Source organism: Rhodoferax sp. GW821-FHT07G04, from assembly GCF_059418585.1.
In genome coordinates, this window is record NZ_JBWKQD010000006.1 from 230178 (window position 1) to 285520 (window position 55343).

The following is a 55343-nucleotide window of genomic DNA, read 5'->3' on the forward strand; positions in this document are numbered from 1 at the left end:
AACGCGCGCAGATGGAGCATGCCATTGCCGTGCTGCTGGGGCAGGCGCCATCCGTTTTCTCCATCGCCCGTACCGCTGCATTGCCAGACACGCCTGCCGTGCCGGTGCTGCTGCCCAGCACTTTGCTGCAACGTCGGCCCGATATTGCTGCGGCGGAGCGGCGCGTGGCCGCCGCCTATGCGCAAATCGGTGCGGCGGATGCGGCTTTCTTTCCGTCGCTAACCTTGTCAGCCGGCGCGGGTTACCGCGGTTCCAGCCTTGCGGATCTGATCAGCGCGCCCAACTTGTTCTGGTCGATCGGCCCGTCACTGGCGCAAGGTATTCTGGATGGTGGTGCGCGCCGCGCCGCCAGCGCCCAAGCCCGCGCCAGTGCGGACCAGGCCACAGCCACCTACCGGCAAACGGTGTTGACCGCTTTGCAGGAAGTGGAAGACAATCTGGCCTTGGCAGACCAACTGCAGGGTGCCGCGCAATTGCAGCGCGAGGCCTTGGCCCTGGCGCAGACCAATCTGAGCATTACGACCGAGCAATACCGCGAAGGCACGGTCAGCTACCTGAACGTGGTGTCGGCGCAGACCGCGGCATTGAGCAGCGAGTTGAGCCTGCTGTCGGTGCGTAGCCGCGAGCTCAATGCCGTCAACCAACTGCTGAAGAATATTGCCGGGCGCTGGCAGCAGTAGGCCTTGACACCGGGCTTGCGTGGGCTGGGGCTATAAACTCGCGCCATTTCACTCAAAAAGCCCCAGGCCCATGACGCTGAGCGCAGACTCCTACGAAATCACGACAGACACCGCACGCATGGATGTGCCGGCCATCCATGCCTTCCTGTCGCAAACCTACTGGTCGCCGGGCATTCCGCTGGCGCTGGTGCAGCGCGCGGTGGACCATTCGCTGTGCTTTGGTGTGTTGCATGGCACCCAGCAGGTGGGCTTTGCGCGCGTCATCACCGACAGGGCCACGTTCGCCTACCTGGCCGATGTCTACGTGCTGGACGCGCACCGCGGCAAAGGCCTGTCACGGCGCATCATGGATGCTGTGGTCGCCCACCCGGAACTGCAAGGCCTGCGCCGCATGCTGCTGGCCACGCGCGATGCCCATGGCTTGTATGCCCAGTACGGCTTCAAGCCCCTTGCTGCACCGGACCGCATGATGGAAGTGCACAAGCCCAATGCCTATGCGCAGCCAGGTGCATAACCCAGAGGTATCAATGTCGTATGTTTCCTTGTGGGGCCACGGCCAGTTCCGCCGGATATTTGCGTCCACCACCAGTTTTACGTTGGGCACGCAGATCTACCAGTTGGGCATGCCGCTGATCCTGTATGAACTGACGCGCTCGGCCGCCGCCATGACCACGATGCGGGCCGTGGAGTTGCTGCCCAATCTCTTGCTGGCCATGTTCATCGGCGTGTGGGTGGACCGCATAGACCGCGGGCGCTGGGCGCGCCTGGCCATTGCCGGCATGGTGGTATTGATGGGAGCCCAGGCTCTGATGCTGCACCAGGGCGCTGCGGCCCTGCCATTCTTCTTTGTGACAGCCTTTGTGCTGATGACGCTGAACTACCTGTATGCCATCTGCCGCATGGGCATGTTGAAGGAAATCTTGCCAGCCGAACTGCTGCTGCCCGCCACTGCGCAACTGACCGTTGTTGGCCAGGTGTTTGCCGTGCTCGGTCCCGCAATGGCCGGTGGCTTGATGGCGTGGAAGCTGGAGCTGGGTCTGTGGCTGCCGATGCTGGCCATGCTGTTGTCGGCCTGGTTGCTGCGCGATCTGCGGCTGCAGCAGCGCGTGCAAAACCCCGGTAGTTTTTGGGCCGAATGGCGCGCCGGCTGGCGTGTGCTGGTGGACAACCGCCCGCTGTGGCACATGGCTTGGCTGGTGGTGCTGATCAATGGCAGCCAGGGCGTGGTCGACGTCATCTTTTTGTTCCGCGCGCGGGACCAACTGCAATTGGGTCTGGGCGAGCTGGGATTGCTCTATGGCCTGGCTGGCATCGGCGGTGTGGTGGGCGGTCTGGTCTGCAGCCGCTTGCGCAAACGCTTTGGCCTGGGCCGCCTGATGGCCATGGAGCTGCTGCTGGAGGCGGCCTGCATAGCTTCGCTGGCTTGGTGCGACAGCCTGCCCTTGCTGTTGCTGGCTCTGGTAGGTGCCAGCTTTGGCAGCGTGGTCGGGAGTGTGTGCATTTGGGGCTACCGCCAGGAGAGCACCGCCAGCCAGTACATAGGCCGCATATCGGGCCTGACCGGCTCCATCTTCAAGCTGCTGATGCCGGCCACGCTGGTGCTGTCGGGTGTGATGACGGCCAGCTTGCCACTGGCCTGGCTGCTGAGTGCCTGCGCTGGCGCCCATTTGTTGACGGTGCTGGGTACGCGGGTGTCGGCGGTGTACCGTATTCCCTGATTTCTCCATTCGGAAGGTGACCATGAAAACTCTGCAATCGATTGCGGTCTGCGCCCTGCTAGCAGCCTGCGCCAGCGCCCCGGTGCCACCACCAGAGTCCGGCAGCAAACCTGTGGAGGCCACGGTAGCGCGGCCAGCGCTTGACCTGGCTCAGACCTATGCCGAATTGCGCGCGGCCGGCGGTCGCGTGTTCACGCTGAACCCCAAGGCCTCCACACTGCGCATGTATGGCTTCCGCGCCGGCAAGGCGGCCAAGTTTGGCCACAACCATGTCTTGTCGGCGCCCGAGTTCCAGGGGTTTTTTAGCTTGGCGCCAGAGGGCCCTGGGGCCTCGCGCTTTGACCTGGCGTTCCGCCTGGACCAATTGGCGCTGGACGACCCCGAGCACCGTGCCGCGCTGGGGCCGGCCTTTGCCTCTGCCATCTCGGCCGAAGACCGGGCCAGCACCCGCAACAACATGCTGGGCGACAACAACTTCCAGGCGGCGCGCTTTCCAGAATTGCGCATCCGGTCGCTGCAGATCGTGGGTGAGGTACCCAAGTTCGCCGCCAAAATCGCCGTGGAACTGCACGGCCAGACGCGCGAGATGTGGGTGCCGCTGACCGTCACCGGCCTGCCTGAGCACCTGGGCGTGCAGGGCGCGCTGGTGCTGCGGCAATCCGACTTTGGCATCAAGTCCTTCTCGGTGTTTGGCGGCATACTCGCCGTCCACGACGAAATCGTTGTCGAATTCACGCTATCTGGAGACGCGCCATGAGCGCCCCAGCCCCAGAGTACCTGGACCTGGACACCTGGCACCGCCGGTCTGCCTTTGACTTTTTCCGCGGGTTTGACATCCCCAGCTTCAGCCTTTGTGCGCGGCTGGATGTGGCGCTACTGAAGCAGGCCGTCAAGGACCTGGGCGTGGGCAGCCTGTCGCTGGCCTACCACTTCATTGCCATACGGTTGGCCAATGAGGTTGCGCCGTTCCGCTACCGGCTGGAGGGCGATCGCGTGCGCGTGCACGCGGCTGTGGATGGCAGCACCACCGTGCTGCGCGACGACGATTCCTTCGGTTTTGCCACGCTGGAGCACAACCGCGACTACGCGGCCTTTTGCGCGCAAGGCGGGCATGCGCTGGCGAACGGCCGCCTGCACAACGCGCCCTTCGAGCCCAACAAGCACGAGACCGCAGCCGTGCACATGACAACCTTGCCCTGGGTGCACTTCAGCAGCTACTCGAACGCACGCCAATGGGGGCCGAATGACTCCATCCCCAAGATCGCCTTCGGCCGCATCGACGCCGACGGCCCCCGCCAATGGATGCCGCTGTCGGTGGAGGTGCACCACGCGCTGATGGACGGTCTGCACGTGGGCCGGTTCTTTGAGGGCTTTGAAGCCGCCTTGTTGGCGCCCGAGGTGTGGTTGCAGGGTGCCGGAGCAGGAAAAGTCCGCCAGGTGGAATAGGCTGTGCTATTGTTTTTATAGCTACTTACCTATATCCGACGAGGGCTAAGGCCCAATTTTATTCGTAGGCAGTTGCAAGTTACCTGAATTGGGTATTTTTTTGACTCTGCTGCAGCTCGGTCACCGTGTTGATGTTGCGAAACGCCGCTTCGTCGGCAAACTGCACCTCGGCCACGCGCAGGCTGGCGTACCAGGCTTCGAACCGGCGGCCACCGCCTTGCAAATACTGGTTCAGATGCGGTAACAGTGATGCCTGAACCAGGCAGAACACCGGGTGCGGCTGGCGTGCGGCGCCTGTGCCCGTCACCGCCACGGCGACTTCGGCCTCTTGCGCGTGCAAAGCCTGCGCCAGGCGCACTACCAAATCATGGGGCAAAAACGGGGAGTCGCAGGGCGCTGTCACCAGGTAGGGCGTCTCGCAGTGCAGCAGCCCGGTTTGCAGCCCGGCCAGCGGCCCGGCGAAGCCGGACATGGCGTCGGGCCAGACTGGCACGCCCAGCGCGGCATAGGCGTCCAGGTTCTGGTTGGCGTTGACCAGTACGCGGCCCACCTGGGCCTGCAAGCGCTGCAACACATGCTGCACCATGGGCTGGCCGTCCAACAGCGTCAGGCCCTTGTCCACGCCGCCCATGCGGCTGCCGCGCCCGCCTGCGAGTATCAGTCCGGTGATGCCGTCCATGCTGAAGGGTCCGTGGGCTTAAGCCTGGGCTGCCGCGTCAACGGCCTGCCGGGCCCAGGTCAGCATCTGCTGTGGGTCGTCAAACAACTCTTCGGGGGCCGAGAAGTATTTGCGTACCTGGACGAGCTTTGTCTTGGTGGAATAGGAAAACGCCTTGGCACCGCGTTTCTCAAAGTCGGGGCGTGTTGCATCGCTGACCCGAAAGTACAGCGTATTGCCCATGACCATGGCGAACTGCCGCCCCCGGTACTTGAGGGCGTGGCCCCCAAAGAATTTGCCGTCGCTCAAGGGGCCCAGGGGCGCCAGTAGTTCGCGGACGAAGTGGACGAATTCGGTGCTTGCGCTCATGGGGGAGTCTCTGGTTCAGAACATGCCGTTGGTGTGGGCCGATTCTGCTGGAACGACCTGCAGCACGTCCCAGTGTTCGACGATTTTGCCGTTGTCGTCAAAGCGGAAGATGTCTATGCCGGCCCAGTCCTTGTTGGCGTCAGTGGGCCACTCCTGGTAGCAGTGCAGCACCACCAGATCGCCCTGGGCCACGCAGCGCTTGAAGTGCACGCGCTTGCCAGGGTAATCCCTGGCCATGCGCTCGAAGTAGTCAATGAAAGCCTGCTTGCCGTCGGCCACATGGGGGTTGTGCTGGATGTAGTGGTCGCCGGCATAGAGGGCTATGGCTTTGGCGGGCTGGCAGTCGTTGAACATCAGCTCGTAAAACGCTTTGGCGTTGTGGGTGTTGCGGGCCAGCGCGTCGGTCATGGTGGGTGCTCCGGTGTGTGTGCAGCCGGCAAGTATGCAGCAGGTGTGGATTCCCTTCTAGTCGCCTTCGACCCAGACCAGGCCGCGACCGGGGCTGTAGACATAGCGCATGTCGGTGCCCGCGGCCTTGCCGTCGTCGACCACCCAATGAAACTGCAGCGAGTGCGGCGCGCCCCAGTAGGAGAAATCCAGCTTCTCGATCGTCAAGGTGATGGTGCGCCGCAAGGTGCCGCCGTTGCACTGGACGTCAAACACCCGCGTTTCACCGTCGCTCCACAAGCCCAATGGGAACTTCACCTCGTCGACACAGTCTCGGCCATAACGGGAGTCGAATACGCGCCCCAATCCGTCGCTGCGGGACGAGAGCGTAAACAATTGCTTCTTGCCTTGGTTGTTGCGCTCATAGACCTGCAGCGTTTCACCGGTGCTCGGCCGCGTCCAGGGCATAGGGCCGGCTATGGTCTTTCGTCCACCATTGCCGAACGCAAGCCGAGCCGGGTTCATTTTGAGCTCGTGGCTGCCATCCCATTCGGCGCCGGTCCACAGTTCCACAGGGATGAATCGTTGTGCGCCGGTGGTGGCTGATGATGTCGTGGCGGGGGCGGTTGTGCCGGCGGTATCGTCTTGTGCGCGGGCCGCTGCCACCAGGAAGAGGGCAATGAGCCATCCGCAGACACAGCGCTTGACGAACATGGGGCGCTCCTCCATGGGTGGGTCACCTTGGCTACTTGTCAGCCTGGCCCCAGCGGGCCCTGATCTTGGCCAGGCTGCCATTGCGCTCCAGCCTGGCAAAGGCCTCTTCCAGCCGCTTGGTGTTGGCGGCATCGAAGCGCCGACTCACGCCGAAGAAGACCGGGTCGCTGGCCAGCAAAAACGGGTGTATGGCCAAGTCCTTGAAATCCGGGTTGTTTTTCAATTGGTAGGCCACGTAGTTTTCGTCTTCAAAAAACCCTAGCGTGTGGCCGCCGGCCAGCATCTTGCCCATGACCGCACCCTTGACCACGTACTCGAAGGCCAGCGCGAACTGCGGGTCGGACTTGAGGCGGGCGTCAAACTCTTCGGAGTATTTGGCATCGCGCTGGATGCCGAATAACTGGCCGGTCTTGCGCGCGGCGCTGGCCAGATCGTCCAGCGACTCGATCTTCAGATCGAGATGTTGGCGGCGTACCACCAGCACGCGTTTGGACATGCGCTCGGGGCCGAAGAACTGCATGAAGACCTCGCGGTCCGGCGTGCGGGTCAGGTTCATCATCAAATGGAGTTCGCCGCCCTGCATGGAGGCCAGCGCGCGGGACCAGGGCAGGTCGCTGAACTCGGGCTCCAGTCCCGCCTCGCGGACCACGGCCTCGGCGAGTTCCACATCCAGGCCGCGCCAATGGCCGTCTTGCTGGAAGTAGTTGGGCGCAAACTCGGTGACCCGTATGCGAATCTTGTCGGCCGCCAGGCAATAGCCCGACGCGAGGGCGAGTGTTAGGGCGAGGCTCAGCAGTTTGGGCATTGCTTGGAGTCCTGAATCACGGGTTTGCCGTTCCAACCCCCGTGATTCTGCACGCTCTATCCGCGCGCGCGCCGCAATTATTTTTTACAGGCACCGGCTTGCACCGGTACCAATCTCAGGGAATGCCTAGTTCACCATCACCAGCTTGCCCATGACGCCGCGCGAGCCCATGTGGGCGTAGGCGGCCTTGAGCTCATTCATGGGCATGGTGCGGTCGATGACGGGCTTGATTTTGCCCTGGCCGTACCACTGGGCCAGCTCGCCCATCATCGCGGCGTTGGCCTTGGGTTCCTTCTTCGCAAAGTCGCCCCAGAACACGCCGACGATGGACGCGCCTTTGAGCAGCGCCAGGTTGAAGGGCAGCGCGGGAATGGGGCCGGAGGCGAACCCCACCACCAGGTAACGGCCGCGCCAGGCAATGGAGCGGAAGGCCGGTTCGGCAAAGTCGCCACCCACGGGGTCGTAAATCACGTCCGGGCCCTTGCCGTTGGTCAGCGCCTTCAGTGCATCGCGCAGGTTTTCGGTTGTGTAGTTGATGGTCGCGTCGGCACCGATCTTCTTGCACAGGTCGCATTTCTCTTGTGTGGAGGCGGCTGCAATGACCTTGGCGCCCATGGCCTTGGCGATCTGGATGGCCGACGTGCCCACGCCGCCAGCGGCGCCCAGCACCAGCACGGTTTCGCCGGCCTTCAATTGGGCGCGGTCCACCAGCGCGTGGTAGGAGGTGGCGTAGATCATGATGAAGGCTGCGGCATCCACCATCGGGAAGCCGGGGGGCAAGGGCATGCACAGTGCTGCGGGGGCGATGGTGTGGGTGCCAAAGCCGCCAGTGCCGCTGAGGCAGGCCACGGCTTGGCCGACCTTGAGGTGGGTCACGCCTTCACCCACGGCCTGCACGATGCCGGCGTATTCCGAACCCGGCACAAAGGGCAGGGCGGGCTTCATCTGGTACTTGTTTTGCACGATCAGGATATCGGGGAAGTTCAGGCTGGCGGCCTTGATCTCCAGCAGCACCTCACCCGCCTTGGGCGCGGGTGTGGGCAGTTCTTTCCAGTTCAGGGCGTCGATACCGGTGGGGTTTTCGCAAAGCCAGGCGTGCATAAATCGGTTCCTCATCTATTGGGGACGGGCTGTCCCACGGGTTGTCCATGTCTCGGCGGATGATAGGCCCCAGGCCTTGCAAAAAATGTCTCTGGGGCGACGCGGCCCGGTTACATGGGGTGTTCTTTGTGGCCCCCTACAATGGTCCTTCAACCCCCCAAGATGTATGAAAATTCTCATTTCCAATGACGATGGATACCTGGCCCCTGGCCTGATGGCGCTGTACGAGGCGTTGAAGGATGTGGGCGAGGTAGAGGTGGTCGCACCCGAGCAGAACAACAGCGCCAAATCCAATGCGCTGACCCTGCATTCGCCGCTCTACGTGCACAAGGCCAGCAACGGTTTTCGCTATGTGAATGGCACGCCTGCCGACTGCGTGCACATTGCCCTGACCGGCCTGCTGGACTACCGGCCCGACCTGGTCGTTTCAGGCATCAACAATGGCGCCAATATGGGGGACGACACCATTTACTCCGGCACCGTGGGCGCGGCCATGGAGGGGTTCTTGTTCGGCATCCCGGCCATTGCCTTCTCGCAGGTAGAAAAAGACTGGCACCATCTGGACAGTGCCGCGCGCAAGGTGCGTGAGCTGGTGCAGTCCATGCAGCACAACCAGTTGATCACCGATTCCCCGTTTTTGCTGAATGTGAACATCCCCAATCTGCCCTATGAGCAGATCCGCGGCACCAAGCTGTGCCGCCTGGGCAAGCGCCACGCTGCGGAAAAAGTCATCCAGCAAAAGAGCCCGCGCGGCGAGACCATGTACTGGATAGGCGCGGCCGGCCCTGTGAAGGACGATGCCGAGGGCACGGATTTCCACGCCACGGCCCAGGGCCATGTGTCTATCACGCCGCTGAAGATCGATCTGACCGACCACGACAACCTGGGTTATTGGGCCCAGACGGCGGCACGTCTGGGAAGTTTTGGGGGAGGTGTTGGCGCACCATGAAACAACGCCCCTCGTTCCCCGCCCGGCTGGACACCACGCTGGCCAAGAACCGGCCCAGTGCCCATGGTGTACCCACGCCACCGGTGGTGCCCGTGGCCACGCCAACCATGCCCAAGACGGCAACAAGCCTGCCGCCGGGCAAAAAGCCAGTGCCCAAGCCCGCCGTAGCCGCGCCGCAAGGCCATGGCATGGAATCCAGCGCCGTGCGCGCCCGCATGGTGCAAAAGCTGGCAGCCGGGGGCATCAGCGATGCCCATGTGCTGGCCGCGATGGGAACGATTGAGCGTCACCGCTTTGTGGACAGCGCGCTGATCAACCAGGCCTATGAAGACACCAGCTTGCCGATTGGCCTGGGCCAGACCATCTCCAAGCCCGGTGTGGTGTCGCGTATGCTGGAGCTGCTGCGCAACGGCAACAGCGGCAAGCTGGGCCGGGTGCTGGAGATCGGCACCGGCTGCGGTTACCAGGCGGCGGTCTTGAGCTGCCTGGCCACCGAGGTCTACAGCATCGAGCGCCTGCGCGGTCTGCATGACCGCGCGCGTGACAATTTGCGCCACTTGCGCCTGGCCAATCTGCACCTTTTGTTCGGTGATGGTATGGTGGGCTATCCCAAAGGGGCGCCCTACGCTGCCATCATCGCCGCGGCCGGGGGTGAGGCCGTGCCCCAGGCCTGGGTGGATCAGTTGGCGGTCGGAGGGCGTCTGGTGGCGCCTGTGGTCACGGTGGGCGCGCCGGGTTCGGCTGGCGGGGCACAGGCCTTGCTTGTGCTGGACAAAACGGCGCAGGGTGTGCGGCAGACCCTTTTGGAAGCTGTGCATTTTGTCCCCCTAAAATCAGGTGTTGCTTGAAGGAAGTGCTTATGTATGGGTTTTTGCGTTTAGGCTTGTTTGGGCTGTCAATGGTGTCGGTGGTGGTTTTGTCCGCCTGCGGCTCCAGGCCCATCAACCACGCGCCGGTAGAAGACAGGGTTTCGGTTTCCAACAAGGTGGAAGTTGCGCCGCAGCCAGCGGTGCCCGTCAAACAACCCCCCGGTTTTGAAAATGCAGGCAAGGCAGGTTATTACACCGTCAAGCCCAAGGACACGTTGATCGGCATCGGCCTGGAAACAGGCCAAAGCCACAAGGACATTGCCCGCTGGAACAACCTGGAGAACCCCAACCGTATCGAGATTGGTCAGGTCTTGCGCATCAGCCCGCCTGTAGCTTCGTCATCATCGTCTACGGCCTCTGCGACCCCTGCTACTTCGGACGGCGGCGTGGCCGTGGCCAAGCCGGTGAGCGGTAGTTCGGCCACCGCCACGCCGATTGCACCCGGTGCGGTAGCGACCAGCCCGGCATCGGCGCCTGCTTCTGTTGCAGCCAAGCCGGCTTCCGCGCCGGGAGCCACTCCGGTTGCGGCAGCGGCCAGCGCAACTGCGGCTGCCAGCGAAGACGACCTGGGTTGGATCTGGCCCGGTAGCGGCCCCGTTTTGGCAGGTTTTGACGATGCCAAGAACAAGGGCCTGGACATCGGCGGTGCCGCCGGCGACCCGGTGCTGGCCTCGTCCGATGGCAAGGTGGTCTATGCCGGCGCCGGCCTGCGCGGCTATGGCAACCTCATCATCCTGAAGCACAACAACACGTATTTGACGGCCTATGCCCATAACCAGACCCTGCTGGTCAAGGAAGACCAAGCGGTAAAGAAGGGCCAGAAGATTGCCGAAATGGGCAATAGCGATGCAGACCGCGTCAAGCTGCACTTCGAAGTGCGCCGCCAAGGCAAGCCGGTCGACCCCTCCAAATACTTGCCATCGCGCTAACGGGTGTGACATGAGAAAGCCCCGCAACCATGGATTCGGCAGCAGCCCTGCCGACCATGGGCTGGCGGGCATGATCAGAGAGTCGGATAGCATTCCAGCCCTTGAGGAATCTGCGTCATTAGCTACTGATTCAATAGCACTGCAGGCACTGGAGTTGATAAGCCCGGATGCCGGCAACGGTGATGCCGCCAGCGTCGATGAGTCGGGCGATGCGCTGTCGCTGTACCTGCGCGGTGTGCGCCGCACCGAGCTGTTTACCCCGGAAGAAGAATTTGCCACGGCCACCCGTGCCCGTGCCGGTGACTTCGCGGCCCGCCAGAGCATGATCGAGCACAACCTGCGGCTGGTGGTCAGCATCGCCAAGGGTTATATGGGCCGCGGCGTGCCCATGGCCGACTTGGTGGAGGAGGGCAACCTGGGCCTGATGCACGCCATCGACAAGTTCGAACCTGAGCGGGGCTTTCGCTTTTCGACATACGCCACCTGGTGGATACGCCAGTCGGTGGACCGCGCGCTGATGTACCAGGGCCGCGCAGTGCGCTTGCCAGTCAATGTGGTGCGCGAATTGCAGCACGTGCTGCGGGCCCGCCGCCTGCTGGAGAACGACGCCGAACTGGTGGCCAAGCGGCCCGAGGGCATACGCGTGGAAGACATCGCCGCACTCTTGGGCCAGGACACCCACCATGTGGCCGATCTGCTGTCCATGGCCGAGGCGCCGCGTTCGCTGGATGCCACGCTGGACCGCACCGGCGATGACCAGACCCTGGGCGACGGCCTGGTGGACGAGTTGACGCTGGCACCCGAAGATGTGACGCTGTCCCACGAAGTCGATCTGCTGCTGGAGGAGTGGATTGGCACCCTCAGTAACCGCGAACGCGCCGTGCTGGAGGGCCGCTTTGGCCTGCACGACCAGGACCCCGAGACGCTGGACACACTGAGCCTGCGCCTGGGTCTGACACGCGAGCGCGTGCGCCAGGTGCAGAACGAGGCTTTGCTCAAACTCAAGCGTTACCTGACCCGCCGGGGGATTACCCGCCAATCGTTAATGTGAGGTTTCGCGGGACAGACTTATAGCGCTCTCCCCAACTGATCAGCAGCCTTCCCTGACCTGAGACAATTCAGGTATGACAGACACGACCCCTATTTCTACCGAAAAGCCGCTGCCCGAGGGCTGGCTCCGCGTCAAAGCCCTGGACCTGGAAGCCCAGGGCGTGGCCCACAAGCCCGATGGCAAGGTGGTCTTCATCGATGGCGCCTTGCCCTTTGAGACCGTCAGCGCCAATATCCACCGCTCCAAGAACAGTTTCGAAAAAGGCACGCTGACCGAAATCCACCGCGAGTCGTCGCAGCGCGTGCGCCCGGATTGCCCGCACTTCGGCCTGCACGAGGGTGCTTGCGGCGGCTGCAAGATGCAGCACCTGCACGTGGCGGCCCAGGTGGCCGTCAAGCAGCGGGTACTGGAAGACAACCTCTGGCACATCGGCAAGGTCAAGCCTGACAACGTGATGCGCCCCATCGAAGGCCCGGCTTGGGGCTACCGCTACCGCGCCCGGTTGTCGGTCAAGCACGTGCGCAAGAAGGGCACGGTGCTGGTGGGCTTCCATGAACGCAAGAGCCGCTACGTAGCCGACATGAAGGAATGCCGCGTGCTGGCTCCGCATGTCAGCGCCATGCTGATGCCGCTGCGCGAACTGATTGCCTCCATGGAGGCTGTAGAGGCCTGCCCGCAAATTGAGCTGGCCGTGGGCGATGTGGTTGGCGGCGTGGGCAATGTGACGGCCATGGTGCTGCGCCACATGACGCCCTTGAGCGACGCCGATCTGAATCGCCTGCGCCAGTTTGCAGCCGCTCACCCGGGCCTGCAATGGTGGCTGCAACCCAAGGGTTTGGACTCGGTGCACCGCCTGGACGAGTTGCCTGGCCACGAGACCGGTCAGTTGGCCTATACCCTGCCAGATTTCGGCATCACCATGCCCTATAGGCCCATCGACTTCACCCAGGTCAACCCCCACATCAACCGCGTGCTGGTGACCCGTGCGCTGGGCCTTTTGGCTGTGGGCAAGCAGGAGCGGGTTATCGACTGGTTCTGCGGCCTGGGCAATTTCACGCTGCCGCTGGCCACGCAGGCCCGCGAGGTGCTGGGCGTCGAGGGGGCCGAGACCCTGGTGGCGCGCTCACGCGAGAACCTTAAGCTCAACCAGGCTGTAGCCCCCGGGAAACCTGAGTTGGCAGCTACCAAATTCGTAGCGCGCAATCTGTTCGACATGACGCCCGAGGTGCTGGCTGCGGATGGCGTGGCCGACAAGTGGCTGGTGGACCCACCGCGCGAAGGCGCCTTCGCGTTGGTGCAGGCACTGGCCGGCGTGCGCCAGCGCGTGGCCGAGGGCGTGGCCTCGGATGCCGAGAAGCGCTGGGCGCCGCCCAAGCGCATCGTCTATGTGAGCTGCAACCCGGCCACCTTGGCGCGCGATGCCGGCGTGCTGGTGCAAGAGGGCGGCTACAAGTGCTCGGCAGCCGGCGTGGTCAATATGTTCCCCCACACGGCCCATGTGGAGAGCATTGCGGTCTTTGACCTGGTGGCCTAAAGCGCGATCAGACCAGGGTGGGGCTTAGTGCCCGCCCTTGGCCTTGTTGGGTTTGGCGGGCTTGCTGTCCTTGGCGTCGCTGGCCTTTTCTTCGATGATTTCTTCCGTGGATGCTGAGGGCTTGATGCCCTTGGACGGAACGCCCTCAATCTTGTTGTCGCGCATGTACTGGTCCATCTCCTTCCAGCCATCGAAGACGGCGGCCTTGGAGGCCTTCTCGTTGAGCGCGTAGCAGTCTTCGATGCTGCGCATGCCGTAGCGGCAGGCACTGCCTATGGCCTTGGAGTCCGCAATGCGCTGGGCGACTCGGGGATCGGCCAGCATGGCTTCCAGCTTGTCGCAGCCAGCCAGCGGCAACAAAGCCAGAGAGAGGAAGAGCAGGCGTGCAACGGTCATCGTGGAGTGGGGTGTCGGTCTGGGTTCTTATCGGCCAAAGTGACCATAGCCTGAATGATCGCTCGGTTTGAAAGAAGAAAAGGCCCGAAAAGGGCCTTTTTTATGGGGTTGAACCTGGAAACCAGGCCTGCTATCAGTCGTTGGACGAAGCCAGCGACATCAGGATGCGCAACACGTACCAGAGCATCAGCGCGATGGACGCAAACAGGTGCAAGGCAGCGCCGGCGGGGCGGTCCACGGGGTAGTCGTGGATGATGTTGGAGGTGTCATACAGTACACAGCCACCAGCAAACAAGACCATCAGAGCCGAGAACCAGATGCCCAGCGAGAAGCCGAAGATCACGCTGGCCACAATGGCGCCCAGGGCCACCATGCCCGCTACGCGCAGGAAGCCGCCCATGAAGGAGAAGTTGGTCTTGGTCGTGAAGGCGGTCCAGGTCAGGCCACCCACCAGCAGCAGCGTCACAAAGCCTGCGGCTGGGATGGAGCCGGGCGCCACCTTGGTAGCCAAGGCAAACAGCGGCGAGAAGATGAAGGCCTCGGCCACCACGTAAATGCCCAGACCAACCAATTGCTTCTGGTTGCTCTCGGCGTTGTCAGCCATGTGGGTGGCCAACCAGCCCACGAGCATGAAGGCGCCCAGGAAACCCAGCCACATGAAACGGCCAGTGCTCAGCACGCGCAACATCACATTACCGACACCCGACAGGTGCAACACACCGGCAATGACCACAAAGGCCAGCATGGCGCCAGACAAATAGGTATAGGTTGCACGAATAAACCCGGCGCGGCTGGTTCCGACCGATCCCTCACCGGGACCCCCTGCGTATTGTTCTTGCAATTTATGCTCCAGAAAAATGCTCAAAATGTGTCCGGTGCGTGGCACCGGACTGCGGTTGTACTGGCGATTCAACAAGCGAAAGCCAATCACTGGCGGAGTGTAAACGTTGTGTACGGCTTGTAAAGTGGCTTTGGGCGCCAAGCACTTATCTATGTTGTCCAGTGGCTATGTGCCCACAAGGGTCACCCGCGACGCCCCATTGCTTTTTGCGCAGGGCAGTTGTGCGCGGCGGGTTGCAATGGGGCGCCTTCGCCGCGTTATGCTTGCAGGCTTTCCCAACAAGAATACGGAGCCCCATTCCATGAAAACCAAATCTGCACTCGAACTGTCGGATATCAAAACCATTGCCGCTGCTGCAGAAGCCGAGGCCCTGAAGAACAACTGGGCGGTCAGCATCGCCATCGTCGATGATGGCGGCCATCTGCTGTGGTTCCAGCGCCTGGATGGTGCCGCCCCCATCTCATCCCATATTGCGCCCGGCAAGGCCCGCACCGCCGCCGTGGGGCGCCGCGAGACCAAGATCTATGAGGACATGATCAACGGCGGCCGCGTCTCGTTCCTGAGCGCGCCAGACCTGGACGCCATGCTCGAAGGCGGTGTACCGATCCTCAAGGACGGCCAATGCCTGGGTGCTGTGGGTGTGAGCGGCGTCAAATCGAGCGAAGACGCGCAGATTGCCAAAGCCGGCATTGCGGCACTCGGGCTGTAACCATTCCAGCCCAAGCGCCACTCCGCTCGGTTAGTGCTCTTTTAGTGTTTCGGCTCGGTGATGAAGCCGATCTTGCGCAGGCCGGCCTGCTTGGCTGAGGCCATGGCCTGCGCGACAAACTCGTAACGCACGGCCTTGTCGCCGCGGATGTGCAGCTCGGGCTGGGGCTCTTTCTTGGCTTCTGCCTCCAGCATGCCAATCAGCGCATCGGGTGCGACGGCACTCTGGTTCCAGAAATACGCGCCTTGGGCATCCACGCTGAGCTGGATGGTCTCGGGCTTGACCTCTTGCCGCTGGGCTGTTGCGCTGGGCAGTTCCACCTGGACCGCATGTTTCATGATCGGCACGGTGATGATGAAGATGATGAGCAACACCAACATCACATCCACCAGGGGCGTCATGTTGATCTCGTTCATGACCTCGGTATCGTCGTCGCTGGTCGCTTCTTGCATTCCGAATGCCATAGTATTTCTTCCTTGGGCCTAGGCCTTCTTCATGGCAACGATCTTGCCGTCGGCCGGGTTGTTGCCGACGCGTGCGCCGGTCACAAAGTAGGCATGCAGGTCGTGGGCGAAGCGGTTGAGTTTGGTCAGGATGGACTTGTTGCCACGCACCAGGGCGTTGTAGCCCAGCACGGCGGGAATGGCCACAGCCAGACCCAGGGCGGTCATGATCAGCGCTTCACCGATAGGACCGGCAACCTGGTCCAGTGTGGCCTGGCCCGAAACGCCAATGCCCATCAGCGCGTGGTAGATGCCCCAGACGGTGCCAAACAGACCAACAAAGGGAGCGGTAGAACCCACGGAAGCCAGCACTGCCAGGCCGCTTTGGAAGCGGGCCGTGCTGTCATCGATGGAGTTGCGCAGTGTGCGGCTGACCCAGTCGCTGATGTCCAGCGTGTCATGCAGCTGGGTTTGGGTATGGCGGTGGTGGGCCGTAGCCTCACGGCCGGACACGGCCAACTGCACAAACGGATTGCCTTGCTGGGGGCCTAGCTCAGCCAGGCCGTTGGCAAAGTCGGCGCTGTGCCAGAACTCTTCGGTGCGTTTGGCCAAGGATTTGTACTTGATGACGTCCAGCGCCTTGATGAGGATGACGATCCACGAAGACAGGGACATGGCCAGCAACAACAGGGCGACTGATTTGGTGACCCAGTCACCTTGGGTCCATACGGCGACCAATCCGATTTGCGAATCCATAAATACTCCAAAAAAATGCGGGGTGCTTAGTCAGTCTTGGGCTTGACTATTCAAGAACAAAGTTAAACGGTACGTTGAACCACATGGCTTCTGCCACGCCGGCGCGCTTGCCCGGCACATAGCGCCACTTGAGCGCGGTGGCCAGTGCGGTCTGGTCCAGGCGGTCAAAGCCGCTGGATTTTGCGATGGAGGCTTCCTTGGCCGTGCCGTCGGCCCCAATCAGCGTGCGGATGATGACATTGCCCTGCTCGCGCAGGCGCTTGCTGACAGGCGGGTAGGGCGGCCGGGGGTTGTTGAGGTAGTCGGCATCGCTGGAGGGCAGCTCAATCTTGGGGGGCGCGGCCACAACAGGTGCTGGTGCCACGGCAACAGACTTCTCGACAACGACTGGGTTCACGGCCGCTTCCACCGGCGCTGGTGCAATCGGTGAAGGTTCAGGGGCCGGCTTGGCTACGGCCAGTGGCACCGGCTGTTGCACGGGCGTGGCCTGGGCCTTCACAGGCGTGGGCTGTGGGGGGCGTGGCGTTTCGGCCGGCTCCTGCATCTCGACGATCATTTGTGCAGGCACAAACACTTCGACGACACGGCGCAGCAGGCCGGCCTGCAAGGCCCAAAGACCACCCACGTGCAGCAGCAGGACGATGGCGACTATGCGTACATTGCGGCTCATAGAAGGCTTGAAGGTTGAAAACGGGATCATGTATCTGCCCACATGCGCAGCAGGTTGTGGTACACGCCGGTCAGCGCCGTGGTCTCGTCGGTTTCACCATGGCGTTGGCGTAGCGCCAGCAGGTTCATATCCAACTCGTAGAGCAGTCGGCGCTGTTCGTCGCTGCGCACCATGCTCTCGATCCAGAAGAAGCAGGCCAGGCGGTGGCCCCGTGTGACCGGTTTGACTTGGTGCAGGCTGGTGCCGGGGTACAGCACCATATGGCCAGCAGGTAGCTTGATGGCCTGCTCACCATAGGTGTCGGCAATGCACAGCTCTCCGCCGTCATAGCTATCGGGATCGGACAAGAACACCGTGCACGACACATCGGTACGCACGCGCTGCCCGCTCTCGGGCATGTAGCGCACGGCGCCGTCGATGTGGTTGCCGTAGTAGTTGCTGTCACCGCCATAGCGGTTCAGCCGCGGTGGAAACACGCGCTTGGGCAAAGCCGCCGAGAAGAACAACGGGTTGCGCTCCAAGGCCTGCAGCACCATTGCACGGATGCGCTGGGCCTCCGCACAGTTGTGGTCCAGCTGCTCGTTGTTCTTGACCTGGCGTGCCTGCTCACCGGCACCCTTGCGCCCATCTGCCCAGGGCGCGCTGGCTAGCAGCGCTTGCGCTTCTTGCACCTCTTGGGGTGTCAGAACTTGGGGCAGATGGAGCAGCATGGTGTGGGGCCTTGGTGACTTAGAACTTCAGGTTCAGTGTCAGTTGCGCATTGCGGCCCGAGCCGGGGACGTAGTGGCCGGTGTACAGCGCATCGGCGTAGAGCTTGTTGCCCACGTTGGTGATATTGCCCTTGAGCGATACCTTCTCGCTGAAGGTGTATTCGGTCAACAGGTCCACCGTGGAGAAGGCGGGTGCATTCCAACCGGGGTTGCGATTGGCCGATTGTTCACCGCGGAAGTTGATGCCTGCGCCGACGCGCCACTGGGGCGTGAGCTGATAAGTCGTCCACACAGTGCCGCTGTGGATCGGCGTCAGGGCAGGGCGCTCGCCTTGGGCATCGCCAGGGCCGGCAGTGGGTGCGGCCACATCGATGACGGCGTCGGGCATCCACATGTAGGAGCCGAAGACTTCCCACTGCGGAGTCAGGTGGCCGCTGACGTCCATTTCAAAACCGCTGCTGTGGCGCTTGCCGGACAGCAGGAAGGCGGTGGCGGCCGAGTCAGGGTCGGTATTGCGCTCGTTGAACTTGGTCGATTGGAAGATGGCCAGACGGGTGCTGAAACGCTTGTCGGACGAGTCCAGTTTGGCACCGAATTCGATGTTACGGCTTTGCTCGGGCGGCGTATTGGCACTCAGGGCACTGTAGGAATAGGTGTCGGCCGAAGTGTTGAACGAAGTGCCCCACGAGAAGTGGTAAGAACTCAGTTCGTTGGGCTGGTACAGCACGCCAAAACGCTGGCTCCAATCGCCAATGGTTTGTTCGTATTTGGAAGTGATGACGCCAACGGTATTGATGTTGTCAAAGTTGCCGCGCATGCTGTCGTAGCGCAGGCCGCCCAACACCTTCCATGCGGGAGCCACCTGGATCATGTCCTGTGCGTAGACGCCCAGGTTTTGCGCTTCAAATGCGCTGCTGCGGGTGATCGTGCGAGCCGCTTCGTTGATGGCCGCGCCATCAAACGGGATACCGGCCAGCGTGGTGGGCTTGGTCACGGCGGATGCAGCGTAGACGTTCTTGGCTTCGCGGGCGAAGTCGATGCCGGTCAACAGCTCATGCTTGAGTCCCCACGCGGTGAACTTCTGGCTGTAGTCGCTTTGGCCATACAACGAGTCCAGGTCCTGGATCTTGGGGTTGTTGCCGCGGTTGAAGATGGTGGAGGGGCCGAAGGTATCCAAAGCCACGCTGGTCGGGCACTGGGGATTGGTCACCACGCCGGTAGTGGCATTGGTGCTGCGCAGGCAGAAGCGCACGGTGCTCGCGCGCTGGTCGCGGGTGTAGTTGCCCTTGCGCAAAGTGGTCTTCAGCTCGGCGCCGTCCTGGAAGCGGTGCGTATGGCTGGCGGTGAGGTATTTGGCGGTGCCGTAGTTGTAGTCGCTGGCCATGCCGTAGTAGGCGCTGGGGTCCAGCTTGTCATTGACGGTGGTGGCCGATGTGGGCGCGCTGGCCGTGGGCTTGATCCAGGGCAGGCCGTAGTTCATGCCATTCTTGTTGTCCAGTCCATATACGCTGACCAGGAACTCGTCGGCAGTGCCGATGCCAAAACCATAGGCGGCAGCAATGCCCTTCTTATCGATGCTGCTGCCGGAGCCATTGTTGTCGGCCTTGGTGGCCATGGCGTTGATGCGCACAGCGGAGTCGTCGCCGGTCTGGATGTTGAAGTCACCGGTGATGCGGCGGTAGTTGAAGTCACCGATCGTGGTGCTGATTTCGTTCTGGCTGAAGGTGCGGGGTGCCTTGCTCACCTGGTTGACGGCGCCGCCCGTGGAGCCGCGGCCGAACAGCATGGAGGCCGATCCGCGCAGCACTTCGATGCGGTCGTTGTTGAAGGTGTCACGGTCGTAGAACGCGGGGTCGCGCATGCCGTCCACAAAGATGTCGCCGGTGGTGGACAGGGAGAAGCCGCGCAGACGGATGTCTTCTTCGCCGCCTTCGGCAGCTTGGAAGCTCACGCCGGCGGTGTTGTGCAACACGTCTTTCAGGGTGTCCAGGTTGCGGTCATCAATCAGCTTTTCGGTGACCACGGTCACGGACTGGGGAATGTCACGCAACTCTTGCTTGCCCTTGCCGATGGAGGTGCTGGTGGCGCGCACGGAGTCTTTGCCCTCGGGCGCTTCCGCTTTTTCTTTGATGACGACGGGTTTCAGCGTCTTCTCAGTGGAGTTGCTGTTCGCGGTCTGGGCTACGGCACCCAATGAGCCCATCAACAGCAGGGCGCCCAGTGGCAGGTGCTTGGCGTAGCTGGTGTCTGCTACGGATTTGCTAGCGGCTATCGCAATGTTGGTGAGGGCCAGGGCCTTGTTTCGTTTACGCACTTGGGTTTTGGACATACTGCGGGTTCGGTCTGAGGTTGATGGCTGGCTAAAGCCGCGGATGGCGCATCACGCACCGCACACGGACTGGCTGGCGGAAAGGGGTTGGCAGTATTCTAAATGCGAATCGTTGTCATTTGCGCTGCGTGCTATCTTTTTTTGCAGCGCAGCGTGCTTTTATGGGGCAGGTTCCAGGCCGTCCAGCATTTGCTGGCCAATGGCGCGGAAAGCAGGGTGGGGGGATTGCAGCAACTTTTCTCCAGCCTGGCGGCGGTAGCCAGGTGTCGCAGTCAGCGGCACCTTGCGCAGCCACACCAGGGCCTCATCCATATGGCCCCGTGCGGCCAGCATGCTGGCGAAGTTGAACTGCCCGCGGAAATCGCCGCCGCGTGCGCCTTCACCAAAGGCAAAAAAGGCGGCGTCTTCATCCTTTTCAACGACCCGGCCGTCTTCGTAGTAGTGGCCTATCTTGGTCATGGACTTGGCATGGCCCAGGTCGGCGGCCTTGCGGTACCACTCCAGTGCCAGCGCGTGGTTCTGCGGCACACCTTTGCCAGCGGCCAGCAGGTTGGCGTAGTTGTACATGCCGGCGTCCAGGCCCGCATGGGCGGCTTGGCGGTACCAGTTGGCGGCCACGAAATGGTCAACCTCACAGCCCCAGCCATTCTCAAAGCAACGGCCTGCCATATTGATGCCCATGGGATGGCCCTGCAGTGCGGCCTTCAAGAACCAGGCGTGGGCCTGCGCAGGGTCTTTCTCCAGCCCGTGGCCATTGAGTAGCCATTGACCCAATACGGTTTGCGCGTCGGCATGGCCCAGATTCGCGCCTTCTTGCATCCAGCGGGCGGAGGTCTTGGGCGCGCCTGCAATGATGGCTTGCCAGTCTTCGGGCTTCATGCGCTGCAGATCGGCCAGGGAAGCGGGGAGAGGCTGGGAAAGAGCGGGCATGGAATTCATAAATAAGAACTATTCTCAATTTTGCCAGCTTAAAGGTATGCGTTCCAGGCCGGTTGCTTGCGGATGGGTGTCTAGATACGGATGCGTCGACAACAAAAAAACCGTCGCAGATAAATATTTTACTTAAATGAGAACAATTCGCATTTACAATGAATAGATGCAAAGCAATTCAATCGCATCTTCTGTTGATGAGGGCGTGCCGCTAGAGCTGCAGTCGTCACATCCGACGCCTGGCCCGGAAATGCCAGCCACGGGGCCGGCGCGCATCTCCAGCCAGACCCTGTTTTCTTCTGGTGCCAATGAGATCGAAATCGAACACCGTGGCGCTCTGTACCGCTTGCGGCAGACCGCACTGGGGAAGCTGATCCTGACGAAGTAAGGAGCGCAAGCGCCCCAATCACCAAAAATCCCGCACCAGCCAGCCGAAGCCAGCCAGTGCCTAAATCAATTTTTAGGACTCACTATGCTGCGCAAGACGCAAATCGCATTGGCTTTAGGAATGGCCTGGGGGCTGGCTCCCAGCCTCGCAACAGCACAAACAACACCGCCTGCCGCCGAGGCAGATATTCCCCGTCTCAGTGAAATCACGGTCAGTTCCACGCGCACCGAGCGCCGCGTGGACAAGGTTCCCAACACCGTCACCGTAACGCCTGCCGCCAAGATTGAGCAGGACGGCGCGCGCGATATCAAGGATGTGCTCCGCAATGAGCTGGACGTAGCCGTGCGAGCGGCTCCCACGCGCTTTACTGCAGCTGGTGCGTCCACAGGGCGTGCGGGCAATGAGGGCATCAATATCCGCGGCCTCGAAGGCAACCAGGTGCTGATGATGGTGGACGGCGTTCGCGTCCCCAATAGCTTCTCGTTCGGTTCGTTTGCCACCGGGCGTGGCGATTTCGTGGATGTGGATGGTCTCAAGACCGTGGAAGTCTTGCGTGGCCCGGCATCCACCCAGTTTGGCAGTGACGGCTTGGCTGGTGCTGTGAGCTTTCGCACGCTGGATCCGGCCGATCTGCGCAAGCCGGGCGAGTCGGTCGGTGGCTTTGTACGGTCCAGCTATGCCGAGGTGGATCGTTCCTGGGCCAACACCGTGGGCGTCTCGGGCGCCAGCGGCGCATGGCAAGGGCTGTTGCTGGGCAGTTTCCGCCAAGGCCATGAGGTGGCCAACAAGGGTGACAACGCGGCGCAGAACGCCAACCGCACCGCCCCCAACCCCGTGGACTACAACAATCGCTATGTGCTGGCCAAGGCCAGCGTGGCGCTGAATGCCGCGCAACAATTGGGCGTGAGCTGGGAAAGCCAGAAGCGCCGGCAAAACACCGAGGTGTATTCGGCGCGCTCGGTGCCGCCGCTGGTCTCCACCAGCACCCTGGATCTGGACACCCGCGACCTAGTTGACCGCGACCGTTTCTCGCTGGAGCACCGCTTCCTGGACTTGAACGCCTCCTTGGTGCAGCGTGCCGAAACCCGCGTGTATTGGCAAGATTCCAAGGTCAACCAATTCGCGGTTGAAGACCGCAATACTGCTGCTGACCGTACGCGGGACAACAGCTTTCAGACCAAAGTCGTGGGCCTGTCCACACTACTGGAAACCAATCTCACAGGTGGCCTCAACCAGAAGCTGAGCTATGGCCTGGACTGGAGCCGTGCCGATGTCAGCGGGGTGCGGGACGGCACGGTGGCGCCCTTTGGCGAAACCTTTCCGACCAAACCCTTCCCCGACACCACCTACACACTGGGTGGCGCTTTCATCCAGAGCGAAATCGAGGCAGGTGCCGTTAGTGTCATTCCCGGTCTGCGCTTTGACCGCTACGAGTTGGCGCCATCTACGGCTGGCTACACTGGCGGCGCCGTGGCCACCTTGTCCGGCCAGGCTGCAACGCCGCGCCTGGGCCTGGTCTGGCAGGCAAGCCCTGGGTTTGCACCCTATGGGCAGATCGCCAAGGGCTTCCGTGCACCCACACCGGACCAGGTCAACAACGGATTCACCAACCTGGCCTCGGGTTACACCAGTATCGGCAATGCCAACCTGAAAGCCGAAAACGCAGACAGCTTGGAGGTGGGTTTGCGCGGCAAGCTGGGTGGCCTGCGCTACTCGGTGGCGGCATTCAATAACCGCTACCAGGACTTCATCAGCCAGCAAGTGGTGGGTGGTGCGGGAACACCGGCCAACCCCACCGTGTTCCAGTACATCAACCTGGCCAATGCGCGTATCCAAGGTTGGGAGGCGCGTGCCGAATGGAAGCTGGACGCCCGCTGGACGACCAATGCCGGTGTGGCCTCGGCACGGGGCGACAGCGAAACCAATGGCGCGAGCGCGCCGCTGGACACCGTGCAGCCACTCAAGGCCGTGCTGGGTGTGCGATACGACGACGCCCAATGGGGCTGGAAGGCCCACGTGACCTACAGCGAGGGCAAGGAGGCCAGCCGCATTGCGCCCGCCGCCGCTACGCCATTCGCACCCGGCGCGTACTCCGTGCTGGACCTGGGGCTGTACTGGAAGCCTGTGCGTAACCTGACCCTCAACGCCAATCTGAACAACGTGCTGGATGCCAAGTACTGGCGCTGGTCCGATGTCAGCGGCTTGGCGGACAACAGCAACGCCAAGGACGCCTATACCGCGCCTGGACGCAACGCTCAAGTTTCCGTTCGTTACGACTTCTAAAGAGGAGACCTCCATGTCCGACACCTATCACGCTATTCGCGAAACTTTTGCCCAGATGCGACGCGCCAGCAAAGCACGCCACCGCGATATCGCCGAAACGCTCCAAATCTCCGAGGGCGAATTGATCGCCGCGCATGCGGGCTTGTCCGATGGCGATGCCAAGGCCATCCTGCTGGCCACCCGCCTGCGCCCGGAGTGGGCGGCCATCATCGAATCGCTGGAGCCTTTGGGCGAGGTGATGGCGCTGACGCGCAATGCCTCGTGCGTGCATGAGAAGACCGGCGTCTACCGCAAAGCCAGCCACCACGGTCAAATGGGCCTCGTACTGGGTGGCGAGATTGATCTGCGGGTCTTCTACCAGCAGTGGGCGCACGGCTTTGCCGTGTCCGAACAGACCGAGCAGGGCGTGCAGCGCAGCCTGCAGTTCTTTGATGCGGCGGGCGTTGCCATCCACAAGATATTCCTCAAGCCGCAAAGCGATGTGGCGGCCTACGTGGGGCTGGTAGTGCGCTTTTCGGCAGGAGACCAAGCCACCGGCATTGCGGTGCAGCCCGCGGAGCCCAAGGCCGCCGAACGTGCCGATGCGGATATCGACGTTGCCGGTTTTCGTCGCGCCTGGGATTCGCTACGCGACACGCATGAATTCTTCGGTCTGCTGAAGAACTTTGCTGTCTCTCGCACCCAGGCCCTGCGCCTGGCCGAGGCCAAGTATGTGCAGCAGGTGGATGTGGACGATTGCCAGAGCCTGCTGCAGGCGGCCGCAGCCGAAGGCGTTGCCATCATGGCGTTTGTCGGCAACCCCGGCATGATCCAGATTCACTCAGGCCCTGTCAAAAAGATCGTGGCCATGGGACCTTGGGTCAATGTGCTGGACCCGGGGTTCAATCTGCACCTGCGCGAAGACCACATTGCCAGCGCCTGGGTGGTGAAGAAGCCCACCGTGGATGGGTTGGTCACATCCCTGGAGCTATTCGACGCCCAGGGCGAGACCATCGCCATGTTCTTTGGCGAACGCAAGCCCGGAAAGCCGGAGCTGTGCGAATGGCGCGCGCTGATGGACGCCATCCAACAGGAGACGCAGCCATGCGCCGCCTGAGCCCCCACGACGACGCTGATCGGGTCGGTAGCGGGAACGCTTCGCGCCGCGCAGCTTTGTTACGCATGGGTGGCTTGGCATCGGTCAGCCTGGTCGGGGGCCTTGTGCCAGCACAGGCGGCAACCACGCGGCGCCTTGTCAGCGTAGGCGGAGCCTTGACCGAGATTGTCTACGCACTGGATGCCCAGGCCGAATTGGTTGGTGTGGACACCACCTCGCTGTATCCCGCCCAGGCTCTCAAGCTGCCCAGCGTGGGCTACGCACGCACGCTGTCCGCGGAGGGTGTGTTGGCCTTGGCCCCCACGCAGCTTATCGCCACCGAAGATGCCGGACCACCGGCGGTCTTGCGGCAGTTGACGGCCGCCGGTGTGCCGGTGGCGGTGTTGGCGGCCAACCACCAATTCGAAGGGCTGTTGGAGCGCATCAAGCGGGTTGGCGAGTTGACGGGGCGCACCGCGCAAGCCACGGCTATGCAGCAAGCGCTGCAAAAAGACTGGGCTCAAGCGCGCGCGCCGATAGCGCAGCGCACCACCAAGCCGGTCCGGGTCGTCTTTGTACTGGCCCACGCACCGACCCAGATCATGGTGGCAGGGCAGGCGACCAGTGCGCAGGCCATGCTGGAATATGCGGGTGCTGCCAATGCCATCACCGGTTTCACGGGCTACAAGCCGTTGACGCCGGAGGCCGCCATTGCCGCGCAACCGGATGTGATTTTGCTGACCGACCAAGGCCTGCAGGCGGCGGGCGGTATCGACGGTGTTCTCAAGCTGCCAGGGCTCGCACAAAGCCCTGCAGGTCGCAACCGGCGTGTCATTGCGCTGGAAGCCACGTTTCTACTGGGCTTTGGGCCGCGCTTACCCGCGGCGGTATCCGGTTTGGATACGGCAATTGCAAAGGCAATGCGTTCATGAACGCAGTGTCTCTGCATTTGCGCCCTTTTTTACAACTGGACAAGGCGCGCCCCGCGACCTTGCTCCTGGCGGCGGTGCTCGCTAGCATCGTCGTGGCTGTGCAATGTGGTGCGGTGCCCGTACAGGGCCAGGATTGGCTGGCCGTGCTGGGGTTGGCAGACCAGCCAACGGCATCGGCAGGCAGCTATGTGCTGTGGAATATCCGCTTGCCCAGGGCGTTGTTCGCGGTGCTGGTGGGTGCCAGCATGGGTATGGCTGGCGCGTTGACGCAGGGCCTGTTTCGCAATCCATTGGCCGACCCGGCTCTGCTGGGCGTCAGTGCAGGCGCTGCGTGCGCGGTCGCGCTCACCATCGTGGTGTTTGCAGGCTTCAACTGGCCTGTGCACCTGGCCTGGCGTATTTGGCTGCTGCCCGCAGCGGCATTTGCTGGCGCGCTGGGCGTGTGTTTTTCGCTCGATGGGGTCGCTCGCTGGGTGACACCGGGTTCGATTGCCGGGCTGCTGTTGACCGGGGTCGCACTGAATGCCATGGCGGCGGCCGTCATCGGTTTGTGCACCTATCTGGCCAATGACGAACAGTTGCGCAACCTGTCGTTTTGGACCTTGGGTTCTTTGGCCGGTGCCAGTTGGGCTTTGGTGCTGCTGTTGGCAGGCTTGCTGGCGGTTGCCGGGTGGTTGGCCCGCCGCTGGGTGCAGTCTATGAATGCCTTGGCCCTGGGAGAGGCCGCGGCCGCCCATGTGGGTGTCGAAGTGCAGAGCCTGCGGCACAACGTTATTGTGCTGGTGGCCGTATTGGCGGGGTTTGCCGCGGCATGGTGCGGGATGATAGGTTTCATTGGTCTGGTCGCTCCGAACCTGGTTCGCATATGGGTTGGTGCAGACCAGCGGCAAGTGATCCCTCTGTCCATGCTGGTGGGTGGCCTTCTGTTGCTGTTGGCTGACACATTGGCCCGCACGGTGGCCATCCCGGCGGAGATACCGGTTGGCGTATTCACGGCCTTGCTGGGCAGTCCCTTTTTCTTGTTGCTGTTGCGCGGCGCCCGTGGGCGGATCGGGTGATGCCATGCTGATGACGACCACACCACCGCCAGCGGAATTACTGGCACTGGACGCCGCGGCAGTCCGCCTGGGGGCGCACCACTCCGGGCCCTTCCACGCCACCGTCCGCGCCGGGGACCGCATCGCCATCCTGGGGCCTAGCGGTGCCGGGAAATCCACCTTACTCAAACTGATGTCTGGAGAGCGTGCCGTAGCCGGCGGGCAGGTACGGTTCATGGGGTGTGCACTGTCGGCGTGGAGCTTGCGCGATATGAGCCAGCACAGGGCGGTGTTGCCCCAGTCCAGCGAGGTGGCGTTTGGCTTGCAGGTGGAACTGGTGATTGGTTTGGGGCGCGTGGCGCGCTTGCACGACCCGCATTTGGACAGCATCGTGCGCCAAGCGGCTGCACTGGCGCGCGCCGAGCATCTACTGGGTAGGCGCTTCGATACGCTGTCCGGTGGCGAGCGGGCACGCGTACAGATGGCGCGGGTATTTGCCCAATTGTGGGATGCGCGCAATGGCTTGGTGCTGGTCGACGAGCCCCTGGTTGCATTGGACCCTGGCCTGCAATTCGACTTGTTGGACAGCCTGGACGCTTATGCCGCGCAGCGCGGCCACGCGGTGGTAGCTATCCTGCACGACATCAACCATGCGATGCTGGGCTTTGACCGCCTGTGGCTGGTGGCCGATGGAAAGCTGGTCGACAACCTGGCCTGTTCGGCAGCAGCCGTCCCTGCGCTGGAAAGCCTGTACGGCATTGCGCTGGCCTGCATGACCAATGCGCAAGGCGAGCTGGTCATCACGCCATCACGCAGGCTCGAAGGCAGGCTTGCGCGCCGATCCACGCAGGAGGCGGTCGCTGCATGACCCTGTTTGCGTCATTCCTGGATAAACGCAAAGCGCGTGCCGCGGTCGCATTGGCCATTGCGCTGCACGCGATGGTCTTGTTTGGGTTTGCGCAGTACAGCCGTACCGGCCAGATCTTGCAGGCCAGACCGGTGGAGTTGCGCGATTCCCAAAGCCTGAAGGTCGTGTTTGCAGCGGTAGATCTTTCCATTCCCGCGGCGGAAGCCCCCGCGCCGGCCAGGCCATCGCCTTTGCCGCAAGAGGCAAGGCCGCAAGTGTCGGCGGCAAAGACGCCGCAGCATGTGGCCCTCACTGGCGTGCCCGCTGCGCGAGCCACAGCACAGTCAGCAACGGCGGTAGAGACCTCATCTACTGCCACCCCTTCGGCTCAGGTCGCCGCCGACGCGCGCGATGGCAAGCAGACCCTACCGAGCAATCGCTTGGATGAACCCACGCCCGACGCGCAGCCCGTTCAGGCCGCCAAGCCCGACTATGCCTACAACCCCCAACCGGACTACCCCCTGCTGCTGCGCGAGCAGGGCGTGGGTGGCGTGGTGTGGTTGCGCGTGTGGGTGGGCAGCGACGGCCAACCGGGCGAGATCAAGCTCGCCAAGGGCAGTGGCTACCGGCTGCTGGATGACTCCGCATTGCGCGCCGTGCGGCAGTGGCGCTTTGTGCCGGCCAAAAAGGGCGACCAGAGCTTGGCCAGTTGGGTCGAGTTTCCTATCCGGTTTACGTTGAATGGATGAATGCAGCATGACAAGCACACGAATTGACGGTGCGTGCACGGCGTTGCTAGCGGTGCTGATGGCCACCGTTTTGGCAGGCTGCGCGGCGGTGCAACCCGCTGCGCCGTCGGCAAACATCCTGCTGATGGGCGAAGTGCATGACAACCCTTTGGGCCATCAGCAGCGCTTTGACCACTTGCGCCAGCGGGTGGAGAGTGGCTGGCGGCCCGCCATCGTCATGGAGCAGTTTGACCGCGAGAGCCAGGCCGCGCTGACGCAGGCCCAGGCCACGTGTGCAGATGCGCAGTGCGTCATCGCAGCCGCAGGCGGCAAGCGCTGGGAGTGGCAGTACTACGAGCCTGTTATCGCGCTGGCGTTGCACTACCACCTGCCACTGGTGGCGGGCAATGTGTCGCGCGCGGATGCGGCCATCGCCATGAAGCAAGGTTTGCCGGAGGTGTTGGGTGCGGACACGGTCACGGCATTCGGCTTGCAAGCGCCTTTGCCCAGCGATCTGTTCGACGGCCAGCGACGCGCCATTGAGACCGGACACTGCGGCAAGCTACCCGATTCCGTGGCACCAGGCATGGTGCGCGCCCAGGTGGCGCGCGATGTTTGGATGGCCAAGATGCTGCAAGAGCATGCCCAACCTGCTGCCGTGCTGCTGGCCGGCAATGGCCATGTACGCAAAGACCTGGGCGTGCCCCGCTGGCTGCCGACAGCCGCCCGTGCCGACACACAGGTGCTGGGCTATGTGGAGCAGGGCGAATCCATGGAGCCCGCAGCCTATGACAAGACCACCACCGTGGCGGCCCACCCGCGCCCCGACCCGTGCCAGGCCTTTTCCACGCCACCCACGCCACCGGCCGCAACAAGCCAGCCAACCCGTGCCCAACCCAAGGAGTGAATGCAGCATGAAAAACCACCCGCACGACAGCCGAAACGCCACCTGCCAGCAGGTCCGCCTGGCCAACAGCAGCATGGGCGAGATCTGCATCTGCCCGGACTGCGGCGTGGTGCATGTGGCTTTGCAATATTTCTCGATGCGCTTTGAGCTGGAGGCCTTCCGTACGCTGCAAGAGATGCTGTGCCAGGCCCAAAGCAAGATCGTGGAACAGCGGGCCGAGACCGTGCAAAAAGCGCTCGACGAATTCGTCGCATTGGATGGCAAAAGCGCGTCCAAGGCCGTCGTCCATTGAGTCTTAGCCAGGAGGGAATTTTTTTATGTGCGAACACAGTTCAAAGCCGGCTTTGCTAGCGCCGTTGGCCCAAGCTCCACAACCCCTGCAACCACCACAGGCGCTGCAGCCACTGCCGCAACAGCTTGCAGCGCCGGCGGACGCCACACCCTCCACCGGCTCGCGCCGACGCCGGCTGTGGGAGCTGGGCCATGAATGCCATTGCCCGGTTGTTGGCGTCTGCATCCCGCTGGACACGCTACGCCGCATCGTTAACAAGGCTCTGGGTGGCAAGGCCCTGGCTGATGACTACGAGGTGCATGTGGGCGCGGTGGCCGAATGCCTGCACCGCAACCGCCTGTCCGAGGCGTTGCAGAGCGAGCTGGAGCGGCGCTATGCGCTGGAGATTCAGCGCTTCAAGGCGGCCAAGACCACGCGTGCGCTGGCCGACCTGTGGAGCCAGGCCATCCGCCAGGGGGATGTGGCTGGCGCCTTTTGGGCCGCATTGGTGCACCCGCGCTGCGACGCCATCATGCAAGAGGTGCTGTGCCGCGACATGCACATGATCCAGCACCAGGCCGGCGCCAATGTGCGCATCGACGTGGCCCGCTTCACCGCCGTGCTGGACGAGAACGCCGTGCTGACCCGTGAGCTGGGCCGCGCGCAGGAGCGCAGCACCCGCCTGCTGGCCGAAAAGTCCGCGGAGATCGCCCGCCTGACCACGCTCAACATGCGCATGCAGGCCGACGCCATCAGCAAGGAAAGCCGGATCGCCTTTCTGTCCGAAGACCTGGCCGCGCTGAAGGCATCCAATCCCGCGTTGGACGCCAGCACGCGGCTACTGAAGAAAATGGACCAGATGGCCGAGCGCCAGGCCGAACTGGAGGCACAAAACGCCGCGCTGCGGCACAAGCTGGCCAGTGCCGCCAAGGCGCTGGAAGCGCTGAACACCGAGCCGCTCCATGCAGCCCGACCGTCGGGCACCGAGCGCGCAGAGCCCCGCCTATCCCCGGTCACGCTGTACCTGAAGCAGAAGACCGTGCTCTGTGTGGGCGGCCGCACCGGCAACGTCGCCAACTACCGCGACCTGATCGAGCGGGTTGGGGGCCGGTTTGCCCACCACGATGGCGGGCTAGAGGACAACCAGAGCGTGCTGGATGCCAGCCTGGCCGCCGCCGACCTGGTGATCTGCCAGACCGGCTGCATCAGCCACAACGCCTACTGGCGGGTCAAAGACTTCTGCAAACGCACCGGCAAGCGTTGTGTGTTTGTGGAGAACCCCAGCACCTCGTCCCTGGTGCGGGGGCTGGAGCAGATAAGCGACAAAGATCCTGAAGCGGCTTGCGCGGCGCCTGTGGGAGCGCCCCAGGGCGATGCCGCAATGTGAGCGGCGTTCAGAAATCCCCATAAATACCCAAAATGGGGTTTGTGAATGCTATTTTTCATGATTCTTAGGAAGAATGGCCTGTAGCCCTTGTTGGTATTGCTTTATTAGCTATCAAAGTAATAGCTTTCTACCTGAGGCTAATGAAACCCCTGTGTGACTATCCATTGATTGCTTTTTGGAATGCATATGACAACACCCGCCCTACGACGCGATGCGAATTCGCACCGCATGCAACGCAGAAGACTGCTGACCCTCATCGGTACGGCGCCTCTGCTCCAACTGACCGCCTGTGGAGGTGGGGCCAGCGGCTCCGCCGAGTTGAATGCGCCGGTGCGGGCTGGCTCGGCCATTCCCAAGAACAGCTTCGTCCCTCGGTACCTGGTGGCCGACACCTACTCGCGCAAGCAGTTCAGCCCTGCGCTCACGGGCATCAAAGAGGAGTTGCAATTTCTGGATGCCTGGGGCATTGCCATCCGTCCGGCGGGGCAGGGTGGGCATTTCTGGGTGATGGCCGGCGGCTATTGCTACGAGTTCCTGGGCGATGTGCAGCAGTCGGGCGACGCCACACTGCGCGCCATCAAGCAAGATGCTCTGCGCGTCGTAGGCATTCCCGGTGCGGGGCCCAAAGCCGGGGTGAGCAATGACGCGCTGAAGACCCTGCTGGCGGAGCTGGCCGCCGAGCGCACAGAAGAGGGGGATGGCGACGATGACGACGCGGAATCGGAGGCGCAGCTCAACGCCTTGTTCGATGGTTTCGCCACCGGGGTCGTGTTCAACGGCGGGCCCATCACGTCCGACCTGTTTGTGGTCAACAACCAAGCGGTCACACGCGCCGATGGCAGCACGGCCACATTGAGCGGCTCGGCGCGTTTCATCTTCGCCACCGACTCGGGCATGATTTCAGGCTGGACCGAGCGCAACGCCGCGGACGGCAGCGTGGTCCGCGAAGATGGTAGCGCCCAGCTGATGTTCGACGGCACGGAACAGGGCATGTCCCTGTTTGGCCTGGCGATTCGCCCGGATACCTGGAACACGCTGTGGGCCGCCGATTTTGGGGCAGAGCCGCAGATACGCCAGTTCAACGCCAACTGGGAGCTGGTGCCGACACAAGGGTTCGTCAACCCTTTCATCCGCGCGGGTGCCACACCAGGCGCTGGCGACTTTGTCCCGTTCAATATCCAGGTGCTCAACTGGCAGGGCAAGCCCTACGCCTTTGTCACGTACGCGGCCCTGGCCGAAGACCCGCAGAACCCTGGCCAGGCACTGACGGGAGAGGAAGATTCGCTGGCCGCTGCTGACGAAGGCGAGCAGCCCAACCGCGGCCGCGTCGCGATGTTCACGCTGGATGGCGTGCTGGCCAAAGTGCTGAACGACGACAAGCGCCTCAACGCGCCATGGGGCGTGGCCATAGCGCCCAGCAGCTTCGGCATGCCGGCCGGAACCCTGTTGGTGGGTAATTTCGCAGGCAATGGCCGCATCGCCTGCTACGACCTCGGCACCAACCAATTCATCGACTTCGTGCGCCTGGCCAGTGGCAACTATGTGCGGATTCCGGGCCTGTGGGGCTTGCAGTTTGGCAATGGCGCGAGCCTGGGCGACAGCAATGCCCTGTACTTTGCAGCCGGGCCAGGCGAGGAGGTGCAGGGGGTATTTGGTGCGATACGCTTCTCTGCCTGAAGCCGGGTCGCCGAACGCCGTCGCCAGAAAGGCCTGTGAGGCAAGAGGCTATGGTCGATTTGCTATTTAAACAGTAGCGGTATACGTATATTTGACGAGGGCTATCTGCCTATTTCTTCAATACACCAGGCGCTCAGGGTGGATTTCCTGCAGGATGGTGGTGGCGATCTCTTCGATCGACTTGGTCGTTGTCGACAGCCAGCGTATGCCGGCGCGGCGCATCATGGCCTCGGCCTCGCTGATCTCCATGCGGCAGTTCTCCAGCGCGGCGTATTTGGAATTGGGGCGGCGTTCGTTGCGGATTTCGCTGAGCCGCTCGGGCTGAATGGTCAGGCCAAAGATCTTGCCCTTGTGCGGCACCAGCGCGGGCGGCAGCTGCTTGCGCTCAAAGTCTTCGGGTATCAGCGGGTAGTTGGAGGCCTTGAGCCCGTATTGCATGGCCAGGTATAGAGAGGTGGGCGTCTTGCCGCTGCGGCTCACGCCGACCAGGATCACATCCGACTGCTCTAGATCCCGGTTCATCTGACCATCGTCGTGGGCCAGCGAGAAGTTGATGGCCTCGATGCGGCTTTGGTATTCCTTGCTCTTGCTGGCGTCGCTGAAGCGGCCGATGCGGTGGTTGGACTTGATCCGCAGCTCCTGCTCCAGCGGGTGCACGAACATGCCAAACATGTCCAGCAACATGCCCTGGCAGCCCTCTTGGATGACCTTGAGCACCTCCATATTGACCAGCGTGGTGAACACAATGGGGCGCTCGCCATCGACCACGGCCGAGCTGTTGATCTGCCGCACCGCCTGGTGGGCCTTGTCCACGGTATCCACAAAGGGCAGACGCACGTGGCGGGCCTTGGTCTCGAACTGGGCCAGGATGGCGTTGCCAAAGGTTTCGGCCGTGATGCCGGTGCCGTCGGAGACGAAATATACGGTGCGCTGGGTCATGGTGTGGGCTCGTTGGATGGTCGTCGGTGTGATCGTCAGTGATTTGCAAGCGCGGGGCCTGGCGGAATAGCGGCGCCCGCGGTGTGCGGCCCCTACAATGGCTGCAATTTACGCATTTTCTCATTCCCCGAAGTCCCGAATAGCAACAACAGAGGGCTGACAAGGAATGGTCGCTGCAGGCTGGGCGCGGTGTGTACCGGCGCAGGGAGCAGCGAAACGGTTTTTTAACCTCCGGAGCTTTTGCTATGTCAACCCTGTTCGATCCGACCGATCTGGTCGTGCCTTTCGAGAATTTACGTATGACCGACGTCGAGTCGGTCGGTGGCAAAAATGCCAGTTTGGGGGAGATGATCTCCCAACTGCCCCAAGGCGTGAAAGTGCCCACGGGCTTTGCCACCACGGCCCATGCCTTCCGCCAGTTTTTGGCCCATGCCGGCCTGGCCGACAAGATCAGCGCCAGACTCAAGGCACTCGACGTGGAAGATGTGCGCGCTTTGGCCGTAGCTGGTGCCGAAATCCGCGCCATGGTCGAGGCCCAGCCTTTCCCTGCCGACCTGGAAAAAGCCATCCGTGACGCCTTTGCCACGCTGTCTGCCGGTAACCCGTCGGCTAGCTTTGCCGTCCGTTCCTCCGCAACCGCCGAAGACCTGCCCGACGCATCTTTCGCTGGCCAGCAGGAAACCTTCCTCAATGTGGTGGGCATCGAAGACGTGCTGCACAAGATGAAGGAAGTGTTTGCCAGCCTGTACAACGACCGCGCCATCAGCTACCGCGTGCACAAGGGCTTTGCCCATGACGTGGTGGCGCTGAGCGCCGGCGTGCAACGCATGGTGCGCTCCGATATTGGCGCCGCCGGCGTGATGTTCACGATCGACACCGAGTCCGGCTTCTCCGACGTGGTCTTCATCACCTCCAGCTACGGCCTGGGTGAAACAGTGGTGCAAGGCGCCGTCAACCCGGACGAGTTTTATGTGCACAAGCCCATGCTGAAGGCAGGCAAGCGCGCCGTGATTCGCCGCAGCCTGGGCTCCAAGCTGCTGCAGATGCAGTTCAGCACCGCCGAAGAGAAGGCCAAGACGGGCAAGCTGGTCAAGACCACCGATGTGCCCACCGAGTTGCGCAACCGCTATTCCCTGACCGATGCCGACGTGGAGCAACTGGCCCACTACGCGCTGGTCATTGAGCAGCACTATGGCCGCCCCATGGACATCGAATGGGGCAAGGACGGCACCGACGGCTTGCTGTACATCCTGCAGGCCCGACCCGAGACGGTCAAGAGCCAAGCCGGCAACCAGGCCGAATACCGCTACAAGCTCAAGGGCTCGGGCACCGTGCTGGTCGAAGGCCGCGCCATCGGGCAGAAGATCGGCACCGGCCCTGTGCGCATCGTCCACAACATCAGCGAGATGGATACCGTGCAGGCCGGAGACATTCTCGTGACCGACATGACGGACCCCAACTGGGAGCCGGTCATGAAGCGGGCCGCCGCCATCGTTACCAACCGCGGTGGGCGCACCTGCCACGCCGCCATCATCGCCCGCGAATTGGGTATCCCGGCCGTGGTCGGTTGTGGTGACGCCACTGAATTGCTGAAGGACGGCATGCTGGTCACCGTGAGCTGCGCGGAAGGCGACACCGGCTTCATCTACGACGGCCTGCTGGAAACCGAAGTGACTGAGGTCCAGCGTGGCGCCATGCCGGTGAGCCCGGTCAAGATCATGATGAATGTGGGCAACCCCCAGTTGGCGTTTGACTTCTGCCAGTTGCCCAATGAAGGCGTGGGCTTGGCGCGGCTGGAGTTCATCATCAACAACAACATCGGCGTCCACCCCAAGGCCATCCTGGACTATCCCAATGTGGATGCGGATCTGAAGAAGGCCGTGGAGTCCGTCGCCCGTGGCCATGCCTCGCCCCGTGCCTTTTACGTGGACCGCGTGGCCGAAGGCGTGGCGACGATCGCCGCGGCCTTTTATCCCAAGCCGGTCATCGTGCGCCTGTCCGACTTCAAGAGCAACGAATACCGCAAGCTGATTGGTGGCAGCCGCTACGAGCCGGAGGAAGAAAACCCTATGCTGGGTTTCCGCGGCGCTGTGCGCTACACCAGCACCGAGTTTGGCGAGGCCTTTGCGATGGAGTGCGAGGCGCTGAAGCGCGTGCGCAACGAGATGGGCCTCTCCAATGTGCAAGTCATGGTTCCATTCGTGCGCACCTTGGGCCAGGCCAAGAAGGTCACTGAGCTGTTGGGCCGCCACGGCCTGCGCCGCGGCGAAAACGACCTCAAGCTGATCATGATGTGCGAGATCCCCAGCAATGCCATCCTGGCCGAGCAGTTCCTCGAATACTTCGACGGCTTCTCGATCGGCTCCAATGACCTGACCCAGCTCAGCCTGGGGCTGGACCGTGACTCCGGCCTGGAGTTGCTGGCGGCCGACTTTGACGAGCGCGACCCGGCAGTCAAGGCCCTTATCAGCCTGGCTATTGCCGCATGCAAGAAGCAGGGTAAGTACATCGGCATTTGCGGCCAGGGCCCCAGCGACCATCCGGACTTCGCCGAGTGGCTGGTGGCGGAAGGCATTTCGTCCATCTCGCTGAACCCGGACTCCGTGATCTCGACCTGGCAGAAACTCGCCGCGCAATGACGGTACCCCGGACCGCACGCCAGTGGGCCCTGCACGCAGGTCTGCTGGTGCTGTGGTTCGTGGCGTCGTTTGGCGTGGTTTTCTTCGCACGCGATCTGCAGTTCGTCGTAGCGGACTGGCCGATTGGCTTTTGGTTCGCGGCTCAGGGCACGGTGCTGGTGTTTATCGCCATCGTCGTGGTCTATGCATGGGTCGCCAACCGCAGGGATGGCGGTCAACCCGAACCGGAGCGTCTGGCCTACGCCGCCTACAAGACCCGTTTGCACAAGCGGTTTGCGCTGTATGTAGTAAGCCTGCTGTTGTTCCTGTTGGTCTTGGCCGTAGCCGAGCAGTGGGGCCTGTCCAAGGTCTGGGTGGCGGGTATTTTCCTGTCGGCAACGCTGATGCTGTACGCCGTCATGGGGGTCTACGGCCGCACGGCCGATGCATCGGAGTACTACGTGGCGGGGCGCCGCATTCCCGCGGTCTACAACGGCATGGCCACCGCGGCGGATTGGATGAGCGCGGCATCCTTCATCAGTATGGCCGGTGGGCTGTACCTGCAGGGCTTCTCCGGTACCGGCGTACAAGCCGGGGGCTTGGCCTATGTGCTGGGGTGGACCGGCGGCTTTTGTCTGGTGGCTTTGCTGGTGGCACCGCATTTGCGGCGCATGCGCCTGTTCACAGTGCCCGATTATTTCGCCCACCGTTTTGGTGGCCGTTGGCCGCGGCTGATTGCCGCCTTTGCGGCCGTGCTGTGCTCGTTTACGTACGTGGTGGCGCAAATCTATGGCGTGGGGCTGATCACATCACGCTTGACGGGCGTCAACTTTGAGATTGGCATTTTGCTGGGCTTGGGTGGTGTGCTGGTGTGCTCCTTCCTGGGGGGTATGCGGGCCGTGACCTGGACCCAGGTCACGCAATATGTGGTCATCATCCTGGCGTTTTTGATACCGGTGTCCTGGCTGGCCTACAAGCAGGTGGGCAACCCGCTGGCGCCCCTGGCCTATGGGCAGCAAGTGCCCAAGATTGCGGCCATGGAAAAGGCGCTGATGGAATCGCCGGCCGAGCAGCAGGTGATCGAAGAATATGCCCGGCGTGCCAAGGCCTACGAGAAAAAGTTGCAAGATGTGGAGGGCTCCCTGCAGGCGGAGCGCCAGGAACTGCGCAGCCAATTGCGTGCCCTGGGCGATCAGCGCGCCGACGATAACCGCGCCATAGCCCTGCGGCGCGCCTTGGCGGCCGTACCCAAGGATGCCGCCAGCGCACGCGAGCAGTGGACGCGGGCCATGGCGGAAGACTGGGCCCGGGCCAAGCCCCTGGGCGGCATGCCCAGCCACACCACCCCCTTTGCCGGAGACCCTGCGGGCTCGGCCGAGCAAAAGGAGCTTTTCGAGTCTTCGCGCCTGAATTTTCTGGCGCTGATGTTTTGCCTGATGGTGGGCACTGCGGGCCTGCCGCATCTGCTGACGCGCTTCTACACAACGCCTTCGGTTGCCGAGGCCCGCAGTTCGGTGGCCTGGTCACTGTTCTTCATTGCGCTGCTGTACCTATCGGCACCGGCCCTGGCGGTGCTGGTCAAGTACGAGGTCATGGCCCATCTGGTGGGGCAGCCCTTTGACAGCCTGCCGTCCTGGGTAGCCCAGTGGGCACGTGACCCCAGCCTGCTGGTGGCGGCCGATGTCAACGGAGACCATGTCCTGCAGTTTGCCGAACTGAAGATAGGGCCGGATCTGATCATGTTGGCCACGCCGGAGATTGGCGGCTTGCCCTATGTGGTGTCGGTCTTGGTAGCGGCTGGTGGTCTGGCGGCCGCGCTGAGCACGGCTGACGGGTTGTTGCTGACCATTGGCAATGCACTGGCCCATGATGTGTACTTCAAGGGCGACGACAGCAAGGCCCAGGCCATGCGGCGCGTCATGTGGTCCAAATTTGCACTGCTGGTGGTAGCCCTGATCGCGGCCTATGTGGCCGCGCAGCGGCCGGCCGGCATCCTGTACCTGGTGTCGGCCTCGTTCTCTTTGGCGGGGGCGGCCTTTGTGCCGGCCATGGTGCTGGGCATCTTTTGGCGAGGGGCGACGCGAGCCGGTGCCATGGCCGGCATGCTCAGTGGCCTGGGCGTCACCGTGTACTACATGGCCATCAATTTGCCGGCTCTGCGGGCGTGGCTGGGGCTGGCGGGGGAGGGCCTGTGGTGGGGCATTCAGCCCGTTTCCGCTGGTGTTTTCGGTGTGGCAGCTGGCTTTGCGGCCACGGTGTTGGTCAGTCTGGTGAGCCGTCCCGAGCCCGTCCCGGGGAACCTCTAGCCTAAATAGGCGGTTCTGGGCTATAATCTTTGGCTTCGCCTTGCCGCACCCCGATTCGACGCTGGGGGCGGCTTTTCTTTAAACCCCTTGCAAATGAGTGAGGGGATATCCAAAAGGAGTATCAATGCGTCACTACGAAATCATTCTCATGATCCACCCGGATCAGAGCGAACAAGTTCCAGCCATGCTGGAGCGCTACAAAGGCATGATCACTGCCGGCGGTGGCAAGATCCACCGTGTCGAAGACTGGGGTCGTCGCCAGTTGGTCTACATGATCAACAAGCTTGCGAAAGCCCACTACCTGTGCGTCAACATCGAAGCCGACCAGGCTGTGATGTCTGAACTGGAACACGCGTTCAAGTTCAACGACGCTGTTCTGCGTCACCTGACCGTGGCCAAGAAAAAGGCTGAGACAGGTCCTTCTTCCATGATGAAGACTGTCGAGCGCGAAGAAACGCGCAAGTCCCAACAGGCTGAATACCAGGCTTAACGCATACTTTTTACTGACGGAGAGTGCCTGCCAATTCCCTGGTCCTGAGTGGCTGTATCGCGCAGCTGGATGCCATGCGATACACACCCGCTGGAATACCCGCCCTGAACCTGCAGCTCGAACACGAGTCTGAAACCCAGGAAGCCGGTCAAGCCAGACAGATCAAGGTGGCAGTGAAAGCAGTGGCTTTCGGCGCATTGGCAGAGCGGCTTGCACAACAGGCCATCGGCAGCGTCTGGAGGTTCACAGGTTTCCTAGGCAATGCTCGCCACGGTAAAAGCATCGTTTTCCATATTCAAGAATTTTCGCAAGATTAGTTTTTTAGGAGGCCCACATGGCCACGTTCAAAAAATTCAACAAAGACAAGCGCCCCAAGCGTCCCGCACAAAACCTGCTGTTCAAGCGCAAGCGTTTCTGCCGCTTCACAGTGACCGGCGTCGAAGAAATCGACTACAAGGACATCGACACCCTGCGTGATTTCATTGCCGAAAACGGCAAGATCATTCCCGCTCGCCTGACCGGCACCCGCGCAATTTTCCAGCGCCAACTGAACACCGCTATCAAGCGCGCGCGTTTCCTCGCGTTGCTGCCTTACAGCGACCAGCACAAGATCTAAGGAGTACGACCCATGCAAATCATTCTGCTCGACAAGGTCGTGAACCTGGGTAATCTGGGCGATATCGTCAAGGTCAAGGACGGTTACGCACGTAACTTCCTGATCCCCTCTGGCCGCGCACGCCGCGCCACCGAAGAAGCCAAGGCTGCCTTCGAAGCCAAGCGCGCTGAACTGGAAAAGGCTGCTGCCGCCAAGCTGGCCGAGTGCCAAGCCCTGGGCGAAAAGCTGGCTGGCACCACCATCAAGCTGACCCAAAAGGCTGGCGTGGATGGCCGTCTGTTCGGTTCCGTGACCAATTCCGACATCGCTGAAGAGCTGGTCAAGAACGGCTACAAGGTTGTCAAGTCGCAAATCCGTATGCCTTTGGGCCCCATCAAGACCGTTAGCGACAGCACGGTTGCCGTGGCTCTGCACACCGACGTGGTGGTCGACATCACCGTTTCCGTGTACGGCGAAACAGCCTAATACGCATCCAGGACCGGCCTGCAAAGGCTGGCTCTGCCAACACAAGCCGCAAGGGTTCGCCCTGGCGGCTTTTGTTTTTTGCAGCCTAGGCTTATCCCCGTCAATCAACAGTTTTTCCACAGCTTCTGCCCAGCCATTCCCATTGCTGTTGCACAAGCTAGCGCTTAGCATCAAAGGCTTCAAGGAACATTCCTCCATGTCCAGCGTCCTTTCCCCAGTCGACGAATACGGTCAAGATCGCCAAATCGCGCAGTTGCGCGTGCCACCGCACTCCATAGAAGGCGAGTCCAGCGTGCTGGGCGGTTTGCTGCTGGATAACGCGGCCTGGGACCGTGTCGGCGACATCCTGGCGGATAGCGATTTCTACCGTTATGAACACCGCCTGATCTACGCGGCTATCGGCATCCTGATCAATGCCAGCAAACCGGCCGATGTGATCACGGTGTTCGAGCACATGCAAAACCAGGGCAGGGCAGAGGAGATCGGTGGTCTGGCCTATCTGAATTCGCTGGCCCAGTACGTGCCTAGCGCGAGCAATATCCGCCGCTATGCCGAGATCGTGCGGGACCGCTCCATCCTGCGCAAGCTGGTGACAGCCAGCGACGAAATCGCCACCAGCGCCTTCAACCCTCAGGGCAAGATGGTGTCGCAGATTGTGGATGAGTCCGAGCAAAAGATCTTCAGCATCGGCGAGCAGGGCAAGCGCAACAAGCAGGGCTTTCAGTCCATGGACGCCCTGGTGGTCAATCTGCTGGACCGCGTGCAGGAGATGGCCGACAACCCCAACGACGTGACGGGGGTGCGCAGCGGCTTCTATGACCTGGACCGCATGACGGCGGGCTTGCAGGCTGGTGACCTGATCGTGTTGGCGGCGCGCCCGTCCATGGGCAAGACGGCGTTTGCCATCAATATCGCCGAACACGTGGCCCTGAACGAAGGTTTGCCGGTGGCCGTGTTCTCCATGGAAATGGGTGCCGCCCAATTGGCGGTGCGTATCGTGGGCTCCATCGGCCGCATCGACCAGGGCCATTTGCGCACCGGCAAGCTGACGGACGAAGAGTGGCCGCGCCTGACCGAGGCGATTGAGCGGCTGCGCACGATTTCGCTGCATATCGACGAAAGCCCCGGCCTGAACTCCAGCGAGGTGCGGGCCAATGCGCGGCGCCTGTCGCGCCAGTATGGCCAGTTGGGCCTGATCGTGGTCGACTACTTGCAGCTGATGAGCGGCACCAGCACCGACGGCGGCGACAACCGCGCCACCGAATTGGGCGAAATCTCCCGGGGCTTGAAGATGCTGGCCCGTGAGCTGAAATGCCCGGTGATTGCTCTGTCCCAGCTCAACCGCAGTGTGGAGCAGCGGCCCGACAAGCGCCCCATGATGAGTGACTTGCGCGAATCCGGCGCTATCGAGCAGGATGCCGACATCATCATGTTCATCTACCGCGACGAGTACTACACCAAGGACCAGTGCAAGGAGCCAGGCGTTGCCGAGATCATCATTGCCAAGCAGCGTAACGGCCCCACGGGCACGGTCAAGCTGGCCTTCTTGCGCCAGTTGACGCGCTTCGAAAGCTTGGCGTCGGGTGGGGGCGGGGACTACTAGGTCTCTGGAGTGTTTGCGTTAGGGTGTTGGTCTCGGGCCCGGATCAGACGGGCTGTGCCGTTTTGCTCCGTGTCCCCCGGCCTTCGGCCTCCTCCTAATACCTGCGCAAAACGGCACAGCCCGTCTGATCCTTCTGGGTGCGGCGTTTAGCTGCCTTTCCCAACAGCAGCCGAGACACTTCGTTGAAGCAGCGTGGCGTGGATGGGGTATGGGTTTTGCGCAGGTATTAGGAGGAGCCCGCGTAGCGGGCGGGGGACATGGAGCAAAATCCATACCCCATCCACGCCACGCCGTAGGCTCAAAGAGGAAGTCCCTACAGCACCTCGCTGGCAAAGTCCGCCAGTCGCGACCGCTCGCCACGGGCCAGCGTGATATGACCGCCATGCGGCCAGCCCTTGAACTTGTCCACCGCAAAGGTCAGGCCTGATGAGCCCTCCGTCAGGTAGGGCGTGTCGATCTGGGCCAGATTGCCCATGCAGATGATCTTGGTGCCGGGGCCGGCACGGGTGATCAGCGTCTTCATCTGCTTGGGCGTCAGGTTCTGCGCCTCGTCGATGATGACGTACTTGTTCATGAAGGTACGGCCCCGCATGAAGTTCATGCTCTTGATCTTGATGCGGCTGCGGATCAGCTCATTGGTAGCGGCACGACCCCATTCGCCCGCGCTGGTGTCGGTCTTGCCCAGCACTTCCAGGTTGTCGTCCAGCGCTCCCATCCAGGGGCCCATTTTTTCCTCTTCGGTCCCCGGCAGGAAACCAATGTCTTCGCCCACGCTGACCGTAGCGCGGGTGACGATGATCTCGGTGTAGCGCCGGTCGTCCAGCACCTGGGTCAGGCCCGCAGCCAGGGCCATCAGCGTCTTGCCGGTGCCGGCGGTACCTGTCAGGGTGACGAAATCAACCTCGGGGTCCATCAGCAGATTCATCGCGAAGTTCTGCTCGCGGTTACGTGTTGTTACACCCCACACCGCATTTTTGAGGTGGTTGAAGTCGCGCAGTGTCTTGATGACAGCCGTATTGCCGCGGATTTCGGTCACGCGGGCATACAGGCTGGGCTCGCCGGGCGACTCGAAATAGACAAACTGGTTGATCTGCATGCTGGGCACCACCGGCCCGCTGATCTTGTAGAAGGTGTGCTGACCCTGCTGCCAGCTCTCCACGCTTTGGCCATGGGTGGCCCAAAAGTCGGAGGGCAGGGCCATGGCGCCAGAGTACAGCAGGTCGCCGTCGTCCAGCGTCTTGTCGTTCTGGTAGTCGTCGGTGGCCAGACCCAGGGCGCGGGCCTTGACCCGCATATTGATGTCCTTGGAGACCAGCACTACCTCGCGCGGCGCATAGTGCTTGCGCAGGGCTTCGACCACACCCAGGATCTGGTTGTCGGCCTTGCCCTGGGGCAGGCTGGTGGGGAGTGAGTAATCCAATGGCTGTGTCTGGAACAGCAGCTTGCCGCGCGCGTCGCGGTTGCCGGTACTGGACAGCTGGAAGCCGGCCGTGATGTCGGCCCCCGGTGCCGCGGCCAGCGCGTCCAGCGTGCGGCTGGTCTGGCGGGCATTGCGGGCGACTTCGGTCATGCCTTTCTTGTGACCGTCCAGCTCTTCCAGCACGATCATGGGCAAATAGATGTCGTGCTCTTCGAAGCGGAACAGCGACATGGGATCGTGCAGCAGCACGTTGGTGTCCATCACAAACAGCTTGCTGGGGCCGTTGGCGCGGGCCGGCCTCTTGGCACGGGCTGTGCTGCGGGTGTCTGGCTGCGTGGGTGCCGCAACAGCCACAGGCTCCAAAACCGGGACCTCACGTGCAACCGGTTTCTCCAGCAGCGCAGCCGTTGCCGTCGTTGTCCGTTTGGGCGCAGCCTTTTTCTCCGGGGCCACTTTGCTTGCCGGGCCGGGCCGCACGCCGGGGGCTTTGGCGACGACGTCGAAGTCTTCCGATTTGTGGGGGGCGCGGGCTGCGCTGCGCGGTGCAGCAACAAAGGCCTTGGCGGGTAAACGGTCAGCGGGTTTGGTTGGTGCGGGTGGCAGTGGCATGGATGGTGGGGCTCACGGGTGGGGAAAGGTGAAGAATAGCTGTCGCAAAAGCAAAAAAGCCGCCCTGAGCCAAGGCGGCTTTTTGTCGTGGCGCGTTTGCGGTGTTCAACGGCATTGGACCATTATGCATGAGCCAGATGACACCGCCAGAGGCCAGTGTGTCAAAAACCACGTTGTCGAAATCACCACCGGGGAACAGGCCCCGGCGCGGGGTTGCAGGCGCTTAAGCGGCTTTCTTCAATGCCTTGACGGCCTTGAGCACGTCGTCCACATGGCCGGGGACCTTGAGACCGCGCCATTCTTCTTTCAACAGGCCGTCAGCGCCGATCAGGAAGGTGCTGCGCTCAATGCCCTTGACCTTCTTGCCGTACATGATCTTGTTCTTGACCACGCCGAACATGTGGCACATTTTTTCTTCGGTGTCGGCAATCAGCTCGAACGGGAGTTCCAGCTTGGTCTTGAATTCGTCGTGCGACTTCATGTTGTCGCGGGACACACCAAACACGGTGGCGCCGGCTTTCACAAAATCCTTGTATTTGTCACGGAACTGCATGGCTTCGGTCGTGCAGCCGGGAGTATTGTCTTTGGGGTAGAAATACAACACCAAGGTTTTGCCTAGGTGGCTTGTATTGCTGACTTTGACGCCACCGGTTGCATTGGCTTCAAATTCGGGTAAAGGCTTGTTGACAACGATCGCCATATGGTACTTTTAGTCTCGCGTTCTGGATGTGTCAGTCAAAGTAGAGGGATCAAACGTGACAGCGTTTATTCGCCCTCGACTGCAACCCACAATTTTACTCTGAAAAGCACCCTGCCAGACTTCAGGGTAAACGCGCTTACAACAAAAGCGCGGCAACCACCTTGCGGCCTTCTCCAGCCAAAAAGTTGTAGGTTCTGCAGGCAGCTGGCGTGTCCATGGTCTCCACCCCTATGCGCCGCGCATACAGAGCCTGCAGCATGGCGGGCGCGGGGAAGCGGATGCGCTCGCCACTGCCAAAGATGACCAATTCGGCGTCCAATTCGGCCAGGCGCTCAAAGTGCTGGTCTTGCAAGTCACCAAATTGGGCGCAGTCCCACAAATAGGGCGCTGCCAAAGTGCTGACGACGACGCTGGAGGTGTATTTTTCGCCGTTTACGGTCACCCAGCCCGGCCCATAACCCGTCACCGAAGAGGATTGCGTGGGGTCTGGGAGGAACTTCATAGGGGGGCCTGGGTGAATTTGAATGCTGCACCGCACTAATTACGTGCGGAACTGTGGTCAAATTATAGGTTTCGCCCCGTGATCAAGACTTCTGGAGGGACTTGTGCGTACCGTTCAAAAATCTGCCAAGCTGGCCAATGTGCTCTATGACATCCGCGGACCCATCATGGACGCGGCCCGTCAGATGGAAGACGAGGGCCAGAAGATCATCAAGCTCAACCTCGGCAACCTCGCCGTCTTTGGTTTTGATGCCCCCGAAGAAATCCAACAGGACATGATTCGCAACCTGCCCAATTCGGCGGGTTATTCGGACAGCAAAGGCATCTTCGCCGCGCGCAAGGCGGTGATGCACGAGACCCAGAAACAGGGCATTGCCCACGTGACACTGGACGACATTTACCTCGGTAACGGCGCCAGTGAACTCATCACCATGGCCACCAATGCACTACTGGACGACGGCGATGAGCTGCTGCTGCCCATGCCCGACTACCCGCTTTGGACTGCGGCCACCAGCTTGTCCGGCGGCACACCGGTGCACTACCTGTGTGACGAGGCCAATGGCTGGATGCCCAATCTGGACGACATCCGCGCCAAGATCACGCCCAAGACCAAGGGCATCGTCGTCATCAACCCCAACAACCCCACCGGCGTGTTGTATTCTGATGCGCTACTCATGAGCATCGTCGAGATCGCCCGCGAACACGGCTTGGTGATCCTGGCCGACGAGGTGTATGACAAGGTGCTGTACGACGGCGTCAAGCACACGGCCATTGGCAGCTTGTCTACTGACATATTGACACTGACCTTCAATTCTCTGTCCAAGAGCTACCGCTCCTGCGGCTACCGCGCCGGCTGGTTGGTGGTATCGGGTGACAAGAAGAACGCCACGGACTACATCGAGGGCCTGAACATGCTCTCGAACATGAAGCTGTGCTCCAACGTGCCCGGCCAATGGGCGATCCAGACCGCACTGGGGGGTTATCAGAGCATCAACGACCTGGTCTGTGAAGGCGGTCGCCTGCGCCGCCAGCGCGACCTGGCCTACGAGCTGATCACCGCCATCCCTGGCGTGAGCTGCGTCAAGCCCCAAGCCGCCTTGTATATGTTTCCCAAGCTGGACCCGGCGGTGTACCCCATCGCGGACGACCGGCAATTCTTCCTGGAGCTGCTGCGCGAGACCCGTGTCATGCTGGTTCAAGGAACAGGCTTCAACTGGCAGCAACCGGATCACTTCCGTATTGTGTTCCTGCCCCACGAAGACGATTTGCGCGAGGCCATCAACCGCATCGCCAAGTTCCTGGAAAGCTATCGCAAGAGCCACGGCACACAGCCTGCGCAAACGCAGGCTGTCGCCTCTGCTATCAAGTTGGTAGCGGCTCGCGCATGATCCACGAGGGCTAGCGCCCTGTTTTACCGTTAGAGAGTTTATGAAACCGATTCAAGTGGGCCTGCTGGGCATTGGCGTCGTCGGCGCGGGCACCTTCAATGTGCTCAAGCGCAACCAGGAAGAAATCCAGCGCCGCGCCGGCCGTGGCATTGCAATCACCATGGTGGCCGATCTGGATGTGGCACGTGCCCAGTCCGTAGTTGGCCCAGAAGTGAAAGTCGTGAGCGACGCACGTGCCGTCATCGCCAACCCCGACATCGACATCGTCATCGAGCTGATTGGCGGCTATGGCATCGCCAAACAACTGGTGCTGGAGGCCATTGCTGCCGGCAAACACGTGGTCACCGCCAACAAGGCCCTGCTGGCTGTGCACGGCACCGAGATCTTTGCCGCGGCATCCGCCAAGGGTGTCATGGTGGCGTTTGAAGCGGCCGTGGCCGGTGGCATTCCCATCATCAAGGCGCTGCGCGAAGGCCTGACCGCCAACCGCATCCAGTGGATTGCCGGCATCATCAACGGCACGACCAATTTCATCTTGTCCGAAATGCGCGACAAGGGCCTGGATTTCTCCGTGGTGCTGAAGGAAGCACAACGCCTGGGTTATGCCGAGGCTGACCCTACTTTTGACATCGAAGGCGTGGACGCCGCGCACAAGGTCACGCTGATGTCGGCGATTGCCTTTGGCATCCCGGTGCAGTTTGACAAGGCATACGTGGAAGGCATCACCAAGCTGGGTGCGGCCGACATCAAGTACGCCGAGCAACTGGGCTACCGCATCAAGCTCCTGGGCATCACCAAGCGCACGGCCAAGGGTGTGGAACTGCGCGTGCACCCCAGCCTGATCCCCAGCAAGCGCCTGATCGCCAATGTGGAAGGCGCGATGAATGCCGTGGTCGTCAACGGTGACGCGGTAGGCAACACACTGTATTACGGCAAGGGCGCCGGCTCCGAGCCCACGGCCAGCGCGGTGATCGCCGATCTGGTGGACATCACCCGGCTGCATACCGCCGATGCGGCACAGCGCGTGCCCCACCTGGCCTTCCAGCCGCACAGCATGAGCGACACCCCGGTGCTGCCCATGGGTGACGTGGTGACCAGCTACTACCTGCGCCTGCGCGTGGCCGACCAGGCCGGCGTGCTGGCCAAGGTGACCGGCATCCTGGCCGAAGCCGATATCAGCATCGACGCCATGCTGCAGCGCGAAGCGGATGAAGTGGGCGGTGAGGGCAGCACGCAGACCGACCTGATCATCCTGACCCACGATTGCGTGGAAGCCAACATGAACGCCGCCATTGCCCAAATGCAGGCCCTGCCCACTGTGCTGGCCCCCATCGTGCGCATCCGCAAGGAGGAACTCGCCTGATGCAGTACATCTCCACCCGCGGCCACCCCGATCGCAAGCGCTTCTGCGAGATCCTGCTCGAAGGCCTGGCGCCCGATGGCGGCCTGTATCTGCCGGAGTCCTATCCGCAGATCAATGCCACGGCGCTGCAGCGCCTGCGCCGCACCTACCGCCAGGGCGCGCCCGGTGGTTATGCCGATCTGGCGTTTGAAATTTTGTCGCTGTTCATCGACGACATTCCGGCCGACGACCTGAAGGCCATCTGCCACAAGACCTATACCGAAGACGTGTTTGGCACGTCGGAGATCGTGCCGCTGAAAACGCTGGAAGCGCCCAATGCCAAATTCAGCGAACCCGGTCTGTACCTGGAAGCCTTGTCCAACGGCCCCACGCTGGCCTTCAAGGACATGGCCATGCAACTGCTCGGCAACCTGTTCGAGTACGAACTGGGCCGCCGCGGCGAAGAACTCAACATCCTGGGCGCCACCAGCGGCGACACCGGCAGCGCGGCCGAATACGCAATGTGCGGCAAGAAGGGTGTGCGCGTCTTCATGACCAGCCCGCACGGCCGCATGAGTGCTTTCCAACAGGCGCAGATGTTCAGCCTGATGGACGCCAACATCTACAACATCGCCGTCAAGGGCGTGTTTGACGACTGCCAGGACATGGTTAAGGCCGTGTCCAACGATCTGGAGTTCAAACGCAAATACCGCATCGGCACAGTCAACTCCATCAACTGGGCGCGTCTGCTGGCCCAGGTGGTGTACTACTTTGCCGGCTACTTGCAGGCTAGCGAGCCGCTGGTTCCCAAGCCCTTGGGCCCACGCGATTCGCTGGCGCCGCGGCATGATGGTCCGGTGCAGGTCAGCTTCACCGTGCCATCGGGCAACTTCGGCAACGTCTGCGCCGGCCATGTGGCCCGCATGATGGGACTGCCGATCCACACCCTGGTGGTGGCCACCAATGAAAACGACGTGCTGGACGAGTTCTTCCGCACCGGCGTCTACCGCGTGCGGGGCAGTGCAGACACGCACGAAACTTCCAGCCCGTCGATGGATATTTCCAAGGCCTCCAACTTCGAACGTTTTGTGTTCGACCTGCTGGGCCGCGACGGCGCGCGTGTGAAGGCGTTGTTTGGCGAAGGCCTGTCCAAGACTGGCCAGTTCGACCTGAGCGCCGACCCGGTGTTTGCAGAGGCTGCCAGCCGCTACGGCTTTGTCAGCGGTAAGAGCACCCACGCCAACCGCCTGGACACCATCCGCGCGACCTGGAACCAGCATGCGCTGGTCATCGACACCCACACGGCCGATGGCTTGAAGGTGGCGCATGAATACCGCACGGCGGGTGTGCCGATGGTGGTACTGGAGACCGCCTTGCCGATCAAGTTTGCCGAGACCATCGTCGAAGCCCTGGGCCGCGAACCCGAGCGGCCGGCCAAGTTTGAAGGCATCGAAAACCTGCCCAAGCGTGTGCTGGTCATGGATGCCGATGTGGCCGCCATCCAGGCGCTGATTGCCAAGGAATGCCAGGCAGCTTAAGCCGATTGGGCCGCTAGCCCTCGTCGGATATGCCTGAGAAGCTATCAATTGAGTAGCGGTCGTATGGAGAGGCGAGAATGAACACTGCAGTACGCGCGCCCCTGTTGTCGCTGGACGACGCATTGCAACGGCTGCTGGCCAGCGCCAGCCTGCAGCTGGGTGCGGAGCAGGTCACCATCGGCGATGCCGACGGCCGCGTGCTGGCGCAGGACGTGGTGTCGGCCTTGCATGTGCCGCCACAGGACAACAGCGCCATGGATGGCTACGCATTGCGTTGTGGTGACGTGGTGCAGGTGGGCACAGCTTTGCCCGTGTCGCAACGCATTGCCGCAGGTACGGTGGGCCAGCCTCTGCAGGCTGGCACGGTAGCGCGCATCTTCACCGGTGCGCCTGTGCCACCCGGCGCGGATGCCGTGGTCATGCAGGAGGACTGCACGGCCTTGCCAGTGGCCGATGGCGCAGCGCCCGACACGCCATCCATCCAGATCATCACCCAGCCAACACTCGGTCAAAACATCCGCCGCGCCGGTGAAGACGTAGCGCGGGGTGCCTTGGTGCTGCCCCATGGCCAGCGGTTGGGGCCAGCCGAGTTGGGTATGGCCGCCAGCATTGGCATGGCCGCGTTGTCGGTTGCCCGCCGTCCGCGGGTGGCGCTTTTCTCCACGGGTGACGAACTGGTCATGCCCGGCACCGTGGCGCCTCAGGACATGCCGCCCGGCGCCATCTACAACTCCAACCGCTATTTCCTGGCTGCGCTGCTGCGCCGCATGGGTTGTATCGTCACCGACCTGGGCATCGTGCCGGACCAGCTGGATGCTACCGTGCAGGCCCTGCGCGACGCAGCCCAGTCGCACGATGTCATCCTGACCAGCGGCGGCGTCTCGGTGGGCGAAGAAGACCACATCAAGCCCGCCGTACAACGCCTGGGCACGCTGGACCTGTGGCAGATCGCCATCAAGCCCGGCAAGCCCTTTGCCCATGGCCGCGTGGGGGATGCCCACTTCCTGGGCCTGCCGGGCAACCCGGTATCCAGCTACGTGACCTTCCTGGTGCTGGTGCGTCCCTTCCTGCTGCAGTTGCAGGGCCTGCGGAACGTTGCTATGAAAACCGTAGCTTCCCGTGCTGATTTCACGTGGGCTAGGGCCGATAAACGCCGAGAGTTCCTGCGCGTGCGGCGTAACGCGCAGGGTGGGTTGGATCTGTTCACCAACCAGGGCTCGGGTGTGCTGACCTCGGCTGTGTGGGGCGACGGACTCGTAGACAACCCGCCCGGCAAGACCATCACACCGGGCGACACCGTCCAGTTTGTGTCCTTTGCGGAGTTGCTGGCATGAAGGTGCAGGTCAAATACTTTGCCTCGATCCGCGAGGCTTTGGGTAGCGGTGCAGAGACGGTAGAGACAGCCGCGCCCACCGTTGCCGGCTTGCGCGACGAGTTGATCGCCCGCGGTGGCGTCTATGCCGAATCGCTGGCCCGCGGCAAGGCCGTGCGTGTGGCGCTCAATCAGACGCTGGCGGTTGAAACCGCGCCCCTGGTCGAAGGCGCTGAAGTGGCATTCTTTCCGCCTGTTACTGGCGGGTAGATCGTCATTAAGGAACCGTGGTTTCGTCCACGGTGACCGTGACGCCCCATGCGCCCGTGTTGTCGGTGCTGATGGTGTCATTCACACAAAACTCCAGAGGGCCGGTTTCCGTGGCGACAAAGTGCGTGCGCGGGCCGCCCTGCACATGTTGCTCACCGGTGGCAGACAAGATGCGCAGAACCAGCGAGTGCCGGCGCATGTCAGCAAATGGGAACCCGGCATGGGTAGGGCCGCTGTTTCCTGATGTGTTGTTGTCCTGGCAAATCGGGTCGCCACCACAGCCAAAGCTCATCTTGGGGCCGCCAGGAACCTCTGACACGGTAACGGTGGATCCTTTGCGAACATTTCGAAATCCAGGAATCGCATTGCAGGCCGACGTGGTTGGGGCAATGCCGACGGACAAGGTGGGTGAAAAGAACGTGTTGCCCGCCAGGTCCTGTGTTTTGTGAAGAATATTCACGCGCAATCTGGCCTCACCCACACAGCTGCTGACACTGAAGGCGCGTACTGTTTTTGGGCCTGGCCAGGCCAAAGGACCGCCAGTGCCAGCTGGCCCGTATTGGTGTGTTTCCAGGAAGACACCCGGTGACAGGGTGCCTGCCGTGAAATTCCCCTGGTGGCTCAGTTGGATGCCGTCGCCAAAATCGACTCCAATCTGCCCGCAAGCGCCTTGTCCAAGTACCCGAAACGGGACGAGGTCAGCATCAGAAACACCGCATACAGCGCCGGTTGGATCGCAAACGGTTTTGGCTCGCAAAGTAGTGGAGGTCTGGTCCAGCTCCACACCGGTGATGCCGGCAGCGCAACCGGTCAGCAACAGCAATAGGGGTGCAAGGGCGAACAACAACGTGCGTGCAAATCGCTTCATGGCCTGATACCTCCCTGCTGGCTGCTTTTTTCGGGACGAACCGCATCGCTCAGCGCGGCCATTTAACCATGCCACCCAGTAAATTGGAATGGCAGGCTGGAAGGTGCTCAGGTGAGTTGGGTCATAGCGGCTAGCAGGCGCTCGGTTGCGCCCGCGCTGGCTGCCGTCATCGGCAGCCGCAGCCCGTCCTGAATCAAACCTTGCTGCGCCAGCACGGCTTTGATCACCGCCGGGTTGGGCTCGGCAAACGCCGCATTCACCACAGGCACCAGGGGCTGCCACAGCGTGCGGGCAGTCTGCAGGTCACCGCTCTGCAGGTAACGTATCACTTGAACGAACTGTGCCGTGCACAGGTGGGCGCAGGCCGAGATAGCACCGGCGCCACCGATTGCCAGCATGTTGAAAATCTGCCCATCTTCACCGGTCAGCATTTGCAGGCGTCCATCGGCAACCAAAGCTTGCGTCTTGCCGGCATCGCCGCCACAGTCCTTGATACCCTGGATCTTGGGGTGCGCGGCCAAGGTCAGCAGCGTTTCCAGTGTCATGCTGACACCGGTGCGGTAGGGAATATCGTAGATGAGCAGTGGCTTGTCGGAGGCGTCTGCCAGCGCGGTAAACCATTGCACCAAGCCGGCTTGCGCGGGGCGGATGTAGTGGGGTGCCGATACCAGCAAGCCCGCGACGGGGCGCTGGGCCAGTTCCTTGTACCGCGCCAGGGTCTGGCCCATGTGGTAGCCCGACAGGCCCATGACCACAGGCACCGTGCCGGCGGCTTCTAGCACGGTGTCCAGCACGGCCAGTTGTTCGGTTTTGTCCAGCGCGGCCGCTTCGCCGGTGGAGCCGCAGGCCACAAATCCGCTGACGCCTGCTGCGGCGTAGCGCTGCACGAGGCGCGCCAGGGCGGGGTGGTCGACCGCGTCGCCCTGGAATGGCGTGATCAACGCGATCCAGAGGCCAGAAAAGTCGGGACGAGAGCTAGGCATGCATGGTTCCTTTTTTCAAAAAAACGACCGATGGGTGAAAACCGTCCTCATCATCGGATGCGCGCGTAAACCAAAAGAAAGTGGGAGAAGGTGTCTGATCTGGTGGTTCCGTCGCTCATCTGAGAACGGAACCACAAAGCTCCGGTCAGATGAGCTTGGGTTTTTTCGCTTTGCTGGCGCAGCCTGGGTTGCGCAACACAACAGCACGACCGGTTGCGGCCATGACGGGTGTGTGGAACAAGATTGCGGGCATCGCTGGAGTGTAGCAGTGCGCAGGCGGCTATGTCAGGTGAGGCTATCTGAACTGCCAGAGCACGACATACCCGATGGTGCCGAGCAGAGCACAGGCCATGCACAGCGAGTAAACGCCGATGGCCACAGCGGTCCATCCGGTGGCCGATTCTTCCTCACCCATCGGAACGCTGCGCTTGATAAGCCCCCGATAGGCGCCCAGCAAGGTGTACTTGAGCCCGAAGAACAAGGCGGGCGCGCCAAAAATCAAGAGAAGACCCAGCTTGTATCCTGACACTTCCAAGCACCTTTCGACACGATGATAGAGAGCGGGGCGCTCCCTGAGGGAGCCTGCCCGTAAGCGCCCAATGATAGATGCCACAATGCAGCCATGATCCCGTCCAGCGCCAAGCGCGTCACCATCCAAACCGAAGATTTTGACTTGAGCAAAGAAGTGGCCGCGCTCAGGGCCGGGGAGCCCCGGGTTGGCGCGGTGTGCAGCTTCGTGGGCACGGTGCGCGACCGCAATGTGGCCGGTGGAGAGCCGGCGGGCCACGTGCAGACAATGGAGCTGGAGCATTACCCCGGCATGACGGAGAAGGCGATCGAGGACATGATCGACGAGGCGCATCGGCGCTTCGACATCTTCGCGGCGCGCGTCATACACCGCATCGGTGTGCTACAGCCCGAGGACCAGATCGTGTTGGTGGCCGTCACGTCCGCCCACCGGGGCGAAAGCTTCAAGGCCTGTGAGTTTTTGATGGATTACCTCAAGACCCAGGCCCCATTCTGGAAAAAGGAGCAGACCACGGCGGGTGCCCAGTGGGTGGACGCCCGGGTCAGTGATGACGAGGCTTTAGCCCGGTGGGGGATTCAGGTTAAAAACGCGTGAGCTGCAGGCGTGCGGGCGTTTCGTCGCAAAGTATCTTCTTCTTGTCCAATGTATGTAGGGAGTCGATCGAGATGGTGGTTAGCAAGTCAGCTGTTCCTGCCCTGGCCCTTGCGGCGTCCTTGGGGTTTTCCTTGGCAGCGCATGCGGAACTGGGCTTTCCAGACTATGTCAAGTTCCCGCCGCAAATCCAGCTCAACCCAGACCAGCCGCTGATCAAGGAAGAGTTAGGCGAAGCGGATTTTGCGACCGACAAGACAGGCGCCACCATGGCCAACAAGCGCGGAGCGCACTACGCCCGCTGGCTGCTGTACCGACCGGCCAGCGGCGAGCCAGCCCCTGGTTACTACAACGGCACCGAAGAGCGCATCTTCAAGGCCATGAGCGCCGTCTTTGCCAAAGAGGGTTGGCAGATGGTGCTTGTGGCCGACAACAAGGCAGGCTTCTCCATGCGCCTGGCCAAGCCGGGCAAGGACATCTGGGCTACCGTGAAAATGGACGCGCCGCAAGCTCAGGTCAATCTGGAAATCGTAGAAGTGGGCGCTGCGGCCAACAAGCTGGTGCTGACCCCACCTGCGGCCCAGCCCGAGAAAGTGGGCGACAAGGACGATTTCCCCTACCTCCCGCCATACCCCGGCTCCACCCGCAAAGACGGGGGCCGAGGCAATGGCCCGCTGGATGTGTCGCTGCCCGGCAAGTCCGACAGCGAACCCATGCTGGTCGGCTCGGGTGTGGCCTACCGCAGCTACCAAGGACCTGGCACGCTGTCCAAACTGCAGTTTGTAAGCGACTACCGAGAAGCCTTGGTCAAGGCGGGGTGGAAGGTGGTCTATCCTGCCGACGAAAAGGCGGTCAACGACTATGGCAGCCTGGCCGCCCACTACACACAAAACGGGCGCGATATCTGGGTCAAGCTGGAGTACGAATACGGCGCCAACCTGAGCTACAGCGTGGCCGATATCGGTGGCGAAGACTGGGGCGCCAAGCTGGACAAGGACTGCCGCTTGCCGCTCTATGGCGTGTTCTTTGACTTCAACCAATCCACGCTGAAGCCAGAGTCTGAGCCCGTGCTGAACAAGGCCGCCGCCTTGCTGAAAGGCCGCGCCAACCTGGCCGCGGAGGTGCAGGGCCATACCGACAACGTAGGCACGGATACCTACAACCAAACCTTGTCTACCGCCCGCGCAGCCAGCGTCAAGACCTGGCTGACCCAGCACGGTATAGACACCAAGCGCTTGACCTCCAACGGCTATGGCAAGACCCAGCCGGTGGCCGACAACGGTACGGCCGAGGGGCGGGCGCGCAATCGCCGCGTGGAGTTGGTGAAGACGGGGTGCCAGGCGCGCTAGTGCGCAGAGCCGTCCGGGCTCAATTCAGGTAGGTAGGCCGTGTCGCGTCCGGGTACAGGTCTATCTCTTCCGAAGGCTCTTCGACCACCACGGGCGGCGGTGGCACGCCGGGGCCGACCTGCCAATCGGACTGTTGCAGCGCGTTGCCCAGCAGCTTGATGACGGCAAACACCAGCTCGGTGGACAGATCCATCTGAAAACCGCGGGTGGTGGGCGGGTCTTCCAGCTTTTCGTTGAAATTGAGCTGCAACTGGCCGTTGCCAAATGGTGTCAAATTGACCTCGGTCACCACCAGCGGGTTGTGGCCCAAGGGGTGCAGGGTTGCGCCGGTCTGGTAAGGGGTGTTGAAATCGGCCTTTTGCATGGCCTCTTCGCGCTTG

General features: G+C 62.2%; 58 protein-coding genes (2 of these 58 cut by a window edge). 36 read left to right on the plus strand and 22 right to left on the minus strand.

The window, feature by feature from the left end; genetic code table 11:
* From AC07OO_RS23850 to AC07OO_RS23870, 5 genes are all read left to right on the plus strand, one after another.
* On the plus strand, positions 1-680 hold the end of the coding sequence (locus AC07OO_RS23850) for an efflux transporter outer membrane subunit (RefSeq protein WP_495084728.1). 700 nt of this gene lie to the left of the window's left edge; 680 of the gene's 1380 nt are visible here — the last part of the coding sequence; the start codon falls outside the window, past its left edge; the stop codon is at positions 678-680.
* A 70-nt stretch (positions 681-750) separates the two neighbouring features.
* Positions 751-1194 (plus strand): GNAT family N-acetyltransferase, encoded by a 444-nt coding sequence (locus AC07OO_RS23855; protein WP_495084654.1) that lies wholly within the window; start codon positions 751-753, stop codon positions 1192-1194.
* 13 nt (positions 1195-1207) lie between these two features.
* On the plus strand, positions 1208-2398 hold the full coding sequence (locus AC07OO_RS23860; protein WP_495084655.1) for an MFS transporter: 1191 nt from the start codon (positions 1208-1210) through the stop codon (positions 2396-2398).
* Positions 2399-2420: 22 nt separating this feature from the next.
* Complete coding sequence (locus AC07OO_RS23865) at positions 2421-3155, plus strand: YceI family protein (RefSeq protein ID WP_495084656.1); 735 nt, start codon at positions 2421-2423, stop codon at positions 3153-3155.
* Complete coding sequence (locus AC07OO_RS23870; protein WP_495084657.1) at positions 3152-3844, plus strand: CatA-like O-acetyltransferase; 693 nt, start codon at positions 3152-3154, stop codon at positions 3842-3844. Before AC07OO_RS23865 ends, AC07OO_RS23870 begins: the two co-directional genes overlap by 4 nt.
* A 79-nt stretch (positions 3845-3923) precedes the next feature.
* On the opposite strand, the gene mobA is transcribed toward AC07OO_RS23870, so the two are convergent.
* From mobA to AC07OO_RS23900, 6 genes are all read right to left on the minus strand, one after another.
* Positions 3924-4523, minus strand: coding sequence for a molybdenum cofactor guanylyltransferase MobA (gene mobA, locus AC07OO_RS23875; protein ID WP_495084658.1), 600 nt, complete (start codon positions 4521-4523; stop codon positions 3924-3926).
* A gap of 18 nt (positions 4524-4541) precedes the next feature.
* Complete coding sequence (locus AC07OO_RS23880) at positions 4542-4871, minus strand: TfoX/Sxy family protein (protein ID WP_495084659.1); 330 nt, start codon at positions 4869-4871, stop codon at positions 4542-4544.
* A gap of 15 nt (positions 4872-4886) precedes the next feature.
* Positions 4887-5279 (minus strand): nuclear transport factor 2 family protein, encoded by a 393-nt coding sequence (locus tag AC07OO_RS23885; protein ID WP_495084660.1) that lies wholly within the window; start codon positions 5277-5279, stop codon positions 4887-4889.
* A gap of 57 nt (positions 5280-5336) precedes the next feature.
* On the minus strand, positions 5337-5972 hold the full coding sequence (locus AC07OO_RS23890; protein WP_495084661.1) for a hypothetical protein: 636 nt from the start codon (positions 5970-5972) through the stop codon (positions 5337-5339).
* Between the two features lie 31 nt (positions 5973-6003).
* Entirely contained in the window at positions 6004-6777 is a 774-nt protein-coding gene (locus AC07OO_RS23895; RefSeq protein WP_495084662.1) for a substrate-binding periplasmic protein, read from the minus strand.
* A 126-nt stretch (positions 6778-6903) separates the two neighbouring features.
* The gene (locus AC07OO_RS23900; protein ID WP_495084663.1) at positions 6904-7878 is read right to left on the minus strand and encodes an NADPH:quinone oxidoreductase family protein; all 975 of its coding nucleotides are present in this window, start codon (positions 7876-7878) and stop codon (positions 6904-6906) included.
* A gap of 166 nt (positions 7879-8044) precedes the next feature.
* Here AC07OO_RS23900 and surE point away from each other — a divergent pair, with 166 nt between their 5' ends.
* From surE to rlmD, 5 genes are all read left to right on the plus strand, one after another.
* Positions 8045-8827, plus strand: a complete 783-nt coding sequence (surE, locus tag AC07OO_RS23905; protein WP_495084664.1) for a 5'/3'-nucleotidase SurE — start codon at positions 8045-8047, stop codon at positions 8825-8827.
* Positions 8824-9675, plus strand: a complete 852-nt coding sequence (locus AC07OO_RS23910) for a protein-L-isoaspartate(D-aspartate) O-methyltransferase (protein ID WP_495084665.1) — start codon at positions 8824-8826, stop codon at positions 9673-9675. The genes surE and AC07OO_RS23910 overlap by 4 nt, the downstream gene beginning before the upstream one ends.
* An 11-nt stretch (positions 9676-9686) precedes the next feature.
* Positions 9687-10625, plus strand: a complete 939-nt coding sequence (locus AC07OO_RS23915) for a peptidoglycan DD-metalloendopeptidase family protein (RefSeq protein WP_495084666.1) — start codon at positions 9687-9689, stop codon at positions 10623-10625.
* A gap of 10 nt (positions 10626-10635) precedes the next feature.
* Positions 10636-11676 (plus strand): sigma-70 family RNA polymerase sigma factor, encoded by a 1041-nt coding sequence (locus tag AC07OO_RS23920; RefSeq protein WP_495084667.1) that lies wholly within the window; start codon positions 10636-10638, stop codon positions 11674-11676.
* Between the two features lie 73 nt (positions 11677-11749).
* Positions 11750-13210 (plus strand): 23S rRNA (uracil(1939)-C(5))-methyltransferase RlmD, encoded by a 1461-nt coding sequence (gene rlmD, locus AC07OO_RS23925; RefSeq protein WP_495084668.1) that lies wholly within the window; start codon positions 11750-11752, stop codon positions 13208-13210.
* Between the two features lie 24 nt (positions 13211-13234).
* Here the strand turns inward: rlmD and AC07OO_RS23930 are convergent, their stop codons facing one another.
* Both AC07OO_RS23930 and AC07OO_RS23935 read right to left on the minus strand, forming a co-directional pair.
* The gene (locus AC07OO_RS23930; RefSeq protein WP_495084669.1) at positions 13235-13606 is read right to left on the minus strand and encodes a hypothetical protein; all 372 of its coding nucleotides are present in this window, start codon (positions 13604-13606) and stop codon (positions 13235-13237) included.
* A gap of 133 nt (positions 13607-13739) precedes the next feature.
* Positions 13740-14447 carry a Bax inhibitor-1/YccA family protein gene (locus tag AC07OO_RS23935; RefSeq protein ID WP_495084670.1) on the minus strand — a complete coding sequence of 236 codons (708 nt, stop codon included), beginning with the start codon at positions 14445-14447 and terminating at the stop codon, positions 13740-13742.
* A 301-nt stretch (positions 14448-14748) separates the two neighbouring features.
* Here AC07OO_RS23935 and AC07OO_RS23940 point away from each other — a divergent pair, with 301 nt between their 5' ends.
* Positions 14749-15156 (plus strand): GlcG/HbpS family heme-binding protein, encoded by a 408-nt coding sequence (locus tag AC07OO_RS23940; RefSeq protein WP_495084671.1) that lies wholly within the window; start codon positions 14749-14751, stop codon positions 15154-15156.
* Positions 15157-15197: 41 nt separating this feature from the next.
* Here AC07OO_RS23940 and AC07OO_RS23945 read toward each other — a convergent pair whose 3' ends face one another.
* The 6 genes from AC07OO_RS23945 to AC07OO_RS23970 form a co-directional block, all read right to left on the minus strand.
* A complete protein-coding gene (locus AC07OO_RS23945; protein ID WP_495084672.1) occupies positions 15198-15620 on the minus strand; it encodes an ExbD/TolR family protein in 423 nt (140 codons plus the stop codon).
* 18 nt (positions 15621-15638) lie between these two features.
* Positions 15639-16355, minus strand: a complete 717-nt coding sequence (locus AC07OO_RS23950; protein ID WP_495084673.1) for a MotA/TolQ/ExbB proton channel family protein — start codon at positions 16353-16355, stop codon at positions 15639-15641.
* Positions 16356-16401: 46 nt separating this feature from the next.
* A complete protein-coding gene (locus tag AC07OO_RS23955; RefSeq protein WP_495084674.1) occupies positions 16402-17025 on the minus strand; it encodes an energy transducer TonB in 624 nt (207 codons plus the stop codon).
* 26 nt (positions 17026-17051) lie between these two features.
* A complete protein-coding gene (locus AC07OO_RS23960; protein ID WP_495084675.1) occupies positions 17052-17735 on the minus strand; it encodes a Fe2+-dependent dioxygenase in 684 nt (227 codons plus the stop codon).
* A 19-nt stretch (positions 17736-17754) separates the two neighbouring features.
* Positions 17755-20064, minus strand: a complete 2310-nt coding sequence (locus AC07OO_RS23965; protein WP_495084676.1) for a TonB-dependent receptor — start codon at positions 20062-20064, stop codon at positions 17755-17757.
* 159 nt (positions 20065-20223) lie between these two features.
* Positions 20224-20994: a tetratricopeptide repeat protein gene (locus AC07OO_RS23970; RefSeq protein WP_495084677.1), complete on the minus strand. Its 771-nt coding sequence runs from the start codon at positions 20992-20994 to the stop codon at positions 20224-20226.
* Positions 20995-21160: 166 nt separating this feature from the next.
* Between AC07OO_RS23970 and hemP the strand changes: the two genes are divergently transcribed.
* From hemP to AC07OO_RS24025, 11 genes are all read left to right on the plus strand, one after another.
* Complete coding sequence (gene hemP / locus AC07OO_RS23975) at positions 21161-21382, plus strand: hemin uptake protein HemP (protein WP_495084678.1); 222 nt, start codon at positions 21161-21163, stop codon at positions 21380-21382.
* A gap of 84 nt (positions 21383-21466) precedes the next feature.
* Positions 21467-23665, plus strand: a complete 2199-nt coding sequence (locus tag AC07OO_RS23980; protein ID WP_495084679.1) for a TonB-dependent hemoglobin/transferrin/lactoferrin family receptor — start codon at positions 21467-21469, stop codon at positions 23663-23665.
* A 13-nt stretch (positions 23666-23678) separates the two neighbouring features.
* Positions 23679-24761: a hemin-degrading factor gene (locus AC07OO_RS23985; protein WP_495084680.1), complete on the plus strand. Its 1083-nt coding sequence runs from the start codon at positions 23679-23681 to the stop codon at positions 24759-24761.
* Complete coding sequence (locus tag AC07OO_RS23990) at positions 24749-25672, plus strand: heme/hemin ABC transporter substrate-binding protein (protein ID WP_495084681.1); 924 nt, start codon at positions 24749-24751, stop codon at positions 25670-25672. Before AC07OO_RS23985 ends, AC07OO_RS23990 begins: the two co-directional genes overlap by 13 nt.
* Complete coding sequence (locus AC07OO_RS23995; RefSeq protein ID WP_495084682.1) at positions 25669-26730, plus strand: FecCD family ABC transporter permease; 1062 nt, start codon at positions 25669-25671, stop codon at positions 26728-26730. The genes AC07OO_RS23990 and AC07OO_RS23995 overlap by 4 nt, the downstream gene beginning before the upstream one ends.
* Before the next feature lie 4 nt (positions 26731-26734).
* The gene (locus AC07OO_RS24000) at positions 26735-27577 is read left to right on the plus strand and encodes an ATP-binding cassette domain-containing protein (RefSeq protein ID WP_495084683.1); all 843 of its coding nucleotides are present in this window, start codon (positions 26735-26737) and stop codon (positions 27575-27577) included.
* Entirely contained in the window at positions 27574-28305 is a 732-nt protein-coding gene (locus AC07OO_RS24005) for an energy transducer TonB (protein WP_495084684.1), read from the plus strand. The genes AC07OO_RS24000 and AC07OO_RS24005 overlap by 4 nt, the downstream gene beginning before the upstream one ends.
* A 7-nt stretch (positions 28306-28312) precedes the next feature.
* A complete protein-coding gene (locus AC07OO_RS24010) occupies positions 28313-29191 on the plus strand; it encodes a ChaN family lipoprotein (RefSeq protein ID WP_495084685.1) in 879 nt (292 codons plus the stop codon).
* Positions 29192-29198: 7 nt separating this feature from the next.
* Positions 29199-29483 carry a hypothetical protein gene (locus AC07OO_RS24015; RefSeq protein ID WP_495084686.1) on the plus strand — a complete coding sequence of 95 codons (285 nt, stop codon included), beginning with the start codon at positions 29199-29201 and terminating at the stop codon, positions 29481-29483.
* Positions 29484-29508: 25 nt separating this feature from the next.
* On the plus strand, positions 29509-30849 hold the full coding sequence (locus tag AC07OO_RS24020) for a DUF2325 domain-containing protein (protein ID WP_495084687.1): 1341 nt from the start codon (positions 29509-29511) through the stop codon (positions 30847-30849).
* Positions 30850-31035: 186 nt separating this feature from the next.
* Positions 31036-32526, plus strand: coding sequence for a TIGR03118 family protein (locus AC07OO_RS24025; protein ID WP_495084688.1), 1491 nt, complete (start codon positions 31036-31038; stop codon positions 32524-32526).
* A 117-nt stretch (positions 32527-32643) separates the two neighbouring features.
* On the opposite strand, the gene ppsR is transcribed toward AC07OO_RS24025, so the two are convergent.
* Positions 32644-33465: a posphoenolpyruvate synthetase regulatory kinase/phosphorylase PpsR gene (gene ppsR / locus AC07OO_RS24030; protein ID WP_495084689.1), complete on the minus strand. Its 822-nt coding sequence runs from the start codon at positions 33463-33465 to the stop codon at positions 32644-32646.
* Between the two features lie 245 nt (positions 33466-33710).
* Between ppsR and ppsA the strand changes: the two genes are divergently transcribed.
* The 7 genes from ppsA (at position 33711) to dnaB (ending at position 41563) form a co-directional block, all read left to right on the plus strand.
* Positions 33711-36104, plus strand: coding sequence for a phosphoenolpyruvate synthase (ppsA, locus tag AC07OO_RS24035; RefSeq protein WP_495084690.1), 2394 nt, complete (start codon positions 33711-33713; stop codon positions 36102-36104).
* Positions 36101-38389, plus strand: a complete 2289-nt coding sequence (locus AC07OO_RS24040; protein WP_495084691.1) for a VC_2705 family sodium/solute symporter — start codon at positions 36101-36103, stop codon at positions 38387-38389. Before ppsA ends, AC07OO_RS24040 begins: the two co-directional genes overlap by 4 nt.
* Before the next feature lie 124 nt (positions 38390-38513).
* Entirely contained in the window at positions 38514-38879 is a 366-nt protein-coding gene (rpsF, locus tag AC07OO_RS24045) for a 30S ribosomal protein S6 (RefSeq protein WP_495084692.1), read from the plus strand.
* A gap of 23 nt (positions 38880-38902) precedes the next feature.
* Positions 38903-39196, plus strand: coding sequence for a primosomal replication protein N (gene priB, locus AC07OO_RS24050; protein ID WP_495084693.1), 294 nt, complete (start codon positions 38903-38905; stop codon positions 39194-39196).
* A gap of 17 nt (positions 39197-39213) precedes the next feature.
* On the plus strand, positions 39214-39495 hold the full coding sequence (gene rpsR / locus AC07OO_RS24055; RefSeq protein ID WP_495084694.1) for a small ribosomal subunit protein bS18: 282 nt from the start codon (positions 39214-39216) through the stop codon (positions 39493-39495).
* A gap of 12 nt (positions 39496-39507) precedes the next feature.
* Entirely contained in the window at positions 39508-39960 is a 453-nt protein-coding gene (rplI, locus tag AC07OO_RS24060) for a 50S ribosomal protein L9 (RefSeq protein WP_495084695.1), read from the plus strand.
* Between the two features lie 196 nt (positions 39961-40156).
* Positions 40157-41563, plus strand: coding sequence for a replicative DNA helicase (dnaB, locus tag AC07OO_RS24065; protein WP_495084696.1), 1407 nt, complete (start codon positions 40157-40159; stop codon positions 41561-41563).
* Between the two features lie 313 nt (positions 41564-41876).
* On the opposite strand, the gene AC07OO_RS24070 is transcribed toward dnaB, so the two are convergent.
* From AC07OO_RS24070 to AC07OO_RS24080, 3 genes are all read right to left on the minus strand, one after another.
* A complete protein-coding gene (locus tag AC07OO_RS24070; protein ID WP_495084697.1) occupies positions 41877-43592 on the minus strand; it encodes a PhoH family protein in 1716 nt (571 codons plus the stop codon).
* 223 nt (positions 43593-43815) lie between these two features.
* Positions 43816-44292, minus strand: a complete 477-nt coding sequence (locus AC07OO_RS24075) for a peroxiredoxin (protein ID WP_495084698.1) — start codon at positions 44290-44292, stop codon at positions 43816-43818.
* 136 nt (positions 44293-44428) lie between these two features.
* Entirely contained in the window at positions 44429-44794 is a 366-nt protein-coding gene (locus tag AC07OO_RS24080) for an Mth938-like domain-containing protein (RefSeq protein ID WP_495084699.1), read from the minus strand.
* A gap of 103 nt (positions 44795-44897) precedes the next feature.
* Between AC07OO_RS24080 and AC07OO_RS24085 the strand changes: the two genes are divergently transcribed.
* The 5 genes from AC07OO_RS24085 to moaD all read left to right on the plus strand — a co-directional run bounded on the left by AC07OO_RS24085 (position 44898) and on the right by moaD (position 50643).
* The gene (locus AC07OO_RS24085; protein ID WP_495084700.1) at positions 44898-46181 is read left to right on the plus strand and encodes a pyridoxal phosphate-dependent aminotransferase; all 1284 of its coding nucleotides are present in this window, start codon (positions 44898-44900) and stop codon (positions 46179-46181) included.
* Positions 46182-46221: 40 nt separating this feature from the next.
* A complete protein-coding gene (locus AC07OO_RS24090; RefSeq protein ID WP_495084701.1) occupies positions 46222-47544 on the plus strand; it encodes a homoserine dehydrogenase in 1323 nt (440 codons plus the stop codon).
* Positions 47544-49061, plus strand: a complete 1518-nt coding sequence (gene thrC, locus AC07OO_RS24095; protein WP_495084702.1) for a threonine synthase — start codon at positions 47544-47546, stop codon at positions 49059-49061. The genes AC07OO_RS24090 and thrC overlap by 1 nt, the downstream gene beginning before the upstream one ends.
* Before the next feature lie 77 nt (positions 49062-49138).
* Positions 49139-50395: a molybdopterin molybdotransferase MoeA gene (locus AC07OO_RS24100; RefSeq protein ID WP_495084703.1), complete on the plus strand. Its 1257-nt coding sequence runs from the start codon at positions 49139-49141 to the stop codon at positions 50393-50395.
* Positions 50392-50643 carry a molybdopterin converting factor subunit 1 gene (gene moaD, locus AC07OO_RS24105; protein ID WP_495084704.1) on the plus strand — a complete coding sequence of 84 codons (252 nt, stop codon included), beginning with the start codon at positions 50392-50394 and terminating at the stop codon, positions 50641-50643. Before AC07OO_RS24100 ends, moaD begins: the two co-directional genes overlap by 4 nt.
* A gap of 7 nt (positions 50644-50650) precedes the next feature.
* Here moaD and AC07OO_RS24110 read toward each other — a convergent pair whose 3' ends face one another.
* The 3 genes from AC07OO_RS24110 to AC07OO_RS24120 form a co-directional block, all read right to left on the minus strand.
* Positions 50651-51511: a hypothetical protein gene (locus tag AC07OO_RS24110; protein WP_495084705.1), complete on the minus strand. Its 861-nt coding sequence runs from the start codon at positions 51509-51511 to the stop codon at positions 50651-50653.
* Between the two features lie 107 nt (positions 51512-51618).
* Entirely contained in the window at positions 51619-52494 is an 876-nt protein-coding gene (gene dapA / locus AC07OO_RS24115) for a 4-hydroxy-tetrahydrodipicolinate synthase (RefSeq protein ID WP_495084706.1), read from the minus strand.
* Positions 52495-52789: 295 nt separating this feature from the next.
* Positions 52790-53023, minus strand: a complete 234-nt coding sequence (locus AC07OO_RS24120) for a hypothetical protein (RefSeq protein WP_495084707.1) — start codon at positions 53021-53023, stop codon at positions 52790-52792.
* Between the two features lie 93 nt (positions 53024-53116).
* Here AC07OO_RS24120 and AC07OO_RS24125 point away from each other — a divergent pair, with 93 nt between their 5' ends.
* Positions 53117-53617 (plus strand): molybdenum cofactor biosynthesis protein MoaE, encoded by a 501-nt coding sequence (locus AC07OO_RS24125; protein WP_495084708.1) that lies wholly within the window; start codon positions 53117-53119, stop codon positions 53615-53617.
* A 71-nt stretch (positions 53618-53688) separates the two neighbouring features.
* Positions 53689-54963 carry an OmpA family protein gene (locus AC07OO_RS24130; protein WP_495084709.1) on the plus strand — a complete coding sequence of 425 codons (1275 nt, stop codon included), beginning with the start codon at positions 53689-53691 and terminating at the stop codon, positions 54961-54963.
* A gap of 19 nt (positions 54964-54982) precedes the next feature.
* Here the strand turns inward: AC07OO_RS24130 and AC07OO_RS24135 are convergent, their stop codons facing one another.
* Positions 54983-55343 carry the 3' portion of a hypothetical protein gene (locus AC07OO_RS24135; protein WP_495084710.1) on the minus strand. It continues 242 nt past the right edge of the window, so 361 of the gene's 603 nt are visible here — the last part of the coding sequence; its start codon lies off the right edge, out of view — the gene reads right to left on this strand; its stop codon occupies positions 54983-54985.

What these genes read in the sequence shown, in the direction of transcription:
- AC07OO_RS23855 (WP_495084654.1), top strand. Translation starts at nt 751, where the DNA reads ATGACGCTGAGCGCAGACTCCTACGAAATCACGACAGACACCGCACGC.
- AC07OO_RS23860 (WP_495084655.1), top strand. Translation starts at nt 1,208, where the DNA reads ATGTCGTATGTTTCCTTGTGGGGCCACGGCCAGTTCCGCCGGATATTT.
- AC07OO_RS23865 (WP_495084656.1), top strand. Translation starts at nt 2,421, where the DNA reads ATGAAAACTCTGCAATCGATTGCGGTCTGCGCCCTGCTAGCAGCCTGC.
- AC07OO_RS23870 (WP_495084657.1), top strand. Translation starts at nt 3,152, where the DNA reads ATGAGCGCCCCAGCCCCAGAGTACCTGGACCTGGACACCTGGCACCGC.
- mobA (WP_495084658.1), bottom strand. Translation starts at nt 4,523, where the DNA reads ATGGACGGCATCACCGGACTGATACTCGCAGGCGGGCGCGGCAGCCGC.
- AC07OO_RS23880 (WP_495084659.1), bottom strand. Translation starts at nt 4,871, where the DNA reads ATGAGCGCAAGCACCGAATTCGTCCACTTCGTCCGCGAACTACTGGCG.
- AC07OO_RS23885 (WP_495084660.1), bottom strand. Translation starts at nt 5,279, where the DNA reads ATGACCGACGCGCTGGCCCGCAACACCCACAACGCCAAAGCGTTTTAC.
- AC07OO_RS23890 (WP_495084661.1), bottom strand. Translation starts at nt 5,972, where the DNA reads ATGTTCGTCAAGCGCTGTGTCTGCGGATGGCTCATTGCCCTCTTCCTG.
- AC07OO_RS23895 (WP_495084662.1), bottom strand. Translation starts at nt 6,777, where the DNA reads ATGCCCAAACTGCTGAGCCTCGCCCTAACACTCGCCCTCGCGTCGGGC.
- AC07OO_RS23900 (WP_495084663.1), bottom strand. Translation starts at nt 7,878, where the DNA reads ATGCACGCCTGGCTTTGCGAAAACCCCACCGGTATCGACGCCCTGAAC.
- surE (WP_495084664.1), top strand. Translation starts at nt 8,045, where the DNA reads ATGAAAATTCTCATTTCCAATGACGATGGATACCTGGCCCCTGGCCTG.
- AC07OO_RS23910 (WP_495084665.1), top strand. Translation starts at nt 8,824, where the DNA reads ATGAAACAACGCCCCTCGTTCCCCGCCCGGCTGGACACCACGCTGGCC.
- AC07OO_RS23915 (WP_495084666.1), top strand. Translation starts at nt 9,687, where the DNA reads ATGTATGGGTTTTTGCGTTTAGGCTTGTTTGGGCTGTCAATGGTGTCG.
- AC07OO_RS23920 (WP_495084667.1), top strand. Translation starts at nt 10,636, where the DNA reads ATGAGAAAGCCCCGCAACCATGGATTCGGCAGCAGCCCTGCCGACCAT.
- rlmD (WP_495084668.1), top strand. Translation starts at nt 11,750, where the DNA reads ATGACAGACACGACCCCTATTTCTACCGAAAAGCCGCTGCCCGAGGGC.
- AC07OO_RS23930 (WP_495084669.1), bottom strand. Translation starts at nt 13,606, where the DNA reads ATGACCGTTGCACGCCTGCTCTTCCTCTCTCTGGCTTTGTTGCCGCTG.
- AC07OO_RS23940 (WP_495084671.1), top strand. Translation starts at nt 14,749, where the DNA reads ATGAAAACCAAATCTGCACTCGAACTGTCGGATATCAAAACCATTGCC.
- AC07OO_RS23945 (WP_495084672.1), bottom strand. Translation starts at nt 15,620, where the DNA reads ATGGCATTCGGAATGCAAGAAGCGACCAGCGACGACGATACCGAGGTC.
- AC07OO_RS23950 (WP_495084673.1), bottom strand. Translation starts at nt 16,355, where the DNA reads ATGGATTCGCAAATCGGATTGGTCGCCGTATGGACCCAAGGTGACTGG.
- AC07OO_RS23955 (WP_495084674.1), bottom strand. Translation starts at nt 17,025, where the DNA reads ATGAGCCGCAATGTACGCATAGTCGCCATCGTCCTGCTGCTGCACGTG.
- AC07OO_RS23960 (WP_495084675.1), bottom strand. Translation starts at nt 17,735, where the DNA reads ATGCTGCTCCATCTGCCCCAAGTTCTGACACCCCAAGAGGTGCAAGAA.
- AC07OO_RS23965 (WP_495084676.1), bottom strand. Translation starts at nt 20,064, where the DNA reads ATGTCCAAAACCCAAGTGCGTAAACGAAACAAGGCCCTGGCCCTCACC.
- AC07OO_RS23970 (WP_495084677.1), bottom strand. Translation starts at nt 20,994, where the DNA reads ATGCCCGCTCTTTCCCAGCCTCTCCCCGCTTCCCTGGCCGATCTGCAG.
- hemP (WP_495084678.1), top strand. Translation starts at nt 21,161, where the DNA reads ATGCAAAGCAATTCAATCGCATCTTCTGTTGATGAGGGCGTGCCGCTA.
- AC07OO_RS23980 (WP_495084679.1), top strand. Translation starts at nt 21,467, where the DNA reads ATGCTGCGCAAGACGCAAATCGCATTGGCTTTAGGAATGGCCTGGGGG.
- AC07OO_RS23985 (WP_495084680.1), top strand. Translation starts at nt 23,679, where the DNA reads ATGTCCGACACCTATCACGCTATTCGCGAAACTTTTGCCCAGATGCGA.
- AC07OO_RS23990 (WP_495084681.1), top strand. Translation starts at nt 24,749, where the DNA reads ATGCGCCGCCTGAGCCCCCACGACGACGCTGATCGGGTCGGTAGCGGG.
- AC07OO_RS23995 (WP_495084682.1), top strand. Translation starts at nt 25,669, where the DNA reads ATGAACGCAGTGTCTCTGCATTTGCGCCCTTTTTTACAACTGGACAAG.
- AC07OO_RS24000 (WP_495084683.1), top strand. Translation starts at nt 26,735, where the DNA reads ATGCTGATGACGACCACACCACCGCCAGCGGAATTACTGGCACTGGAC.
- AC07OO_RS24005 (WP_495084684.1), top strand. Translation starts at nt 27,574, where the DNA reads ATGACCCTGTTTGCGTCATTCCTGGATAAACGCAAAGCGCGTGCCGCG.
- AC07OO_RS24010 (WP_495084685.1), top strand. Translation starts at nt 28,313, where the DNA reads ATGACAAGCACACGAATTGACGGTGCGTGCACGGCGTTGCTAGCGGTG.
- AC07OO_RS24015 (WP_495084686.1), top strand. Translation starts at nt 29,199, where the DNA reads ATGAAAAACCACCCGCACGACAGCCGAAACGCCACCTGCCAGCAGGTC.
- AC07OO_RS24020 (WP_495084687.1), top strand. Translation starts at nt 29,509, where the DNA reads ATGTGCGAACACAGTTCAAAGCCGGCTTTGCTAGCGCCGTTGGCCCAA.
- AC07OO_RS24025 (WP_495084688.1), top strand. Translation starts at nt 31,036, where the DNA reads ATGACAACACCCGCCCTACGACGCGATGCGAATTCGCACCGCATGCAA.
- ppsR (WP_495084689.1), bottom strand. Translation starts at nt 33,465, where the DNA reads ATGACCCAGCGCACCGTATATTTCGTCTCCGACGGCACCGGCATCACG.
- ppsA (WP_495084690.1), top strand. Translation starts at nt 33,711, where the DNA reads ATGTCAACCCTGTTCGATCCGACCGATCTGGTCGTGCCTTTCGAGAAT.
- AC07OO_RS24040 (WP_495084691.1), top strand. Translation starts at nt 36,101, where the DNA reads ATGACGGTACCCCGGACCGCACGCCAGTGGGCCCTGCACGCAGGTCTG.
- rpsF (WP_495084692.1), top strand. Translation starts at nt 38,514, where the DNA reads ATGCGTCACTACGAAATCATTCTCATGATCCACCCGGATCAGAGCGAA.
- rpsR (WP_495084694.1), top strand. Translation starts at nt 39,214, where the DNA reads ATGGCCACGTTCAAAAAATTCAACAAAGACAAGCGCCCCAAGCGTCCC.
- rplI (WP_495084695.1), top strand. Translation starts at nt 39,508, where the DNA reads ATGCAAATCATTCTGCTCGACAAGGTCGTGAACCTGGGTAATCTGGGC.
- dnaB (WP_495084696.1), top strand. Translation starts at nt 40,157, where the DNA reads ATGTCCAGCGTCCTTTCCCCAGTCGACGAATACGGTCAAGATCGCCAA.
- AC07OO_RS24070 (WP_495084697.1), bottom strand. Translation starts at nt 43,592, where the DNA reads ATGCCACTGCCACCCGCACCAACCAAACCCGCTGACCGTTTACCCGCC.
- AC07OO_RS24075 (WP_495084698.1), bottom strand. Translation starts at nt 44,292, where the DNA reads ATGGCGATCGTTGTCAACAAGCCTTTACCCGAATTTGAAGCCAATGCA.
- AC07OO_RS24080 (WP_495084699.1), bottom strand. Translation starts at nt 44,794, where the DNA reads ATGAAGTTCCTCCCAGACCCCACGCAATCCTCTTCGGTGACGGGTTAT.
- AC07OO_RS24090 (WP_495084701.1), top strand. Translation starts at nt 46,222, where the DNA reads ATGAAACCGATTCAAGTGGGCCTGCTGGGCATTGGCGTCGTCGGCGCG.
- thrC (WP_495084702.1), top strand. Translation starts at nt 47,544, where the DNA reads ATGCAGTACATCTCCACCCGCGGCCACCCCGATCGCAAGCGCTTCTGC.
- AC07OO_RS24100 (WP_495084703.1), top strand. Translation starts at nt 49,139, where the DNA reads ATGAACACTGCAGTACGCGCGCCCCTGTTGTCGCTGGACGACGCATTG.
- moaD (WP_495084704.1), top strand. Translation starts at nt 50,392, where the DNA reads ATGAAGGTGCAGGTCAAATACTTTGCCTCGATCCGCGAGGCTTTGGGT.
- AC07OO_RS24110 (WP_495084705.1), bottom strand. Translation starts at nt 51,511, where the DNA reads ATGAAGCGATTTGCACGCACGTTGTTGTTCGCCCTTGCACCCCTATTG.
- dapA (WP_495084706.1), bottom strand. Translation starts at nt 52,494, where the DNA reads ATGCCTAGCTCTCGTCCCGACTTTTCTGGCCTCTGGATCGCGTTGATC.
- AC07OO_RS24125 (WP_495084708.1), top strand. Translation starts at nt 53,117, where the DNA reads ATGATCCCGTCCAGCGCCAAGCGCGTCACCATCCAAACCGAAGATTTT.
- AC07OO_RS24130 (WP_495084709.1), top strand. Translation starts at nt 53,689, where the DNA reads ATGGTGGTTAGCAAGTCAGCTGTTCCTGCCCTGGCCCTTGCGGCGTCC.